Origin of the sequence: Dolichospermum sp. DET69 (assembly GCA_017355425.1) — a bacterium.
In the GTDB taxonomy this organism is placed as follows: Bacteria; Cyanobacteriota; Cyanobacteriia; order Cyanobacteriales; family Nostocaceae; genus Dolichospermum.
On sequence record CP070233.1, the window covers coordinates 160,172 to 216,442 of the forward strand.

Consider the following 56,271-nt stretch of genomic DNA (forward strand, 5'->3'; position numbering starts at 1 on the left):
ACCCAACCATCCTTTTCTAAACCCTTTTTAACTGCATTATGAAAAACATCTTTAGCCATTGAATGAGCAACCTGATCATCTAAAATAAATTATTTCTACCACCTATGAATATAGTAACAAAATTTTTAATTATCAAGAAATATCTAAACTAATTATTCCTAACTTTCTCATTGTAACTTATTGTATATAAATTTACGATAAATTACTGAACACAGTAAATTACAAAACTGTAATTTAAACGGTGCAGCTACTAAATTAAACATCACTGAAGACAATTTAATTGAGGCTTTGGGACTCCCTCCCCGTCCTCCTGGTGACTGTTCACAAAAGAAAGAATAAGATGTCTCACGCAAAGGCGCAAAGACGCAAAGGCGCAAAGACGCAAAGGAAGAAATAAATTCAGTAATTACTCATGAACACAAATACTCATACTACCCATTCTTTAAGTATCTCTGCGGATGGATTTGCTTTTGATTCGGCTACGGTGGAAAGTTATACGCTTAATTCCTGCGGCTGTTTTATTATTCAACAGTTACAAAAACAACAAAGCAAACAAGAAATTATCAATTTAATTACCTCTGAATTACGAAATTGTCACTGATTCCACACCATTACAAACTCTAGTTACTTTAGGAGAACGGTAAAATGCAAAGCTATCAAAAACCCACAATTCAAAAATTACAAACTGGCTTAATGAATAGGTTTGCTGGTGTTAATAGCCTAAAACTGCCAAGAGAGAATTATCTACTGAGGAAATTAACCAGTATCAAAAAATTGTTATTGCTTTAACAGAAACTTTATGAAAAATGCAGGAAATTGATAGAATTATTCCAGGTTTTCCAATAATCTAAGTAGATGAGGTTGACGCAAGGAAACCCAACATTTTCCAAACTTTGTTGGGTTGCGCTATCGCTTAATCCAACCTACAATTTTGTTAACTAAACCGTATTGGAGTAAATAGCGTAAATATTAATTCCCTATCTACATTGCAAACCCAAAATATCCCTCATTTACTTTTATTTACTGACGGTGCAAAAATAATATTAGGAAACAATATTACACCAGAACAATTAGTAATTCCTCTTGCACCCACTCCGACAACAATGTTTGGACCTCGTGCAGCTTGTTTATTATCACCAACTGGACCATTATGGGTAGCAGATACAGGACATCATCGTTTATTAGGGTGGCAAAATTTACCCACAGAGGATAATCAACCTGCTGACTGGATAATAGGACAACCAGACTTTTATACCGAAGGACAAAATGCTAAAGGTACACCAGGAAAATCTACATTTAGTGTACCCACAGGTATTTGTAAATGCGGTAATGGTTTAGCCGTTGCAGATGCTTGGAATCATCGCGTTTTAATCTGGTATAATATCCCAAAAGATAGTCATATTCCCGCAGATTTAGTATTAGGACAAAGTAACTTTATTGATAATATACCTAACAGGGGAAGTCAACAACCTGCGGCTAATACACTACATTGGCCTTATGGTATTTTCTGTTATGAAAATAAATTATTTGTAGCTGATACTGGAAATCGTCGGTTATTAATTTGGAATCAATTACCAACAGAAAATGGCCAACCTGCGGATATTGTTTTGGGACAACCAGATATGATATCACGCAATGAAAATGGGGGAGGTTCTCCTACGGCTTCTAGTATGCGTTGGTGTCATGATATCACCCTTTGGGAAGATAATTTAGTTGTCACTGATGCTGGTAATAACCGGGTGATGATTTGGGAGGGAATACCAACAGAAAATAATGCTCCTTGTGCGGTGGTTTTAGGACAAAAAAACTTTAATTTTGTGGAATTGAATCAAGGGGTTTATTTCCCGACTGCAAGTAGTTTAAGTATGCCTTATGGGGTAGATATTACAGGAGATTGGTTAATAGTTGCTGATACTGCTAATTCCCGTTTGTTAGGATGGAAGAAACAAGAATCTATTTTATTATTGCAGGGTGCGAACGCTGATGGTGTGATTGGACAAGATAACTTTACAAATAAAAGCGAAAATCGTAATTTTGGACTACCAACAAGACAAAGTTTAAATTGGTGTTATGGAATTAAGGTTTGTGGGGAAACTGCGGTGGTTTCTGATTCTGGAAATAATCGCGTTTTGATTTGGAAGTTTTAATTATCTCACGCAGAGGCACGAAGGAGGAAGAATGAGAATAGAAGAGGTGAGGGTTCGTGGGATTGTTCAAGGTGTAGGTTTTCGTCCTACTGTTTATCGTTTGGCGAGAGTTTTGGGGCTAAAGGGTGATGTTTGTAATGATGGTGAAGGGGTATTAATTCGGGTTTCTGGTAGTGAGGAGGAAATAACGGATTTTGTAGGGAAATTGTATCAGGAATGTCCTCCTTTGGCAAGAATTAATGAGGTGATTAGAAGTCTTTATTTAGGGGAGTTTGATTTTGATAACTTTGTGATTTCTCCCAGTATTAATAGTGTGGTAAAAACTGAAATTTCTCCTGACGCTGCAACTTGTCCCCAATGTCAAAAGGAGATTTTTGATCCTTTTAGTCGTTATTTCCGTTATCCTTTTACTAATTGTACTCATTGTGGTCCAAGGTTGAGTATTATTCGGGCTATTCCTTACGATAGAAATAACACCAGTATGGTGAATTTTTCGATGTGTAAAGAATGTGAAAAGGAATATCAAGATGTAGAAAATCGTCGTTTTCATGCCCAACCTATCGCTTGTCATGTATGTGGACCTCGTGCATGGTTGGAAAGGTCTGACGGTAAACCAGTTATCTCTGATATGTTTTCTATGTTGGATGATGTGGATGCTGTTTGTACGTTATTACAAAAGGGTGAAATTTTTGCTATTAAAGGTTTAGGTGGGTTTCATTTAGCTTGTATTGCAACTTTAGAAAATGCAGTTAAAAAACTCAGAAACCGCAAACAACGTGATCATAAACCTTTGGCTTTAATGGCAAAAGATATTAATATTATTTCTGAATATTGCCATATTAATGATTTAGAAAAAGAATTATTAACCAGTCCTGCTGCACCAATAGTTTTATTAAATATTAAAGATAATAGTAAGTTAGCATCTGCCATAGCACCAGGACAAAATACTCTAGGTTTTATGCTACCTTATACGCCTCTACATCATTTAATTCTGAGAAGAATGAAAGTACCAATAGTATTAACTAGCGGCAATATTTCTGATGAACCACAATGTATAGATAATGAAGATGCAAAAGATAAATTATCGAAAATAGCTGATTATTTTCTGTTTCATAATCGAGATATTGTGAATAGAGTAGATGATTCAGTTGTCAGAGTTAATGATAATCAAATTCAAATCCTCAGACGTGCCAGAGGATATGCACCAGTACCAATTAAATTACCACCTGGATTTACCAAAATACCACCAATTTTAGCAATGGGTAGCGAGTTAAAAAATACCTTTTGTTTATTAGGAGAAGGTGAAGCAATTTTATCACAACATTTAGGAGATTTAGAAAACGCAGCCGCATTTAACGCTTATCAAGAAACGCTGAATTTATATTTAAACTTATTTGCCCATAAACCAGAAATAATTGCTATTGATAAACATCCAGAATATCTATCATCTAAACTTGGTAAAGAACTAGCAATAGGTAACAAAATTAAATTAGAGAAAATTCAACATCATCACGCCCATATAGCGGCTTGTATGGCAGAAAATCAAATTCCTTTAAATACAAAACCCATTTTAGGAATAGCATTTGATGGTTTAGGTTATGGTGAAGACGGTAAATTATGGGGTGGAGAATTTCTATTAGCAGATTATCAAAGCTTTCAACGTTTAGCGACATTTAAACCAATGGCAATGATAGGAGGAGAACAGGCAATTTATCAACCGTGGAGAAACACATACTCTCAACTAATTAATGCTTTTACTTGGGAAGAAATAAAAGAAAAGTACGGTGATTTAGAAATAATCAAATTTCTAGAAAATAAAAACCCCAAACTACTCAACCAAATCATAAAAAAAGGGATTAATTCCCCCTTAACATCATCAGTAGGGAGATTATTTGATGCAGTAGCAGCCGCAATAGGTATTTGTCCAGAAAAATGCAGCTACGAAGGACAAGCAGCTATAGAAATGGAAGCTATAGCTGATATAAATATCTTAAATAATGATAAAGAAACTCTAAATTATTCTTTTAACTTAGAAAAATCAGATAATATATATTATATAGATACATCTCCAACATGGCGAGAAATTATCAATGATATCAAACAGCACATTTCATCATCAGAAATAGCTGCAAAATTTCATAAAAGTTTAGCAATTGCCATTGTCACAACAGTTAAACAACTGAGAAAAGAACATGAATTTCATCAAATAGCATTAACAGGAGGAGTGTTTCAGAATCAAATCTTATTACAACAAGTAAAAATGCGACTAGAAAAATTAGAAATTAATGTATTAACTCATAGTATAACACCTGCAAATGATGGAGGATTATCACTAGGACAAGCCATAATTGCAGCCGCTAAATACTTAAAGAAATAACATAAAACCTCTGTGTTCTCTATGGTTCGTAAATCTTAAAAAAGGAAAATCCAAATGTGTTTAGGAATACCCGGACAAATAACAGAAATAACCAATCATGAACACAAACTAGCAATAGTCAATATTGGAGGAGTCACAAGACAAATAAACATAGCTTGTATAGTAGACGAACAACACCCCCCAGAAAAATGTATAGGAGATTGGGTATTAGTTCACGTTGGTTTTGCAATGAATAGAATCAACGAACAAGAAGCAGCAGAAACATTACAATTACTGCAAGAAATAGCAGCAGCCCAAACAGTCATTAGTAGTTAAATTCTCTTCTTCCTTCTTCCTTCTTCCTTCTTCCTTCTTCCTTCGTGTCCTTCGTCCCTTCGTGGTTTATTAAAAATTAATATGAAATATGTAGACGAATTTCGCAACCCAGAAAAAGCCCAAGCTCTCCAAAAAGAAATTCAAAAACTCAGCCAACAAATAGACAAACATATAAAAATAATGGAAGTATGTGGAGGACACACTCATGCTATTTTCAAATACGGAATTGAAGAACTATTACCCGATAATATCGAATTAATTCATGGGCCTGGTTGTCCAGTTTGTGTCATGCCTAAAGGGAGAATAGACGATGCGATCGCCCTTTGTCAAAACCCCAACATCATCTTCACCACATTTGGCGACGCAATGCGCGTACCCGGTGCAAAAACCAGCTTATTGCAAGCCAAAGCCCAAGGTGCAGATATTCGCATGGTTTATTCACCCTTAGACAGCCTCAAAATAGCCAAAGAGAACCCCAATAAAGAAATAGTCTTCTTCGGTTTAGGCTTTGAAACTACTGCCCCCAGTACCGCATTTACCATCCTCCAAGCAGCCGCAGAAAATATAACTAACTTTAGTATGTTTTCTAATCATGTATTAGTAATTCCCGCCCTCCAAGCATTATTAGAAAACCCAGATTTACAACTTGATGGTTTCGTTGGGCCTGGTCATGTAAGTATGGTCATAGGTACAGAACCTTATGAATTTATTTCCCAAGAATATCATAAACCAATAGTTATTTCTGGATTTGAACCATTAGATATATTCCAATCAATTTGGATGTTATTAAAACAAATAGTAGAAAATCGTTGTCAAGTTGAAAATCAATATAATCGCTTAGTCGAACCAGCCGGAAATAAAAACGCATTAACAGCTATAAATCAAGTTTTTACAGTGCGAGAAAAATTTGCCTGGAGAGGTTTAGGAGAAATACCCAATTCCGGTTTTAAAATCCGCGAAGAATATGCCCAATTTGATGCTGAAGTTAAATTTACAATTCCGAATTTACAAGTAGCAGATCATAAAGCTTGTCAATGTGGAGAAATTCTCAAAGGAGTTTTAAAACCTTGGCAATGTAAAGTATTTGGAACAGCTTGTACCCCAGAAACACCCATTGGAACCTGTATGGTTTCCTCTGAAGGTGCTTGTGCAGCATATTACAAATATGGGCGACTTTCAACTATGGCTAAACGAGATAAATCAGGTGTATCAACCGCACCTTTGTCAGTCTAAATTGCACAATTTGAGGAAAATTATAGGGCTTATGTAACTGTCCAAATTGCCTGTCAAAAATACAAAATTTATAGTTATAAAACAATTTAAAAATGACAATTATTCCCAATCAAAATCCACTGTTTCAAAAAATTGAGCAAGTCCGTCGTCGGCAGGGAAAAGTCCGCGATACCCATATTAATCTCGCCCATGGCAGCGGTGGTAAAGCCATGCGTGACTTGATAGATGATGTATTTGTCAAAACCTTTGATAATCCCATTCTTTCCCAATTAGAAGACCAAGCCACATTTGATTTAGCCAATCTTTCCCAATATGGAAACAGATTAGCATTTACCACAGATTCTTATGTAGTAGACCCCTTATTTTTCCCAGGTTCAGACATAGGAGAACTAGCAATTAATGGCACAATTAATGATTTAGCAGTGAGTGGTGCAAAACCTTTATATCTCACCTGTAGCATGATTTTAGAAGAAGGTTTACCAGTAGAAACATTACGTCGTGTAGTTTCTAGTATGCAGAAAGCCGCACAAAAAGCTGGAGTGCAAATAGTTACAGGAGACACAAAAGTTGTTAATCGTGGTTGTGCTGATAAACTGTTTATTAACACTGCGGGAATTGGTATGATTGCTCCAGGAATTGATATTTCTCCCCGCAATATTCAACCAGGAGACGTAGTAATTATTAATGGTGAAATTGGAAATCATGGTACAGCGATATTAATTGCTAGAGGAGAATTAGCACTAGAAACAGATATAGAAAGTGACTGTCAACCATTACATGAATTAGTAGCTGAAATTATCAAAGTTTGTCCAGAAATTCATGCCATGCGAGACGCAACTAGAGGAGGTTTAGCCACAGTATTAAATGAATTTGCCCTGACAGCAAACGTAGGCATACGCATTAATGAAAATGCAATTCCTATTCGAGAAGAAGTAAATGGAGTCTGTGAAATATTAGGTTTAGAACCTTTGTATTTAGCTAACGAAGGAAAATTAGTCATAGTTGCACCACCTGAAAAAGCTGATTTAATTTTATCAACAATGCAAAGTCACCCCACAGGAAAACAAGCATCTATCATAGGTGAAATTATCCCCACACCACCAGGAATAGTTCTCTTAAAAACAGCCTTTGGTGCAGAAAGAATAATTGATATGCTAGTAGGAGATCAACTTCCACGAATTTGTTAATTTTATGAATCAGTGATATAATACTAGACAATAATTATTTGCAATCAGAAAATAACTAAGTAATTATGGAAACAATCAAAAAGAGAAAATATATTTATTGGCAAGATGAGGATATGTTTATCGGTTACTTAGAAGAATATCCTGATTATTGGACACAAGGAAATTCTTTAGAAGAACTCCAAAACAATTTATTAGATTTGTATCACGAATTTAGCAGTGATAATATTCCGGCTATTAGAGGATGAATGAACAAGTTTTTAATGTATAAACAAACCCCTCTCCAAACCTCTCCCCGAAGCGGGGAGAGGCTTTGAAACCCCCCTTCCCTTGTAGGGAAGGGGGGCAGGGGGGTTAGGTTTTTGGAGATTATCGGTTTCATCTAATACTTTATGGCTAACGCCACGCTATGCCTTCGGCACACTTCGTGAACGCTATCAAACCACCTCTTAGAAAAGTAGCGGAGTTAGAATTATTGTGAAAAGGAGAGACTTAAAGACTTCCAATTTAAAAAATATCCCAAAATTTCTTGTAGTGCGGGCATCTTGCCCGCTAATAATACAAGGACGGGCAAAATACCATTGGATAGCGAAGCGCTGCTGCAAGCAGTTCATTTTTTTTGTGGAGTTCTCTTAATTAAACAACTAGAAGAAATAGGTTGTATTTTTATCAGACATAGAGAAATTAATGAAAACTTAGCTAAACATATTCTGAAAATGCTAGAAAACTCTTAATTGCTCTTTTTTTATGCACGAACTAGGAATAACCCAAAATATCATCGCCATAGTTAGCGAAAATGCCCAAAATAAAAAAGTCCAACGAGTATTATTAGAAGTTGGCAAATTATCAGCTATTATGCCAGATGCCATTAAGTTTTGCTTTGATATTTGCGCCCAAGGTACAATAGTTGAGGGGGCAATATTAGAAATTTTAGAAATACCCGGAATGGCTATGTGTCGTGAGTGTGGCAATACATTTCCTATAGATAAACCTTTTGGTATTTGTAAATGTGGTAGTGTGCAATTAGATATCATAGCTGGTGAAGAATTAAAAATCAAAGAAATTGAAGTGGAGGATTTATGTGTGTAACTTGCGGTTGTTCTGACCATAATCAAACGACAATTACAAATATGGAAAATGAATATCATCATACTCATACTTTAGCAAATGGGACTGTAATTACCCATTCTCATCACCATGAAGAAGCACCCCAAATTCATGCTAAAATTCATAATACAACGATATCTTTAGAACAAGAAATTTTAGGTAAAAACAACTTATTAGCTGCCCAAAATCGCGGTTGGTTTAAAGGTCGAAATATTCTGGCTTTGAATTTAATGAGTTCTCCAGGTTCGGGAAAAACCACCTTATTAACTCGGACCATTAATGATTTAAAAGATAAGTTAACTATTAGCGTTATTGAAGGTGATCAAGAAACTACTAATGATGCAGAAAAGATTAAAAAGACAGGTTGTAAAGTTGTGCAAATCAACACGGGTACAGGCTGTCATTTGGACGCATCAATGATAGAAAGGGGTTTGCAGGAACTTAACCCACCATTAAATTCTGTGGTGATGATTGAAAATGTTGGAAATTTAGTTTGTCCGGCTTTATTTGACTTGGGAGAAGCCGCTAAGGTGGTAATTTTATCGGTGACAGAAGGGGAAGATAAACCGATTAAATACCCCTATATGTTTCGTAGTAGTGAAGTAATGATTTTAACGAAAATTGATTTATTACCTTATCTCAATTTTGATGTTCAACGTTGTCTTGAATATGCAAAACAGGTAAATCCAAATATCCGAATTTTCCAAGTTTCTGCTACTACTGGGGAAGGTTTGGAAGGTTTATATAGTTGGTTGAGTCAAGAGAAAGTTATATGAAACATCTCTACAATAGTTATAGATGTCTATAAAAGCGCTGAATGGTTAAAAATTATTTTTTGAACAATCAGCAATCAGCAGTATAATAATAAAAGATATTAAGGAGTTTACATAGTCAATGCCAACTATCAAACAAAGATTTACTGCCATTATTGAAAAAGAAGATAATGGGTATATTTCTCTTTGTCCAGAATTAGATATTGCTAGTCAAGGAGACAGTATTGAGGAAGCGAAAGATAATTTAAAAGAAGCAATTGAATTATTTTTAGAGTTTGCTTCACCTTCAGAAATAGAAAATCGCCTTAAAAGCGAAATTTTTATTACCAATTTGGAGGTTTCTGTTGGGTAAATTACGGATATTATCAGGTAAAGAAATCTGTAAAATTTTAGAAACAGATGGCTTTATAGAAGTTAGACAAAAAGGAAGTCATATTGTTATGCAAAAACAAATAGGAGATTCTACTCTGACTGCTATTGTACCTAATCATACATCTGTTAAAGTTGGTACATTAATGTCAATTATTCGCCAATCTCAATCAGCTCGTTCTTTATTTGAATAAAAAATCAAGGAAGTCTTAAAAATAATAAATATTTGATACACATTTAGCTCAACTCAAAAAACAATCAGAATAAAAGTGAGAATAAACAATGGGGAAAACTTTAAAGGAAAAACTAGAACACTTATCACCAGAAAGACAGCAAAAGATTGCAGAAGAATCTAAATTTTTAATTGGTGAAGAAATGAAACGACAAGAATTGAGATTAGCACTTAAACTCACTTAGAAGCAAATGTCACAACTTCTCCAAACTGAGCAAATAAATCTTTTTCAAATGGAAAATTGTACTGATTTAATGCTTTCACTTTTACGAAAGTATATTGCTGATATAGGTTTATCTTCTTGTTTTTGTAATAGTTGTTCAACAACAGCACTTAATTTTTTAGGCACATAATATTGTCCATCCCTTTGACCAAATTATACCATTTGCCTTGTAACTGATGGCGACAAAAGCCTTTGAACCTGCCTCACTACATATATTAAGATCCGCATTTGCTGGAGTTGTGAATCCGAAAGATGAGATACAACCAAGTATTCCCGCGCTTACAACCGAAACCAAATTTCTGAGTTTCACTTTTATCTCCTATTTCTGATGAAATTTTCCAATTTCAAGCTCACATTTATCTCTACGAAATTACACCACTCACCTAATCTTGAAAAGCGGAAAAAAGCGGATCGTAAAAAAAATTAAAAAACAGACGGAAAAAAGCTGAAAAATACGGATAAAGTCTGCTAAAATTACCTATGTCGCCTTACATTTATCAATATGCAGATTCAAGAACTGCTACAATATAAATATTATTAGGGAAACTGTCAGAATCAGGATATCCAGGATTTAAGGATTAACAAGATTAAAACTGGGATTTTATTACCAATTATCCATTACCAGTCTCAACTAGATAAGTAGCAACCTGGGTTAGTGTAATTCATATTTGTTAGGATATAAAAAACTATTCACAAAAGTAATCATGATAATTTCAGATGAAGTCCTCAAGGTAAGTGGTTTATCAGAAAAGCAACTTTTACTAGAAATTGTAATTTTGCTATTTCAACAAGAAAAAATCAGCTTAGGTAAAGCTAGTGAAATAATAAGCATGAATCAAATTAAGCTGCAAAAATTACTTGCTGAACGTGGGATATGTGTTCACTATGATGTAGCTGAATTACAGGAAGATATTCTGCATCTCCGCGCAAAAGGTTGGTTATGATAGTAGTTAGTGATACATCACCCCTGAGCAATCTAGCTATTGTTGGTTACTTGTCACTTTTACAACAGATTTACAACAGAGTTATTATTCCTCAAGGAGTTGCAGAAGAACTCATAAATGCTAGTGATGAAGAAAATCTCATTGCAGAAGTGCTTTCTTTAGATTGGATTGAAGTTATACCAGCAAAAAATCTGGAACTTATTTCTATATTACGGAATAATCACAATTTGGATCGGGGTGAAGCTGAGGCGATCGCTCTTGTTATAGAATTAGATGCAGATGAATTATTAATTGATGAACGTCTTGGCAGAAGAGAAGCTACTCGCTTAGGATTGCCTATTACGGGCATCCTTGGTATTCTATTAGTTGCCAAGCAAAGAAAGCTTATTCCTACAGTCCAACCAGTAATAGATGCTTTAATTATTCAAGCAGGTTTTCGTGTGAGTAGTCAACTCTATGCACAGGTTTTAAAAGCAGCAAATGAGTAATATTTAGACCAAGTTATGATACCAATTTATGCAAGCGAAAAGCGGAAAAAAGCGGATCGTAAAAAAAATTTAAAAACAGACGGAAAAAAGCTGAAAAATACGGATAAAGTCTGCTAAAATGACTGATGTCGCGTTACATTTATCAATATGCAGGTTCAGCAACTACTACAACTTGTGGATGACGCTCTTTATCTCAACACAGGACAGCATCTCAACGACTTACAACGTGGCGTTATTGAAGGAACACTAAAATATCAAAAATATGCTGATATTGCTGAAACTTGTGGTTGTAGTGCCGGTCACGCGAAGGATGTAGGTTACGAACTCTTGCAAATTTTATCTGATATTTTTGATGAACCAGTTGATAAAGGTAATCTGAAATCTGTTCTTGAACGACAGGGAAATATAAATATTTTTTTAGGTGATAAAAGTATTAATCAAAATATAATTGGTTGTATGAATATTGGTTCTAAACAACCAAAAACTAAATCAGATAAAAATAATCCTCGTAATTCTAAATTACAGCAACATAAAAATACTATAGAGAAAATCGAAAAATTAAGGCAGTTAGGTTTAAGTGATCAAGAAATTGTAGAAATATTAGAATTACCTTTAGAAGTCGTTCAAGAGGTAGAAGTCTAAACTTGGGATATTAAATCTACTAACTATCTAAGATAAGAAAATGGTGCGTTACGCTATCAATAACGCACCCTAGGAATAGATTATTTTTGAAAAATAGTTAATAACACAAATCCTAATAAGTGATAATGACCTAAACAAGTTAAACCTGCTTTATTACCCATTTCTTCTCTTTGTTTTTGGCTATAAAACCTAATTCCTGTAGGAGAATGGGGCGTAATTGGACATGATGATGAGTTATTAAAAGTAATATCTACTAAATAAAACCTACCACTAGGAGAAAGTACCCTTGCTATCTCATTTAAAACCTGTTGTGGTTGAGGATAATGTAAGAAACTGATAGTATTAAAAACCGCATCAAATTGTCCCTCAGCAAAGGGAAGATTTTCCGCATTACCTTCAATATAAATTAACCGGGGACGGTGGCGGTTCTTTTGTCTCGCTACCCGCAACATTTGGGGAGATAAATCCAATCCTGTGGCTGTAATTTCAGGAAACTCAGTTGCTAATCTGTTTAATAATCTGCCTGTTCCACAACCTAAATCCAGTACATTTGCATTTGGTGATAATTCAACTTTTGTAAGTAATCTTTTATGGATAGCTTGGTAAATAAAAGAAGGAAATGCCCAATCATAACTATTTGCCCATCTGTCAAAAAGTTCTTTTTTATTATTGACAAAGTTACTAATCATGGCTGATATATTTTTGTATTTATTTTATTATAACAAGATAGATCCCCGACTTCTTGAAGAAATCGGGGATCTGGTGATTTATGAATTATAACCAATCTCCATAAGCAGAAATTTCGGTCACTCCAATTTCAAAAGGTGAACCTTTGCCAAAAGGAGGATAAACTCGAATTTTGGCATTTTTAGTAAATCTTTCCAGTCTATTTCCCAATTGGGGAATATTGCTGACTATATGCCAATAAGCAACTATATCGGGACAGTCTACAATTAACATCAAAGTCGTGTTATTTGTAGTCATGTACCACTGACAATTAGATAGTAATACTTGAGTTATGCGATCGCACGCAAAGAAAAAACATCTACCAATAGACTGTTCTAACTCCAAATGCAGTATTCCATCCTCTTTTGTTACCTTAGTAGGAGGTAAATCATCGGGAGGAAGCAAGGGAAGTTTAGACATAATTCCGCACCTCTTGATTGTAGCGTTGCAAACTTTCTCGATTTTTTTGCAAAGAAAAAGATGAGGGTTTTAACGCTAGTGTGCTGAGATTTAATTTGTCCTGGAATTTCTTGATTTTGTCACGACAGGTGTTGACATCACCAATAATTGAATTCTCAAACAAATAGTCTTCATCAAAACAAATATTTGTCCGATCAAATACTGGTTGTTGAGGACTTTTCTGCATTACTTGAGTTGAGTTAGCTGTCATTTCTTTGCTGAAGTGACGAATAAAAGGTAATGCCTCATTCATCGCTTCATCATGAGTTTTCCCCACAAAAAAGAAACGCGCTAACAGAAACTTATCTGCACCACTGGAATTAAATTCCCGATATTTATTGACTGTCTTCTGCAATCTTTCCAGAGAAAAAGGCGGACCACCCATTAAACCAAAAGAATTTTTCGCAGCAAATTCAATTGCATCATTGTCACCACTAGCAACATATATGGGAATTGGTTTTTGCAATGGTTGGGGATGAATTGTGAGATTTTCGCATTGATAATATTGGCCATTAAATGATACGTCAGTTTCATATAAAAGCTTTTGAATCAATGCGACTGACTCTAACATTCGGGTGCGAGATTCCTGGGCTGTCACCCCAAAATGTTTATTTTGCTGGGGAAAAGGACCACCTTTAGCTACACCAAAAGCCAGCCTTCCACTACAAAGATTATCCAAAGTAGCAATATCTTCAGCAACGCGAATTGGTTGATGAAACGGCAATAATACAGCCGCAGTTCCTAGCCGAATTTTAGAAGTAACACCCGCTAAATGTGCCAATAACAGCAGAATTGAAGGACTAAGATTGAACTCATTAAAATGATGTTCCGTGACCCAAGCTTCTTCAAAACCTAAACTTTCCGCCTCTTTCACCAATAAAACTTGCTCAAATATAGTGCGTCTAGCATCTAGGTGATGATTTTCGTAATTACAGAAAAGTCCTGTTTTCATTATTAACCAAATATTAGATTAGAGGATGTTTGAAAAGTCTCTCATGGTGCATCAAAAACTCTCAGATCCCCCCTAACCCCCTTAAAAATGGGGGAATACATCCATCAAAGTCCCCCTTAAAAAGGGGGATTTAGGGGGATCTACAGGTACATCACACACAAAAAAGTTTATGGCTACACCACGCAAGCTATCAAACAAACTCTTAGGCTGCCAGTAATTGCAACTCCAACCATAATCGAGGTTCAGACTGCTTTAACTTCGACATAGGGTCATGTAGCAATCGTTTGGCATTGAAACAAACTACTTGAATTAGCCCCATATTTTCTGCTAATTCTCTGAGGATTACTTTTTTGGCTTGAATATAGGTCATCATGTCTTCTTGACAATAAATTCCTATATATTGAAACCGTTGTGCAGGTCGTCCCCAAAAGCGAGTGATAACTTTCACATGGCAGCCTTTTAAGAGTTCTCCCAGGGTTGGGTAATAGTCGTAAACGACTCGGATAAATTCTTGGGCTAGGATCTCTTCAGTAATCATCTGACTGATTTTTCTGTAGTGTCCATAACTCTATTTAGTATAACATATAATTAATTAAAGATCCCCGACTTCTTAAAGAAGTCGGGGATCTAAATAAATATCTAAAAGTTGTTATCGAGAATTACGTTCTGCTACTAAGACATCAGCAATAATATCTGGTAAACTTCTCAAATCGGTATATCCTTCTGCACCAGAAATTGGGGAAATAAAAGTATAGTTAGGGTCACAAACTCCTGTGTCATAAACCTGCATAAACCATCTATCAGGTAATCCCTCTACACCCAATTCTACAATGTACCAACTCTCACCCATTAACCGAGAATTGATAATCGTAAACCAATCTCTATAATCATCGGCAATATTCCAATCTGCCAAGAGAAATTCTAATGATATTTTTCCGGCATCAGTTGAAGTCAATAGCATTATTACTCCTGAGTGACAACTTGATGAGAAACTTCAGGATATAAACCTAATTCCTTTGCTAATTGTTTAGCAACAAAAAATAAAAATTGCGCTCCATCTTGATTACCTTGATGAGCAAACATTGTCGCTACTTGTAACATTGATTGCACTAAACCAGAATCAATTAATTCTGGCTTTGCTTCCAAAACATCTGGTTCTTGACCATTGGGACATTGAAGAAGTTCATCAATTAAATTAAAATACTGTGCTTGGCGTTCGTCTGTCATGATAATTTAGTTTATGGTGAAGATTAAGTTGCAAAATTACTGTTCGATGCTTTGTTGCCACATTTTTTCCAACATGGCAATGTGTTCTTTTAATACAGCAGCCCGGTAGACAAGATATCTGTCATAAGCGATAATTCCTACACCAACACAAATTGGTGTCACTAAAAATAACCATTGCAAAATTGTCACTAAGTTATATTTTTTTGCAGCAATTTTTAATTGATGTAGAAAATTATTGTCAGACAATTTAACCTTGACTAAAGATGGCTGAGTATTGATAATTTTTGTTTGGGGAACTAATTGAGGAGATGCTATATTTATTTTCGGCAATTCACAGGATAAATTCTGTGTTTTAACGAACTCTCTATGTTGTCCCCAAACTATAGTAAATACTCCTACTCCTGGAGAAATCAATGCTAAAGTGACCAAACTTACGGTAAGCACTTTTAAAAGTTTGATTTTCATGTTTATTCTCCCTTACCAGGTCTTAATTACCTAGCAAGAAAATTTCTTTTAGTAGGTTTATTTCTTACACCTTTTTTAATTCAAAATATGCTGATCAAAATCTCCTCGAAAAACAAAATTCTGTCCTTTTCGTATTGGATAATACAGACAGTATTGAGATAATTTTTGAGAGATATAGGAGGTAAGAAGTCCCCCCTAATTCGTCAGACTTTCGTCTTAGGAACTTCGGGGGGTAGAGGGGAATCTCTGCGTAAATCCTATATCGTTTATATCAGTTGCCCTTTTAGTCCCAACTTTAGGTGAGTAGAATTAATATTATTAAGATAATTGCGATCGCACTCATAGCCTGTTATCCTGATTTGGCAAGCATTTAAAAAAATATTTGGTGTAGGGGTGCTAGTATTTTTCGAGTGGGGTACTAGCATTTTTGAGGAAGGGGACGGGGTATTTTGTACTCAAAGCCAAATCCAGATAGGCTATTACTTTGAGTTATTTGGCAGAGAAGATTCACAAGTACAAACTGTACTCAAATCACAGCATCTCATCACAAAGATAGACCTAAGATATCTTGAATAAGTCAAAAACAAAATTAAAATATTCTAAGAGAATGAATGAACAAGTTTTTAATGTATAAACAAACCCCTCTTGTAAACCTCTCCCCGAAGCGGAGAGAGGCTTTGAAACCCCCCTTCCCAGCCTTCGGCACGCTGCGCTAACGTAGGGAAAGGGGGCAGGGGGGTTAGGTTTTTGGAGATTATCGGTTTCATCTAATACTTTTTAAACAACCTCTATAGGTATTAACAATTGGGAATATTTTCTTGTGATAATAGACAGAGATTATGGTAAAATGGTTATGGCTGATATCAAAACTCAATGAGATAAATACTTAACCAAAATAGATTAATATATAAATTTTAGAGGTTAATAAATGCGAATTGCTAAAGATGTAACAGAACTTATTGGGAAAACTCCATTAATTCAGTTGAATAAAATTCCCCAAGCGGAGGGAGTGGTAGCCAGAATAGTTATCAAACTAGAAAGCATGAATCCTGCCTCCTCTGTAAAAGACAGAATTGGCGTGAGTATGATCCTTTCCGCTGAAGCTGAAGGTTTAATTTTCCCAGGAAAAACTATTTTAGTTGAACCAACTTCTGGGAATACAGGCATTGCTTTAGCAATGGTAGCAGCCGCCCGTGGCTACAAGTTAATCTTAACCATGCCCGAAACCATGAGTCAAGAAAGACGCGCCATGTTAAGGGCTTATGGTGCAAGTTTAGAATTAACACCTGGAACTCAAGGAATGAGAGGTGCAATTAACAAAGCAGAGGAAATTGTGGCTAATACTGCCAATGCTTTTATGTTGCAACAATTTGCCAACCCAGCTAACCCCAAAATTCACCGAGAAACCACCGCTGAGGAAATTTGGGTAGATACAGACGGAGAAGTTGATATCTTAATTGCTGGGGTAGGAACAGGTGGCACCATTACCGGAATTGCGGAAGTTATTAAACAACGCAAACCAAGTTTTCAAGTTATTGCTGTAGAACCTAGTAACAGTCCAATTCTCTCAGGTGGTAAACCCGGTTCTCACAAAATTCAAGGTATTGGTGCGGGATTTATTCCTGATGTTTTACGTCAAGATCTAATTGATGAAATAATTCAAGTTGACGACGCAGAAGCAATAGAATATGGACGGAGATTAGCCAGAGAAGAAGGTTTATTATCAGGAATATCTTCTGGTGCGGCTTTGTCTGCTGCTATTATTGTGGGTAAACGTCCAGAAAATGCGGGTAAATTAATAGTCATGATTCAACCTTCTTTTGGTGAACGCTATTTAAGTACAGCATTATTTCAAGACTTAATGAGTTAAACATTTCGTAGGTTGGGTTGACGCAAGGAAACCCAACCAAATCCTTGATAATTTTTGTCTGATAGCGTTCACGAAGTGTGCCGAAGGCATAGCGTGGCGTTAGCCATATCAGGATTAAAGGATTTACAGAATGTTGATTTATTTGATAAAATAATTTATAATTCTCTATTTTTTTGATATTAAATTATATTAATCATTTTGGATTATTTAAATAGTTGCTAATAATTTCTAAAATTACTTGTTCAATATCTGGAATTTTAGATTGGACAATTTTATCTTTGATATGTTTATGATCTGTATAACCCAAGTCAGGCTTATGCTTTGCGTTGTCATAACGAAATATTAAGTTATTTTCATGATCTTGATAATGGAATGAATAGGAAAACTTTTCAATAGATTCTTGAAGGTCAACATATTCTTTAAAAAATAGACGTGAACCTTGCAAAAATTCTAAATTACCTTGGATAAAACCTACATAATTTGATCTGGAATCAACCGAAAAGCTAAATGATAAAATCCATCCGTCATTCACATATTTTTGAATAATAGTAACAATATTAGCTTGGTAATTGTTGAGTAACATATTCAATTGCTTCTAACTTTTGTAGAGAATTGGTTAATTTTTTCTTAATTTTTATCTCTCCAGCCCAAGTTACATATTCTTCGTCACCACCTGCAAGATTTTCTGTTGTCCAATTGGCGAAAAAAAACTCCGACGAAACTTGATATTTTGCTTCAAATTCCATAAGTAATTTATTAGTTTTTTCTAGTGAACGTTTTAAGTTTTTAATTTCGGATTCAATAGCTGACCGCACTAGGTTTTGGACAATTTCAATATCGGAAGAATCGGATTTAATTTGTAGTTGCAACATGAGTTTGACCTCAAATATAAAGACTATACCAAGTTTACTATTTGTAGTTCTTGTAGGTTGGGTTAAGCGACAGCGCAACCCAACAAAATTCCGTAAATGTTGTTTTACATAAGAGGGTGTTTGAAAAGTATTAAATAAAACCAATAATCTCCAAAAACCTAACCCCCCTACCCCCCTTCCCTACGTTAGCGCAGCGTGCCGAAGGCTGGGAAGGGGGTTTTCAAAGCCTCACCCCGCTTCGGGGAGAGGTTTGGAGAGGGGTTAATTTATACCTTGAAAACTTTTAAAACATCCTCTAAAGGTAGAGCCATATTTATTGATTATAGCACGTTTTACTCTAAATAATATCCCCGATTTATAATGTCAATTGATTATTTATTAAAAATAGAAAAAAGAAGACATGGATATTGATTCAAAACTTCATTAATCTATGGGAAAACCTGGAATAATTCTATCAATTTCCTGCATTAATCGTAAAGTTTCCGTCAAAGCAATGACAATTTTTTGATAATGGTTAATTTCCTCAATAGATAATTTTCGGTTGGCGTTTTTTCGGTCTTTTAACCATTTATCTAATACTTGATATCCACCAATTTTAAATTCCCAAATATGTGAGGGAATATCGGTAAAATAGCTTGCTTTATTGATATACACTCTTTGCAATTCTGAATTATAGGTAACTTCGCTAACTTGATTCTCTTCTATTCCTTGGTATGTTGTAGTTAAGCTATTAAGTATATCTGATTTCATTAAATGTAAATTAACTAATTCTTCTCCTTTGATAGCTAATTCGTGAAAGAGTTTTTGATTACTGGTTAAAGGAAGACGAGGAAAATCTATTTTCAGAAATTCAGCGTATCTAGTGCGATAGGTGGGACTGTGGAATATAGCATAAGCATAGTAAAATATTTCCTCTGGGGTGGGTATTTTACCAAGTTTTTCTTTGATAGCTTCTAGGAATTTTGGGGATAGGTTAGGAGTTTTTTCTAAAAATAAGTTAGTTTGATCATTTTCTGTATTAGGGTAAGTGTATAGAGGAACATAGTAACTCCGTTCTCTTGAATTAATTGATATACTATTACCGTCTCCTATATTTTGAGAAACGAAACAATGTTGAAACCCTATCTCTTTTTGCTGACGACATAAAATTAATGATAAATTATCAAATTGTAAATTTCTCATAACTTCATGTTTAGTCAGTTCGACAACATCTTTATGATGATAATAAAATCTTTTATCAAATGGACGATATAAATATGTAGTAAAATAACTCTTCCATTTTAAGTTTTTAGTTAATGATAATCTCTTTAAAGAAAGTTTCCAGTCACGAGTATCTTTTAAATCATAGATTTTAGATATTTGTTCATCTGTGATTTGTAGGTCTATAAAATCTTCTATTCGTTTATGAAGTTTATCTAAATCGAAATCTATCACAAAATGATCTCTATGAGTTGTAACCCCTGTTGAATTTACAGGAAAAATATCTGTAACATTCCACCCTTGATTATATTCCGTTGCTAAATCAAAATTTTTCGGTGCAAAAAAATAATTTGGTTCAGTCGGTTGTACCTCTATCCAATTAACACTATCTAAACTTGCAGAGTCTAAAAACTTATATTTCTCCTCACGACTTCCCCACAGATCATAATATAAGACCTTAGCCATTTCGGCTCTTGCGTCTCTGGATTTATAAGCCGTAGAAAAATAATCAGGTTCGCTTTTTTCGCGCACAGCAATTAAAATTGCTACACCTTGTTGAATATCAAACACATTTTGATCAATATTTCCCTCTGGAGTGGTTTCTTTTAATAAAGAATTACCATGTAAATCCATGATATATAAAGTATCAAAATACTTTAATAATTCTTCTCTCATACCTCGATGAATTAAACCATTAAGATAGGAATGATTAGTAATAAATCCAATAATACCATAGCCTTTAGGATTTTTTTGAATTTGATCTTGAGCAAAACGAATAAATTTAATATAATCATCATCTAAAGGTTGAATATTCTTTTCTTTTTCTAACCTGACTCTACCTTTATATGATTCCAAAAGTTCCCCAATATGGGTTAATTCCGTAATAGTTTTACCTGCTTTTCCAGTTTTATAAATCCGATTCCAAACTAAACCAGTATATTCAACATCTGCTAAATATCTTTCATCTTGATTTAAAACTCTTTTGCGTTTACTAGCATTTTGAGAACTGACAGAATAGGGAGGATTTCCTAATACCACCATTACCGGAATTTCTGTTTTTACTTTTCCTGCTTGACTTGATTCTTCCGCAATTATTTGAGTAATACCAGGAATTAAATCTCCTTCCTTTATTCCTTCTTCTAACGCATTTGTTAAATAAACTTTTAATCTTTCCTCTGGTGCAAATTTATAACCTAAATCTCCTAATAATAAACCTAATTTTAAATGCGCTATAGTATAAGGAGTCATTAATAACTCAAACCCAAATAAACGGTTTACAAGTTTTGTATCTCTTAAAAAACTATTCCAATTATCAATACCATATTTTTTGACATTATCACGAATTTGTTTAATAACTGCATATAAAAAAGTTCCTGTTCCGGTTGCGGGGTCAAGAATAGTTACTTTGCGATTTCCTAAACCATATTGTAAATCAAAGACTTTATCTAAAATATCATCAACAGCACGAACAATAAAATTAACTACAGGTTCAGGAGTATAATAAACTCCTCGACTTTTTCTTAATGAAGCTTGATAAGCGGCTAAAAATGTTTCATAAAAGTGAATGACTGGATCTTGTGTGCGGGTTTCTTGACCAAAGTTTTCTAAAATATTGGTCATATCTATTGTGTTAAATAAGTCTATTAAATTTTCAATTGATTTATGAATTTTACTAACACTATCAGTTCCTAAAACCAAATCAAATAAACCTTTTAAAAAAGGAATTCTATCACTAATATAAATACTTGCTGTTGTGCGACTAAATGCAAATTGTCCAGGGTTTTGTGCGTGACCAATTTTTGCGGTAAATAAACCATAAGCAATAGTTTGGGCATACATATCTGCAAATTTATCATTATCTATATCTAAAAGGAGTAACTTTTTAAATGTTTCTTTTAATAGATTTAATTCTTCTATTGTGGTTTCTATTTCTAAAGATGATTGAATAGCGTTTCTAATTGTTTTAGTATAAGCTGCCATTTCTTTAGCCAAATCATAATAGTTATTAATATCTTTGGCTTTTTGATTCAGAAATGATTGTAGTAATTCTCTAATAGGCTGTAAATCATTAACCAGAATAATTTCACCTTGTTCTAAATCAGCTAATTTAGCAGTTTTTTCACATTCTCCGTCTACATACCAATGAAATTCTAGATAATTAGTTAAAATCAAGTTATAACCAATATTTGATTCTAAATAACGTTTGAGTTGTGCAGTTTTTTCGATTTTACTTAAATCAATATTAATATCCTTAGCTTCTATATATCCCAAAATTCGATCATTTTTTCTGATAGTTAAATCAGGGATTCCTGCTTGGTTGCCTTTTTCTTCAATTCTGGCATTAACACCAATCATTAAACCCTCAATTAGACGTTGTAGGCTGGGGTAATGACTGCGTTCTCCACCGCGTTTAATATTTTCTTGCAAGTCTTGAATGTAGTTGTTAAATTCAGACATAATCCCTGGGAAATTAATAAATAATTTTCCTTTGAGGATAGCATATATTTTTAAATTTTAATAAGTAGTTTTGCACAATTAAATATAAAACCTCTCTCCAAACCTCTCCCCTACTAGGGGAGAGGCTTTGACTCCCCCTTCCCTCCCAGGGAAGGGGGTTGGGGGGTTAGGTTTATATTACATTTAGCAAAGATTTCCGACTTCTTTAAGAAGTCGGGGATCTAAAATTTAAAATTTATCTAAAATCTAGACTTTTATATAAACGTTATCATGTTTAACTTTGACTAATTAAATATAAAACCTCTCTCCAAACCTCTCCCCTACTAGGGGAGAGGCTTTGACTCCCCCTTCCCTCGCAGGGAAGGGGGTTGGGGGGTTAGGTTTATATTACATTTAGCAAAGATTTCCGACTTCTTTAAGAAGTCGGGGATCTAAAATTTAAAATTTATCTAAAATCTAGACTTTTATATAAACGTTATCATGTTTAACTTTGACTTCATAGCTTTGAAGTGAAATATCTGGAACTGTTAAACATTCACCCGTCTTTAAATCATATTGAAATTCATGTGCGGAACAAGTAATAATTCCTTTTTCCACCTTACCTTTATCTAAAGGAAAGCCTAAATGAGAACAAGAATTTTGATAACAGCTAATATTATCACCTTGTTTGCACAAAATGACATCATGATTATTAACTCTAACTGCTAAAATACGATTTTCAATTATTTGATCTAACGTTGCTGCTTTTACCCAATGGAACTCTGTAGAGTTAGGAGTAGAAGTAGTAGAAGAATTATGCTTAACAGCAACTACTTTAGTAATTTCCGGACAATGTTTTTTAATGGCTTGTTCGACTCCTTGAGTTAACGTTAAGGTAGAAGTAGCACAATTACTACAACTACCAATTAATTGAACTTCAACTGTATCAGGTAGTTTAATTGCGACTAATTCTATATCCCCTTGATGATTTTGTAAACTAGGACGAACTTCTGCTAATGCTGTTTGGATACGTTCTGATAATGGAGGTTTAACTAAGTCGTGATATAACAAAACTGCATAAACAATTTCATCATCTACAGCTTGACGTAAAGCTGATATATTTTCTTTTTTAAGACTTTTAATTAAATTAGTTAATGCTGCTTTATGGAGAGATTCAATTGCAGTTTTTAACCCTACAGCTACACAACGTTGACTTTCATCCCAGTTAGCAATAATCGCTTCAAAGCGATTGATATCTGTAATTAATTCTTCAAGATTATTCATTATTTATTTACTTGATCATAGGGTTAAGACATTGCACGTAATATACAGTATTTTCTACTATTATGACGCACATCATAGCCCCCTCTTCGCTTGCGGGGAGGGGGTTGGGGGTGGGGTTCATGTGATTATTAATAACTCATTTCATTCTAAAGTCTTGCAACAAAAAAGGCATAATTGCACCTGTAGTTAAACTAGCTACAGTAATGGGAATACAAAGGGGAAGTGATGTTTGTGCTAGTAATACTAATATAACCGTGCCAATACTACTAGCAATAATAGTTTGACGCAGAAAATATATAGGGTCACGGAATAGTTTACCTTTGAAAAATAACTGAATAGAAAACCAACTTAGTTCTAACATATATACTCCTAATGATTGGCTAATACATTGAGGATAAATAACCCTAAAATTACCGCAGGAATTACTCCTGCTGGTGCAAATAAGCTACCAATTATGGCGGAAAATTGATATCCTATATCTTTACCTGCAAGAATTATTCCCCCAATTGCACCACCAATCATTGATAAAATTGCAGCAATAATTAACCAAATAAATCCTGTGGTGAGATTTAATTCTGTATTCAAACTATGCAGAAATTTAATTAATACTGGATCATGAAAAAAAACAAACATAGCTATTCTCCTATTTTGGGGTTAATTTAATGCAAATGCTTGGATTTCCGCAGTTAAATCTTGTAGTGCTTTGGCTACCATTTCAGCTTGTTCTAATTGCTTATGTTCTGTAAATATTCGCCAAGCTTCTTGATAGTATTCTTCTGCTTGTAACAGATTTTTGGGATTCCCTAATTCTGGTTTTTCAGGGTCGTCAGGTAAGTTGAAGAGAAGGTTAGCTTTGTTAGAAATTGTATTAGCATATTCTAATGGTGTATCTTGAAGATTACGCACTTTTAAAGCTTCATTGTAGGCGAAAACAGCCCGTAAATTATTGTCCACAGGATGGGAACTTACTAAATATTGTAAAGCATTTCCTAAGTTATTTTGCAACATTGCATATTCTCGAGGATGCTCAATTAAATTAATATGTTTAAGAGCAGTTTCAAAAGACTGGACTGCTAAACCTTGACGGAATGATTCCCCTTGTGATGACATGGGCATAGAAAGATAGGCGATCGCTATGTTATTATATAAAATCGCATATTCCTGTGGATAATTCTCACAAGTAAACACCCGCAAAGCCTCATGGTAAGCGTGAATACTCTCAGTTATCCGCGCCAAATTGTCGGGAACTAAAGACTGTAAAACTAACCCCAAATTCATCTGGGTTTCTGCTATTTCCTCCGCTGTCGCAAATTGTTGTAAAAGGGGCAAAGCTTCCTCATAATCTGCCCGCGCTTGTTGCAACAATTGGGAACCACCATCAGGAATCATCTGTAATGTCCCTGCTATCCCTACCTTAGCCCGTGCTTTCAGTAAAATATACTCCTCACCACACATCTGATATGCACGGTTAAATAGGTCAATTGCATTGTGTAAATCTTGGGCTGTTTTCGGCTTTTTTTGAAATCCTTGTGCCATTTCTATCAGCATTTCAATTTTTTCTGCTGTTGTTGCTGACTCGGAATCCATGGCTGTTAAAGCCGCTTTTACTGCTGAATCTGTAATGCTAGATGTCATAATTGGTATACTCTAATCGGTTAGAAAATTGAGTCATCAGCCATCAATATCACACTATAAATTAAGCCTATTTACACAGATTTAATTATTCTCAATAGATTCCCCTGATTAAAATTTTTATATCTCTATTAACAACGAGATAATTTTAAATTTAATTAATACAACTTTTTGATTATAAAACAATTGCTTGCAAAAATATAGAGAGAAATTACTCATCTTGATGTGACGATATCCAGAGGAGATCTAAATATTATTGTTTGTCAGGACTGTTAAAATTAAATAACATTTCTGGATATTCTAAAGGTAATACTTCTATAGTATAAGCCTTTAACCATTGTTGAAAAGAACGTCCACCTGCTTTAATATACTGATTTAGTTCTGGTAAACAACGACTGCGATAAAAACCGCATAAAGGTTGCCAAATTTGATTATCTTGTACCAAAGCGGCTTGAGTATTTTCTGGAATTATATCTAATTTAGATATCCATTTCTGTAATATTTCTAGCCGTAAATTTGGTAAATCACAAGCTAATAACAAAACCCAATCAGTTTCTACTGCTGCTAACCCTTGCATAAAACCTACAAGTGGTCCATGGGTACGAGATTCATTTCCCGTTTCTCCAGGTAAAGGAACTTCTCGAATAAACTCACTTTTAGGTATTAGCAATTCTTGATATCGTTCTGGCCAAGGAGTTACTATATAAACTTTATCAGTACAAGCTTCAGCTATATTACAAATTAATTGCAACATGGGTACAGATTGAATGGGAATTAAGGCTTTATCTCTACCCATGCGAGTGCTTTTTCCACCTGCTAAAATAATCGTACTCAGATGATGTTGGGAATTAATATTCATAATATTTGTATTTTATAGTGATAATGGTGCGTTACGGCTTGCGCCTAACGCACCCTACTATATTTTTTCATAAATCATTTAGAATAGTTAAATACAGCGATTTACAATCATATAAGGTACATCTTAGCCCCCTCATCGCTTGCGGGGAGGGGGTTGGGGGTGGGGTTCTTGTTCCGGGTTTGATGACAATTTGCTGTAAATCAATAATCTATAAATATCAGCAATTTTATGACAGATTTTTTTGAATTTGAAGCAGATTTTGTTGATTCTTGGCGTTGTATTCCCATGCAAGTGCGCTATAAACTCGATACTTGCGGTATTAAGCTAAAATTAGCAGAATGGAATCAGATGAATCAAGAATCACGTCAAAATTTAATGACATTACCTTGCGATACAGATAGTCAAATTCATGACTACAGACACTATATTCAAGAATTGATCTTGCAACTGACTGGTAAACCTGTGGCCGAATTGCCAATTGAAACTCATCCAGCATGGATAGATACTACCACTATTCCCAGCAGTATTCACGATAAAGCCCAGGAAATAGGTGTGATCATCACGATGGAAGCATGGGCAAGCTTGACTACTTTACAGCGTTTTGCTTTGATTAAACTAAGTCGTCCTAGTCATGAAAATAAAAACTTTTTACCGGCGTTACAAGAATTTAATTTGTTGCCAAAATCCTAAATCCTGGTATATTGCTATAGATGATACTTTTTAAATAGTTGGTAAAAGCAGATGATTAAACTCGACCAGTTTTTAAAGTTTTTAGGTATGGCCTCTACCGGAGGTCAAGCTAAATGGATGATTGTTGATGGTGAGGTTGAAGTTAATGGTATCCTGGAAACGCGCAGAGGGCGGAAATTAGTAGATGATGATTTGGTGACAATCGGTGGACAAACTTTTCAGGTTGGGGAAATAATATCAAAATCAACTGATTCATGATCATGCTGATGTTTATGTAAAAATTATGCAATCTCGTTACCATAAATTCTAATTATGCTAATTCTTAAGTTTTAATTAAAAAAAGTTAATTGCTTTCAATAACACCTTAATTTAAAATAATGGATATTGATCAATAGGTTATTCTCTACAAGTAAATCCCCTACAGAACTCTTCAACTGTGCATTATTAACATATATAGAAAGACATAGCTAATGACTAATGTACTCTGGCTACAAGGTGGTGCTTGTTCGGGTAACACCATGTCATTTCTTAATGCTGAAGAACCGACAGCTTGTGATTTAATAGCTGATTTCGGGATTAAGATTCTTTGGCATCCTTCCTTGGGTGTAGAATTAGGTGACAACGTAAAAACGCTGTTATGGGACTGTATTTCTGGGAAAACTCCTCTGGATATTTTGGTATTTGAAGGTAGCGTAGTTAACGCCCCTAATGGTACAGGAGAATGGAACCGGTTTGCAGACCGTCCTATGAAAGATTGGTTAGACGATTTAGCCAAAGTTGCGAAATTTATTGTCGCGGTGGGAGACTGTGCAACTTGGGGAGGAATTCCCGCAATGTCACCCAACCCCAGCGACTCCAAAGGACTGCAATTTCTCAAACGGGAAGAAGGCGGTTTTTTAGGTAAAGATTTTGTCAGTCAAGCCGGCTTACCTGTGATTAATATTCCCGGTTGTCCCGCACACCCCGACTGGATAACGCAGATATTAGTAGCGATCGCCACAGGCAGAATTAATGATATAGTTCTTGATGAACTACACCGTCCCCAAACCTTCTTCAACACCTACACTCAAACCGGTTGTACCCGCAACATTCACTTTGCATACAAAGCCACAACCGCCGAATTTGGACAACGCAAAGGTTGTCTATTTTACGACTTAGGTTGTCGTGGTCCCATGACCCATTCTTCCTGTAACCGCATTCTCTGGAACCGCGTCTCCTCCAAAACCCGCGCTGGAATGCCCTGTTTAGGTTGTACAGAACCCGAATTTCCCTTTTTCGACCTTAAACCCGGAACAGTCTTTAAAACCCAAACGGTCATGGGAGTTCCCAAAGAAATACCCCCCGGAGTCAACCATAAAGATTACGCAATCCTCACCGTTGTTGCCAAAAACACAGCCCCAAAATGGGCAGACGAAGACTTTTTTACCGTTTAGTGATGAAAAAAAGACCTAACCCCCCAACCCCCTTCCCTGCGAGGGAAGGGGGAGTTAATTATTCCCCTCTCCTTGTAGGAGAGGGGTTAGGGGAGAGGTCGTGCAACTAACAACTAACAAAGGAAAAATATGTCAATTCAAACATTAGATATTTCACCCGTTGGTAGAGTCGAGGGTGATTTAGATGTGCGCGTCGAAATTGAAAATGGATATGTCACAAACGCCTGGACTCATGCTGAACTTTTTCGCGGCTTTGAAATAATTTTACGCGGAAAAGATCCCCAAGCTGGCTTAATTGTCACCCCCCGAATTTGCGGTATTTGTGGCGGTTCTCACCTCAGTTCCGCATCTTGGGCGTTGGATACAGCTTGGGGAACAGAAGTTCCTAGAAATGCAATTTTGGCGAGAAACTTAGGTCAAATTGTCGAAACAATTCAAAGTATTCCTCGCTACTTTTATGGATTGTTTGCCATTGACTTAACTAATAAAAATTATCGTCGTAGTCACTTTTATGATGAAGCTTGTCGGCGCTTTGCTGCTTTCACAGGTAAATCCTATGAAATCGGTATTACGATTTCTAGCAAACCTGTAGAAATCTATGCTTTATTAGGGGGACAATGGCCGCACAGCAGTTATATGGTGCCTGGTGGTGTGATGTGCGCCCCCACTTTAACTGATATTACCCGCGCCTGGGCAATTTTGGAATATTTCCGCACCAATTGGTTAGAACCAGTTTGGTTAGGTTGTTCTTTAGAAAGATATGAAGAAATTCAATCCTATGAAGACTTTCAAAAGTGGTTAAATGAAGATGTTAAACATCGAGAATCTGACTTAGGTTTATATTGGCGCATGGGTTTAGATATCGGTTTAGATCGATATGGTGCTGGTGTGGGTAAATATGTGACTTGGGGTTATATTCCCCATGAGGATAAATATAATCATCCCACCATTGAAGGACGTAACGCTGCTGTGATTATGAAAAGCGGTGTTTATGATAGCTTCACTGATACTCATGCCTTGATGAATCAAGGTTTTGCCCGTGAGAATTTAACCCATTCTTGGTATGATGAAGGTACAGAAGATTGGCATCCGAGCGATCGCACAACCACACCAATTAATAATAACCAAAAAGACTTTTCTGGCGCATATTCTTGGTCAAGTGCAGTCCTCCACCAAGACTTAGGACGTTTAGAAGCTGGACCTCTTGCGCGTCAATTAGTTGCAGGGGGAAATCATGGGGAGTCTTGGCAACATTATGACCCATTTATTCTCGACACATTCAAGCAAATGGGTGGTGCAAGTGTTCATCTTCGGCAATTAGGAAGAGTCCACGAAATAGTTAAACTATATCGTCAAGCTGAACGCTGTTTAAGAGAGTTCAAATTAAACGATCCTTGGTATATTAAACCAGAAGAAAAAGATGGTAAAGGTTGGGGGGCAACAGAAGCAGCGAGAGGGGCATTATGTCATTGGGTAGAAATCGAACAAGGCAAAATTAAGAACTATCAAGTTATTGCCCCCGGTACTTGGAATATTGGACCCCGTGACGGAGAAGGACAACTAGGACCCATTGAAAAAGCATTAATAGGAACACCAATTCAAGACCCCAAAGATCCGGTAGAAGTGGGTCATGTAGCCCGTTCTTTTGATTCTTGTTTAGTCTGTACTGTTCACGCCCATGATGCGAAAACTGGAGAAGAATTGGCTCGTTTTAGAACAGCCTAATTATACTCCAAACCCTGACTTATGGAATAAGTCGGGGATTTATTGTTGTTTGTATGACAAAAGTTCCCAAATCAGTCGGTTAGGCTGGATTTTAATGAAGAATTGGTAATTCATAATCATCAAATTACGAACTATCAATTACAAATTGTCACCTACTAATATTGGTAAATAATTGTGTCTAATTTAGAACTACATCAATATCTTTCTAAGCTTCCTGAAGCAGCACTGCAAGAATTTATAGAATGGTGTATGTTGGAGCAGTCAACAGCCGCAGGATTAGAATTTAAACCCGATCAAAGTAAGTTAAAGAATTTAGCACCAGCAGATTATTCTAAGCAATTAGTTGACCAATTCATGAAGGTTAGACCTGACCCCATTAGAGCCGGATTAGTAGCTGTAATTGCTGGAAAACAAGCTGATAAACACGAATTAACAGGATTAGCTGCTGTAGTTGATTTTGTTTCTCTTTATGTTAAGTATTTAATTCCTAAAGATGGTAGTAATGCCGAAGAAGCAGATACTATTTTAGCTAAAGCAACACAACATCAATATGAACAAGTTGTGGAAATTGCTAAAAAACATAATGTGAGTTTATAGATTTATTTGGTGGGCATTGCCCACCAAATAATTGACAATTGATAGTTGCATATTGAGTTAAAAAAACTCAATGCAAAACGGATAAATATTGGTTTCGCTTGGGTAAACTCACCCTCAAAATTTAATTTATAAGTTTTAATAAGGTATTGATGATTAAGAAGAATTTTGGAGATTTTGATGATAGTATTTATTTAAGGCTTTCTGGAATCTCCGCTTCATCAACTTTATGCGTTTGTAAAAATAATTACTGATTCTTCAAGTCATCCCCAGGAAACGTATTGCATCTTTTCTTATCGCTACTGTGATAGCGTCTATGTCCGTATTGGGTATTGCAGAAAATGCTGATTCTGCAACTCATAATCGTCATGAGACAACTACCCATGTTAGACGTAATCGGACTTGTAATGGCAGAAATCGTTATAGATATTATGGCGGTAGGCATTACAGATGTCGTTATAATAGACGACATTATTAATTCAATTACCATCATTTAAAGGACTGGGTGGGTATTCCTCACCCAGAAAAATAATAATTATAGGTTAGATAAGCAGAGCGTAACCTAAGAGGATGTTTGATAGCGTTCACGAAGTGTGCCGAAGGCATAGCGTGGCGTTAGCCATAAAGTATCAGAATTAATCGAGATCCCCCCAACCCCCCCTTTTTAAGCTACGGTGTACACACAAGTCTTCTAGAGTTGCCCCACAACGTTTAGATCCCCCCAACCCCCCTTAAAAAGGGGGGCTAAATTCTTCAAAGTCCCCCTTTTTAAGGGGGATTTAGGGGGATCGGATCACGTTTAGCATCCTGTCTAGAGATGTGTGTACACCGTAGCCTTTTTAAGGGGGGCTAAATTCCTCAAAGTCCCCCTTTTTAAGGGGGATTTAGGGGGATCTGCGGGTGTTAGATACCACACGAAAAAGTTTTCAAACAACCTCTAACGCAAAACAGGTCAATGTTGGTTTTTCTAAGAAGATGTTTGAAAAGTATGAGCCAGGTAAGCATCCTGATTCTGACAATAAAAGTATCAGATATGGTATAGAATATATCTATTATATATATATATATAACAAAGGTATGAGCATTTGGACAGCAGGGACATCCATTAACAACGGTAGATATACTATTCAACAATATCTCGGTCGTGGTGGTTTTGGTATTGCCCATAGTGCTAAAGATGAGAAAAAAGGAAACATAGTTGTTATCAAAACTTTAAACCCTACACAAATTAGTCCAGAAAAATTACGAACAGAAGAGAGAAAGTTTTATAATGAGGGAATGAGATTAGCCAAATGCAATCCTCATCCTCACATTGTCGAAGTTTATGAATTTATCGAGATAAATGGAATGTCGGGAATGGTGATGGAATTTATTGATGGCGATAATTTGGCATCGTATACTCGTGATCATGAGGGATTATTGGAAACTGAAGCTTTGCGCTATATTGACCAAATTGGACAAGCTTTGGAACGTATTCACGCACTGGGATTTTTACATCGGGATGTCAAACCCCATAATATAATTTTACGGAAAAGTTCCCAAAAAGCAGTTTTAATTGATTTTGGTTTAGCTAGAGAATATACTTTGGGAGCAGAGGTAAATATGACCAATGCCAGAAGTCAAGGTTATGCACCCATAGAACAATATGAGAGATATGGTAAATTTGGTGACTATACAGATGTTTATGCTTTAGCTGCAACTTTGTATAAGTTGCTGACTAATAATGAACCTTTACCGGCAGAGTTTAGAAAAACGGGAATACCTTTACCACCACCCCAACAATTTAACCCAAAAATTAGTGATCGCACTAATGCTGCTATTCTCAAAGGTATGGAATTAGAAGCAGTAAACCGTCCGCAAACAGTTAGAGAATTCCGAGAAATATTGGGTTTATTAGTTCAACCTGTTGTAAATATTCCCATAAAAACACCTGTTAATGATAATCCTGTTACTGGACAAAAAAGACCGCAGGAAAATATCACCACACCTCAGTCTGGCAACCAAAATACACAATTAACATCATCCTCTGGGATGGATTATAAAAAATTGCGTGATTTACTCGCACAGGGGAAATGGAAGGAAGCAGATGAAGAAACTGTGCGGATCATGTTAACGGTGGCAAAACGAGAAAAAGAAAGTTGGTTAGATACTAAAAGTCTGGATAATTTTCCCTGCGAAGACCTACATATTCTTGATAAGTTGTGGGTAAAACATAGCAATGGTAAATTTGGCTTTTCTGTACAGCAAAAGATTTATCAATCTTGTGGAGGAACGCTAGAATACGATCCAGAAATTTGGGATAAATATGGGGAAAAAGTGGGATGGAAAAAAAAGAAGCTATTAGGAATGGGAGGAGAATGGATAACCGACTACAATATTACATTTGATATTACTGCACCAGCCGGACATCTACCTTCAGGATTAAGAGGAATATTAGGAAGAGGTGGGGCCGCTTCTCTCGGTTCAAGACTGGTAGACTGTAATTTATAAAGGTTACAGAAAATTATGAAAATCTCCTTTGCCATTGCAGAAATAGAGTTTGAGTTATCAATAATTCTGTTGGTTGGGGTTCGGCTGGGATTGAACGGAATGGAAAGGTAGAACTCACAGAAAAAGAACTACAGCGCGTTCATGAATATGCTGATTTATTTGGTCAATATAATATCCACTCCAATAACTGTGAAATGTTTGCATGGTATGTCAAAACTAGTCAAAGATATTCAGGACAGACAGAAGAAATGATAATAACCAAATTTGGTGCAGCTTTAGTACAAATTGTTCAACCTGTTTACACTGTTCGTAGTATCAAATATCTGGAAATTGAAAAATCAATCGTAGATTACCTTGATAAGAATCAGCAGAAAATCAAACAAAATAAACTTACTGAGCAACAAACAGCACGAGATGATTTTTGGGCTAAACGAGATGCTGAAAGAAAACAAAAAAATAATAAATAATTGTGGATTGGCTTAAATGAAACCAAACCCAAGGTAAAAGGGGGAAGTGAATTATAAACCTTTGTCTGAATCAGGATTAACAGGATTTAAGGATTTATGGCTAACGCCACGCTACGCGAACAGGATGTTAATTGTTAATATTAAAAATAGGAATTTATTTACTCACAATGAATAAATTATTAAGCCATAATCCTGTTAATCCTTTAATCTTGAGCATCCTGATTCTGACAATAATAAATACTGACACACTTGGTTAATATAACTGTTGGGTTTCCTTGCGTCAACCCAACCTACTTTACTCAAATTTACTCCTCCACATCAAACCACACAGGAGAAACATCATCAACCTGCCCATTATAATTAATCGTAATTTCTTGACCTGTTCTAATATCTTTATAAGCAATAATATCAATGAAACTTTTAGCAAAATTCTTAATGTAAACCGCATTGGGATGATAAGAATGATTAAAAAGAGAAGCAAAACCCAAACCTATCGCTCCGCTTTCTCCATGCCAACCAAAATAATAATTCAATAAAACAGTTTTAGTAATTAATTTAACTTGTTGTTTAGGAATCACAATCACAGCAGATGTTTCAATTAAATCACCTTTAGCAAAATCTTGCTGGGCAAATATACCTCTACCTTTAGTCTCTGTATCACGAAGTACCAACATATTGTAATTCTATCTGATGGGTAAGAATGATTTTTGACCAACCACTACAGATAGACGCAGAGAGAATAAAGACAAATTTTTGTCACTGACTTACGGCTGCTATAGCCACTATAAAGTCAATGATTAAAGATGTAGTCAAAATTTCGGTAAATTTTAATTTTTTGTGCAAAGTTGAGAAGATTCATGTTATTATAGATATCCCATGCTAACTATCATTGGCTGTGGCAATCTCAATCGGAATGATGATGCTGTTGGCGTAATCATAGCCCAACGTTTACAGCAATATCTCGCTCAAAATCCTCACCCCAACATCCGCGTTTTTGATTGTGGAACTGCGGGAATGGAAGTGATGTTTCAAGCCAGAGGTAGCGAAAAATTAATTATTCTGGATGCCAGTTGCACAGGTTCAGAACCAGGTGCTATATTTAAAGTCCCAGGGAAAGAACTAGAAGCACTGCCCGAACCTAGTTACAACTTACATGATTTTCGTTGGGATCATGCCTTGGCTGCTGGAAGAAAAATCTTTTTAGATGATTTTCCCCAAGATGTGACAGTCTATTTAATCGAAGCTGCAAATCTGGATTTGGGACTGGAATTAAGTCCTATTGTGCAACATTCTGCTGATTTAGTTTTTGCCGAACTAATCATAATTATCCAACACAATGTTATGGCTTAATCAACAATCACAAATTCCCAATTGCATCAAATCCAATCACGATAAACTGGCAACTCATCTACTCTCATCTCAAAGGGTACAGTTTGCTTATCGGGAGGACAAACCCGGATTTTGGCACTGCTAACAATCCCATACAAAACATTAGCCATAGGGACGATTTGTTGCAAAATTTGCCAGTTAGTAACTTGGTCAGGGCATTCAATTACTAAAGTCAAAATACTAGCGTGAGTTGTCGCATACCAACGACAATGAGATAGCAAACTATGAATAATGCGATCGCATCCTTCATAAAAGTATTTGCTAATTGAATGTTCTAACTGTTGTCTAAGAATAATATCCGCTGATGTTGGCTGTATAGGGTGCTTATCATCAGCATTGAATTGAGATTCTATTCTTGCCATTTCTCGTGATTTTCCTAGTTATTTACCAATTATCATTGCCTACAATCCGTCTTTATTGGTCTATAGAAACTCTTGGGCTTCATCATCATAGAAAGCACCATACACTACAATCTATTTACCAATAATTGCTCAATAAATACACTCTTTATCCGACAAATCCGGCTAATTGCATAGGGATTTGATAACTCAGATCATCGGAGATAAAAACAAAGTTACCCGCTTTAATGAGATGTGTATTTTTATATAACCCTGGTGAAATTCCCTCGATATGATGCACCACTGAGTAAATTTCTATTTCCTCAAAATTCTCACTTGGTATTGGTTTTTGAGAAATAGATTGCTGTTGAAAACGCCTAATAGAACGCCTATTCCCAACGTTCTTTTAAAAACCGTTCTCGGTGAAAATTAAATTGAGGATGTTCTAGTTTTTGCTGGTAACTAGGCCGCAAAGACATTGTTTAATAGATATCTTCAACACATTGATTAACTTGAAAATAGTCAGTACCACAGAGAAAAGGAATAGGTAGCGCGTCTGACTGATTTTTTTTGTACTTCTTGTCGGTATCACATAACTAGTAATCAACTCCTTATTCTCAAATCTGCATTGAGAGTAAGTTTATCAAAATCAAAGCCTAGTTGTATGTTATTTTCATGAAGATATGTTGAAGCAGCGACAGTACCTAAATGGTGTCAGCTATCCAACAAACAATATCTCAAACTCCTGTCTTGATATTTCCAGCTAGACCTATGATATACATAAATGACTAAAAAGATGAATCCGTTGATACGTTTATTTAATTCATCAATTAATGTCAGACAATTATTCTCAACTTCTAGATAGTAAATGCTATGTATCTGAACATAATCTACAGTAATTACATAATAGTTAAAAATCTAGAAAGATTGAATATCAATACTAATTTATTAAGAGAAAGATCCCCAACCTCTATTTTATCCGATCAATCATAAATTTGAAGAAGGAGTCACCGAGTCAGTAGCCACCGAGTCAGAATCAATCAGTCGAGGATTCAGACCTGCGACTGATTAAAGACCACCAAATCTGCGATTTGGTGGGGGTGCAAAAACGCCGGTTATTCATCCGCCACTCGCACAGAATACCCAACTGAATTCTGACTCTGTGACTCCTGAATTCTGTTTGATAAAGCTAAGATAAAGTACAGATGAAAGTTTAGTTAACTTTTGCTATGTGTGAATATTTTTGGTAATTAAAAAGGTGATGAATTAGGATATTAAAGGGTTTAGTTTTCTACAGTAATAGCACTGTTTAGCCACAGAAAAGTATGAATAGGGCTATTGCGATTTAATTGCAGTCACTGATAAAAACGGAGATAAATTTTAATAGAAATTGGTTGTGTAGTGACATCTACATAATTGGGATTAACTTGTACATTATATATTTTGTAAAATAGAGTTATAATTTGTGGTCAAGTTATACTTGTTTTAGTTATTATATTTGTAGAGTATATATTCCTAAAAAGTCATGAAATCACCCTTGTATATCACAGCAACAGTTTTACCAGGGAATAAAATTGAAATTCAAACTCCAAACCTTTCAGTAGGACAGAATGTAGAAATTGTTGTTTTAGTTCCAGAGGTTTCTGTTGCTGACTCTCCTGATAAAAAGCAAAACATTTCATTAAAACAGCGTCAAGATTTTCTAAAATTATCCATTACTGAACGGAGAAGTATTCTAGAAAATCAAGCTGAGACAATGCTCACTCATTATCAACAAAATTCTGAATGGCAAGAATTAATGACAGGTGATATCATTGATTATTAACTCTAATATACCTAAGCGTGGAGAAATTTGATTAGTTAATTTTGATCCTACTGTTGGTGCTGAAATTCGGAAAATACGTCCTGCTGTTGTCATTAGTTTTGATGCCGCAGGTAAATTACCTATCAAACTTGTTGCTCCAATTACGGATTGGAAGCCATATTTTGCTCAAAACTTTTGGCACGTTAAAATTGAATCTGATACCATGACTGGTTTAAACAAGGCTTCCGCAATTGACGCTTTACAACTAAGAGGTGTGGATTTGCTAAGATTTATTCATAGATTGGGCAGTGTATCTGAGGTTACAATGTCAGAAATTACTATTGCTATTGTTACTGTAATCGAATACGATGTCTAATAAATCATTGCGATCGCCATTTTATAATAGTAGTTTAACATTATCCTGATTAGATCATGTCCGATTCTACTTGTTTAATTATCTCTCAAGGTAACTTTAACAATCGCACATCATAGGAGATTAAGAAATTGCTCAATATCAATTCTGGCTTGTTTCAAAATGTGGGCAAGAGTAGAGCGTTTAACAGGCTTATGAGCCGGAACTGTCAATTTAAGGACTTCATCAGTCAGTTGTTTTTCTAGTCTAATGTGGCTACCACGTTGACGAACCACAATCCATCCATCCCGTTCTAGAGCAGCTATGATTTTATTGTATGGAAGGCTGGGAACTTTACTCATACAACCAACTCTCGAACAATGATACCTTCCTGAGCGGAAAATTCATTTTCTACAGGTTCAAGATATAACTCTATAGCTTCTTGAATATTTGCTAATGCCTCATCAACATTTTCCCCTTCACTGATACAACCAGGTAAGGAGGGAACATAAACAGTGTAGCCACCCTCATCACTAGGTTCTAGAATTACTCTTAGCTTCATATTTTTACATCCATATATCTTTATTACAATTTTAATTTTAGCTTGTTAAATCTGCATCAATGCTTTCATTATCAATATTTGTACTATTATGAGTATTGAGAGTGCCAAAATGACGCTCGAATTTTGCCTGTGCTAATTCTTTTTGGACATCTGTAAATACTGGCAAAACTTGACTAAAATGCTGTTCTAGCAATGCCGTTGCTAAAGTTTCTGGAGAAATACCCACATTATTAGCTTGTTGCTGAATAGCGTTAGCGAAGCTGACCGAAGGTATCGCTATTTTATCACTTAGTTCCAGAGTTAGAATTTGGCTCATAATAGGATACTCAAGAATTAATGTTATTATAACATTGATTGCGTACAGCGGAAAAAGCCAAAGAAAAAATCACGGTGGAAATTATTAACGATTTAATATGCGAATTTCCATTAAATTAAGAGATAAAGAGGTATAACTGACAATCATCATGGTATAATCGTGAATGATAATTCACACCATAAGACTTATGCTAAAAACGGTCGAAGGTATTTATCGAAACGGGCAAATTGAATTTACCGAACTCCCTGAAGATGTTAACAATAGCACCCAAGTTCTCATTACTTTTCTCGATCCTAATCAAATCGATCCTCTCAAACTACGCCAATTAATTGAGCATTTGGAAACAATTGCTGGGATTCAGCAGGGTTTTGAAGAACTTAACGCTGGTAAAACTCGCCCTATTGGAGATTTTATCCAAAAAATGCAAGAGAAATATGACATTTCAAGTTGAGATTACTCCAATTGCTGAAAATCAGATTGAGCAAGCCTATCGCTGGTATCAAGAACGTAATCCTGAATTTGCCGATATTTGGTTTCGGGGATTGATGAATACTATTGCTACTTTGCAAGAAAAGCCCCAGCGTTGTGTTTTGGCAGTTGAACATGAGATTTTTCCAGAAGAGGTTCGTCAATTGCTTTATGGCAAATCTAAGAATATTTACAGAGTTCTATTTACAATTCGAGACACGATAGTATCTGTTTTATATGTTCGTCATGCTGCTCAATCACCTATGACTGTGGATGATTTAGAAGATTGAGTTTAGCATTGTTCTAATTAAATAATGTCCGATTCTACCTGTTTAATTACTTCTAAAGGTAACTCTAGCACCTCTGCAATTTGCTCATCATTTAAGCCAAAATACCGTAATTTATCAATTTTTTCTATCTGAGTTTTATTATTTTTACGTTGCTTCAATTTAGAATTACTAGAATTATTTTTATCTAATTTAGTTTTAGGTTGTTTACAACTAACTTTTATATTGCCTTTTCCAAATATATTATTACTATGATTATCACCCAAAGAAATATTCACATTTCCCTGTCGTTCTAGAACAGATTTCAGATTACTTTTATCAACTGGTTCATCAAAAATATCAGATAACATTTTTAAAAGTTCGTAACCTACATCCTTTGCATGACCCGCGCTACAGCCACAATTTTCGGCAATATCAGCATACTTTTGATACTTTAGTGTCCCCTCAATAACTCCACGTTGCAAGTCATTGAGATGATTGCCTGTGTTGAGATAAACAGCCTCATCCACAAGTTGTAGTAGTTCCTGAACCTGCATAGTTAGAAATGTAACGCGACACAAGTAATGATAGCAGACTTTATCCGTATTTTTCAGACTTTTTCCGTCTGTTTGTAATTTTTTTTTGCAATCCGCTTTTTTCCGCTTTTCAGAGTTGAGTAAGTGGTGTAGAGATATTAGAGTTCAGTATTCACAAAATATAACTCAGAAATAGCTATGAAAGTAGATGTAAAATGGTGGGTTGGTACTATTATAGCGTTGTTTGGTACAGTTGCAGCGATAGCTGCTTTCCCAGAGGGAAGATGTTTATTACGTTTAGAGCGTAAATGTCGATTAGATTATTCTCACTTAGAAAAATATTTGAAGAAAGGACAGCAAGAATGGAAACAAGCTGAACAAGAAACCACAAAGATTTTACTTCAAGCAGCTGAAGCTGAAAAAGAGCAAAAATTTGATAAACAAAGCTGGGTAAATATTGATTGTTCAGTTTTAAAAAAAATCAATAACTACTGGGAAACTAGTAATGACCAGTTTGGTTTCAAAAAACAGAGGGAGATTTGGGAAAAGAACAAAGATAATTTTCCAAATAACGTTGGTTGGAGACAGGGAGAAAATTGGTTAAATTATCCTCAAGATATTATAGAAAATAATACTACCCCTGGTCACTTTCCAGCATGGACTGGGTTGAATGGTAGTGAGGATGTAAATGCTGGACCTAAACGTTTCAAGGAATGCTCACTTTAGCATTTGAGATGATTCAATGTAGTAATAGAAAGGATTTTTAGGTACAACAGCTAATGAAAAAGTAGAATAATGTGAATTTATTGTAACCTACCATTAACTAATGATGCTGGGTTACAACATTACTAACCCATCCTACAGTTATAATTGCTATCTCTGGATGTAAAATAGCTGAAAATATGACATAATTGAAAATATAATTAAGCTAACAAGGATTATTAATAATGACCATAGTTAACTTACAAATTCCCTTTGAATCATTAATTGCGGCAATTTAATCTCTCAACTTACAAGAAAAGCATAAACTTTTGGAATTTCTAGAAGAACAACTTTTAGAAGATGAAGAAGATTTAATGGAACAAAATCCTCAAATTATCTCCGAAATTGCAGAAGCTCGTCAAGCTTATCAAAATGGCGACTATCAAACAATTCAAGAATATATTGCTAATCAGACTCCTCAAATCTCATGAGCTATGAAGTTATTATCCCCAAACCAGTGCAGAAACAACTGAAAAATTTACCACCAACCATAAATGAGCGAGTTTTCGCAAGAGTCAGATCCCCGACTTCTTAGAGAAGTCGGGGATCTTGTTATTCAGTTAACACCCTAAAGATGTTTATAAAAAATGAACTTATGTTATCAGATTTTCTCGAAGATTTAAAAAGTGCTGACTTAGTTGGTATTTCTTTAAATCCTCAAAACCTGGGATTACGTCTTGACTTTACTTTCGGTCCTGAAGCCGATGATGTAGCTATTGAACTTTACCAAATTATTCACCTGGTTTTTTCTAAACCTCTAAATTCAAATGATGAAGATATCTGTTTTTGGGTAGGAGAAGTTAAACTCAAAAAAATTGAAAATGATATCCAGGAATTTTTATCATCCTATCCATTTATCAATCAAACTGGAATAATTAACACCAATTTACAATCGCTAATTTATTTTCATTTGGAAGGAGATATTTGTTTAGAGGTTGTTTGTAGAAATTATAAAACTTTCCAACAAGTCAAAAATTAAATAATTTTCTAAATCACATCCACGCGATTAATTTGCTCTTTTACTGCTCATACGCCCCCAACCCCGAAATGTCCCGCCCCTGCGCCATCAAATCACCCATAAAATGCTAACTCCCTAGCTCCAACGGATTGTGGATCACCAAACCCTCTATCCACTCAAAATCTTTTGTATTTGCCGTTGCTAACGGTAGATCAGAATCTAAACAGGTTGCAGCAATTAGGGCATCACCTACGGACATTTTTCGCTGTTGGCGCAAAGCAACCGCAATTTCAAGCGTAACTTTATTGATCATCAAAATATCCAAGTTATCTAAAATCGCCATGATGGCCTGTTTTTCAGCCTCACCTAAACGATGGTAGCCCAATGTTTCCAAACGACTAATCGCAGAATAATGCGTGGCATAATTCACCAACCAGCTACGCAACTGTGTATATGGCGGCTGAGTGGCATAAATAATCAAATTGCTATCAATCAGCATCGTCTCTCCCGAATAAATTGCGATCTTGGCGTTGTTCACGCTGCCAAACAACTGGATCAGCAATTTCCGCAAAAGGATTTAACGCCACCGCCTGCGCCAATGCTTGCGCCAAACCTTCGCGCCTTGCTTGGTTTGAAGTGATCGGCGTTTTTTCTCGTGCTTTTTGTTCTAAGTAAACAGCATAATTCAGTAACTCCGCTTGCGATGATATCGGTAGAGCGGCAGCATGGTGTTGAATTTGTTGCAAAATAGGGTTCATAGCTGTCGTTTATCTAGTACCGACGATATCTATATTACTGCTCATCTACTAAAAACCGCATCTACTCAAACACATAATTTTGGATTTAAATTAATTAGTAATACCTATTTAGACAATACAGTATTTTCGTATTTTAAATCACAATTTAAACAAAAGTTAATAATCAATCTTTTCACCCCTCAATCACCCGCACATAAATAGCCCGTGCTATTTCCCTATCTATAGTCATAGATAAGCCACCACATTTAATCATAAAGGTAGGAAATTGCTGTTCTACAGTAATCGTAGTTCCTGTTTTAATTCCCATTGATATCAGTTTTTTTCTAATTGTTTCATCTTGACTTTTACAAGCAGTAATGATGCCACAGTCTCCTAATTTAAGCAATTCCAAAGAGCAACCCATAATACTAAAAGGAGTAAACATCGCAGTATAAAAATAAAAGGTGAAAATTGAAATGATGAAAGATGATAAACATCCTCCATCATTGTTAAAATTAGAGGGTTTAGCAATGCTAAACCCCTACAGATATTGTATTAAGCAAGATAAGGTTCTTGGTGGGTTTTGATTGTGCAGTTAGAACGAGGGTAGGTAACACACAATAAAGCGAATCCTTTGGCTATTTGCTCATCATCTAGGAAGGATTGATCGTCTTGATTGATTTCACCTTCAACAACCTTACCAACACAGCTAGAGCAAGCACCAGAGTGACAGGAGAAAGGTAATTCAATTCCCGCTTCTTCTGCACCTTCGAGAATTGTGGTGTCTTCATCAATTTCAACAGTGGTGTCAAAATCTTCTTTTTTGCTAATCAATCTTACTTGGTAAGTTGCCATTTTTCGGTTTTCCTCAAAAGTGAATGAAGTGAGTTTTTGAGACTTTGTAAAGTTTCCTTGGCAAAATTCAAAATGAAGGATCTAAACTTTTGAATTTTGCCCAAGAAATATTCAACTTATTGGCTGCAAGGTACACCAGTTGGAGTACCATCATCTGTTTTAAAAGACTTGCCACAACCGCAGGTATCAGTTGCATTGGGATTGGAAAACTTGAAACCGCTATCCATTACTCCCTCAACAAAATCAACTACCACACCTGCTAATAACGGCGCACTTTTAGCATCAACGTAAATCAACACATTTCCTTGTTGAGATACTACATCATCAGGTTGGGGCTTACTGGTAATTTCGATGCCATACTCGTAGCCACTGCAACCACCATCTTTCACGGAGATGCGGACACCTTTTTTAGCGTCTTCGGTTGCAGAACCTTTTAAAAATGCCCGCAGACGAAATTCAGCCTTTTCTGTTAAAGTAACAGTCATTTTGTTTCCTATTCTGTAGCGAATATTCTGATTTGGGATGTGGATTTTGAAAGAAATGGTACTTTAGGGATCACCAAAAAATAAATTACCCAATTTTGTGGGATGGGCATCCTGCCCGTCCTTAATGATTAGGGGACCAGATGCCCGCACCACAAGATTTTGGGTATTGTTTTTATTGGAAATCCCTTAGACCGTTGCAGTTTGAGATTGGGAATATCTCCAAGGGGCTGTATTACCGCAGACTGGACAATTGCGATCGCGGTGAGAACGACGTTTAGCAAATTCCATTCTGTTCAAGTCAATCGTCAGTAACTCTGACAACAGCGGTTGACTAAAACCAGTAATGAGTTTTACCGCTTCCAACGCCGTCAAACAGGCTAAAGTCCCAGAAACTGCCCCCAGCACAGAAAACCCGCGCCGATCCCAATCAGGCTTTTCTGGAAACAGACAGGATAAACAAGGTGTAACACCAGGAATAATCGTGGTGAGATAAGCCTCCATTCCATCCATAGCTGCCTCTACCATGGGCTTACGCCAGCGCACACAGGCTGCGTTTAACAAATTGCGTTCAGTGAAATTGTGAGCGCAATCTAAAGCCATATCCGCAGACTGCACCAACTCATCCACATTTTCTGCGGTAATGTAATCGTGAACCACGTCCACTTGGACATCAGGATTGATAGCTTTGAGTGTTTCCTGGGCCTTAAATACTCTAGGTTTACCCACCCAGTCGTCAGTCATCAAAACCTGACGATTCATATCATCTAGCCGCAAATCTCCACCCCTGACGAGGATTAGCCGCCCAACGCCCGCTACTGCTAGGTAAAGCGCCGCCGTACCGCCTAATCCACCCACACCCGACACCAAAACAGTCGCTGATTTGAGGCGCTTTTGAGCTAATTCGCCAAAATTAGGCAGCATCATTTGGCGACTATAGCGTTCCAATTCGGTAGGCGTTAGGTTGATCACTTTTTAACTCCTAATCTGAGGTGATTTCTGTCAGGGTAACTACATTTTTTCGCTTATCATTAAATACCTTGAACAGCTTTTGTTCATGGGGTGTTGATTCTATAAACACCTGATAAGCTTGTTCCAAAGCCGTGCAATATTTCTCTAATCTTTCTTCGTCACTTATTTGAGGATAAGTATCATCAATTTGACTCATGAATTGAGAAAACTTCTTCAAAATATGTAAACGATTTACATTTACAAATTTTTGGTCGTAGGACAGATTAAAAAAGATAAAGAACTCTTCTGCATCTACGAGCTTCTTGAATTCATCAATATTGGTACTCATTTAGAATTCTCCATTTTTTTGAGTTGTTGCTTGAGTCCATCTAACTGACAGTAAATTTCGTAAGTTTCCGCAGCAACATCCATCAGTTTGTGGTAATCTGTTGGCAATCCTTCAGCTAAATCATGCAGATCCATTTTCATTTGACCTGCTTTACTATTTAGTTTTTTGATCTTGGTTGTGATTTCTTCTATGGTCATATTTTTGTCCTTTGTCAGTAGTCAGTTGTCATTTGCTGAAATAGCAGAGAACAGAGTTAAAAGTATTTCTTAACCACTGACTACTGACCACTGACTACTGACTAATTAAAGATTGCCAACTTCGGGGAAACGCTTGGCTAAATCAATACCTTTTTCTACAAACTTTGCTCCTTCTTCGTCCAATTTCTCAAAGGAATCAAAACCAAAACGATGAGCATCACGTAAGGTTTTGACAGCTAATAATAAGCGTCCAGAAAAGACTAAAGCCCAACCAAATCCCTCATGTCCTAATTCAACAACCACATTAGAAATAAGTCCAGTTTCTTTTTCAATACTGGCAGCTACAGCCCGAAAAAAGGCATTAATTCGGGAGATTGTGGCGGGATCAATTTCACCTTCTACGGAAATTTCCCGTTTCTTTTGTTTAGTAACAATATAGGGTTTAAGAATTAATTCATTAGCCCAATTTCGGTAAACACCATAGGTATCTTGCGCCCGGATTTGTTGAACCAGTGATTTGTGAAAAGCAGTTAAAACTACCTCGGAATTATTACCCGTTCCATTCATATCATTTGTACTCATAATTTTGCTTCATTTTCGAGTTCTTCAGCAAAACTAGGTTTTTTCTGTACTAAAGCTTTCCGTAACCAAGGTGGAGGATTACCCTTGAGAGTTTTGACTAATTTGTTGAGAATATCTTCAATCTTTTCTTCTTCAGATTTAGCCTTAACTGGAGTTACACTCTTCTTAATTAACCGAGCGGCTGCACTACCACCAATAGCAAGAACATAAACAATTGTGCAATCATTTAGGGCTTGAAGTTTGGGGTTAATTTTATCTTCATTACCATCTTCTTTAAGATCACCCTCAAATGTGAGAGTTTCCAAGAATTCATATCCGTTATCGGAAATTTCATAAACATCAATTTCCTTAGCCCAACCAAAGTGAGCATTAACATGAATTCGGTCAGTTGTCGTAAAAGCAATTTTCACTGTCATTTGTCCTTTGTTCTTTGTCAGTGGTCAGTGGTCAGTGGTCAGTTGTTATTTATTAATTACTGATGACCATTGATTCATCATTGATGATTCTTCTTGTTCTATAAATAGGTTTCCCATACCGAAAAGAAGCTCAATAGTACCGCGATAGCCTACTTTGGTAAATAAACCATTTCCTAAACGGTCATAGATAGGAATACCTAAACGATAGAGCGGAATAGAAAGACGTTTAGAGATAGTATTTACATTTGAATTACCAATTAGCAAATCAGAATCTATTGCTAACTTTTCAAAATCTTCTAAATCCCCAATGGTGACATTCTTGATAGGAAGTAGTTCAAGTAAAGGAGAACGAGTTGTGGTGACAGCGTTATGAATTTCCGCCCCCATTGATTGCAAAAACCCAACCATTGTCCACAACAAATCTGGTTCTAAAGCTAAAGATACCCGTTTAGCACTAAAATAAAAGTGAGTATCTAACATTGCGTCTTGTAATTGACGACGTTGACGGCGATATTTTTCAGGAACAGGATTTCCACTGAGTAAGGATAGCTTTTGCAGAAATTCATCTACAGGTTCTAAACCTGTTAAATCTCTGAATACTTGATAGCTAGTTCCAAATTTTTCCTCTAAAATTTTCGCCGCACCTAACATACTTTCACCTAATGCTAAGGTAAAAGCCGAACTACCTAGAGAACGTAATTCTTTGAGAGTTGTACCACTAGCAGTTATAGGAGTATAACCATCTTCTAAATGTCCATCTAAAGAAGCACCCAAATCTGGAACAAAGATTGGTTCTAATCCAAAAGCTGTGACAATTTCCCGAACTTCCTGAACATCTCCGGGAGTGAGAGCAGAACCAGCTAAAATGGTGATTTGTTCTGGTTTAATTCCCCCCGCTTTCGGAATTTCTTTAACAATACTTTCTACTGCAACTGCAAAACCGTCTTGCAATGCACCTTTAAAATCGGGAGTAGGAGCAAAAATAATGGCTAAATGATTAAGTTCAGGATGACGTTCTCTAATATCTTTCAAGAACATTTCAATATCATCACCTCTAGTTTCTGTTAACCCAGTGGTACACAAACCAATAATTTCCGGTTGAACCTTTTCTACTAAAGTGAGAATAGCTTGCTCGACATTTTCCTCACCACCTAAAATAGTAGTAACTTCCGTCATTGCAGTAGTAGCGAGGGGAATTGCTTCCCGAAAATGTCGAACCAAAACCACTTTTGCAAACGCTGTACAACCCTGAGAACCATGAAATAAAGGCATAGTTCCCTTCAACCCCAAAAAAGCCAAAGAAGCGCCTAAAGCCTGACTTTGTTTGAGGGGATTTACAGTTACAGACTTTTCTGGAATAATTGCGATCGCCATAAATTAATCTTTGATAAATTATAAACTTCTGAACATCTAAGAATCTTGTGGGATGGGCTTCTAGCCCGTCCGGCTTATGGGCAGGCAGGATGCCTACCCCACAATAATTAACAAGATATTTCTCCGTTTTCACTCTCTAGGTAAGAAAATTATTCCCAAGGAGCCGGCTTACGAATTTGCTCCCAAACGGGGCTATATAAAGCCTCAGTCAACTCCCGCGCCATTTCCACCATACCTACATAACCGGCATAGGGATGATGACGTTCTTGGTTAATATCTAAAAAAGGAATTCTCGCTTTCAAAGCAGTATATTGATTTCTGCCCCCAGCAATAAGCATATCTGCATTAGTTTCTTCAATCAATTTTAGGAGTTCTGTAGCGTTCCCCTTCTCCAACATAATGCCATCATTACCCAACAAATTTTTGATTTTCGCTTTATCTTCTTCTGTACTTTTGCGCGTACTAGTGGCTACAACTTCAATTCCCAAATCTTTTGCAGCGGAAATAATTGACCAACTTTTCACACCACCAGTATAGAGAACAACGCGCTTTCCTTTCAACTTGGCTCGATAGGGTGCAAGAGCAATATCTAAAGCCGCAGTTTCTTCTGCAATGAGTTTTTCTGTCCGTTCCTGCAAATCAGCATCACCTAATTTAGCAGCCACGGTTCGCAGACAATGGTTAATATCTTTAATTCCATAAAATGACTCTTCAATGTAAGGAATTTCGTAACGTTCCTGCATTTTTCGCGCCATATTTAATAACGCCCGTGAGCAGATCATCACATTTAATTTAGCCCGGTGAGCATAACGCACTTCTGCAAATCTAGCATCACCAGTAATTTTCGATAAAACCCGAATTCCCAACTTTTCAAATAAAGGTAAAACCCCCCACATTTCCCCAGCAATATTGTATTCACCTATTAAGTTAATATCATAAGGTGTGGTATATTCAGGTTCGGCAGTTCCCACTACATATTCTAGTAAAGCTTCACCACCAAAGCGATTACCTAAGTTTTTACTACCAATAAATCCAGGAGCAATCACAGGAATAACGGGAGTTCCAGTTTTTTCGGCTGCTACCTTACAAACGGCATCAATATCATCACCAATTAAGGCTGTAACGCAAGTAGCATAAACAAAAACAGCCGCAGGCTTATAATTTTTATTAACTTCTAAAATTGCCTGATAAAGCTTTTTTTCTCCCCCGAAAATTACATCATTTTCACCCACGTCAGTAGTAAAACCTGTCTTATAAAGCATGGGTCCAGAAGACAGACTTCCCCGACTTCCCCAGGAATTTCCAGCGCAAGCAATAGGGCCATGTACTAAATGAGCAGCATCAGTAATTGGAACTAAAGAAATCATCGCGCCATCAAAAGCACAACCCCCTTGAGCCGCACCTGGTTGGGCTTGTTGGGTACAAGATTTATTTTTCTTTTCTCCCTGTTTTTTTTGATTATGTTCGCATCCTGATTCACTCAGAAGTTCGTTAATTTTGCTTTGGGTGACTTTCATTTTTATGCTCGCGCTAGATGGAATTTGTTAACGTTACGAATCTTGCTGGAAGTCCATCATCAAGATGATGATTTTCACGACATCAATTCAATTTAAGAAATTACTTGCGAAAAGATTCACAACAACTTTCATATCTTTCTGATTTCGTGGCGACAGTGCGAAACATAATAGAAGTTGCTGTAATAGTGAATAAGTGAGAAATTCCTCACAAATAATTTAGGATAACCACAGGATATAACAAATATAATAATTCTAATTCCCCGAAAATAGCCAAGTTTTTATACTTAACTTGAATTGATTTCTAGATTTCCTGGAAAATCTGATTAACTTAATATTTACACAGATAAACTTTCAAAAAAGATATGTATTTATCTGTATTTTCTAGGGTGGGATTTTCATAACATTTACTTTTGCAAGAGAAAATAGAAAATTTATTGTATTGAAGGTAAGATAAAGCACGCGCTAAGGAATAAATTTTGCTGAAGCTTATTTCAAAATTCATCCGCCCGGTAGATAAATGGAACAAATAGCCTAGGCTAGAATTGGAATTAGAACTTACAGCGATTTCCAATCATATAAGTTACATCTTAGCCCCCTCATTGCTTGCGGGGAGGGGGTTGGGGGTGGGGTTCTTGTTCCGGGTTTGATGACAATTTGCTGTAAGATAGGGGATGGAATTTTAGCTAAATTGCCTAAGTCCCAATCCCCTTTGTTTATTTTCCTTACAAACTTTCCTAGGGAATGTTACACTTTAGCAACATGAGAAAGAAAAACTATTTCCCTCTTTCTGTCACCTGTTCCCTGTAACCTGTGTTTCGAGGATGGGGGAAACCCCACCCTGACAGATATACTTAACGAATTAAGTCGTAGGAAATATCGGTCTTACCAGCAACATTAGTGTTGCGGTCAATTTCTTCAAAGACTGTGTTAACAATCCAGCTTAACAGGTTGATTATACCTTTGTAACCAACAGTTGCATAACGGTGGTAGTGGTGACGATCCATGATAGGATAACCAATTCTTACCAAAGGTACACCACAATCACGCCACAGGTACTTACCATAGGAGTTACCAATCAATAGGTCTACGGGTTCGGTGAACAACAAGGAGCGTAAGTGCCACAAGTCTTTACCACCCCAGATTTTAGCAGACTTACCGAAGACGCTAGAATCTAACAATGCTTGCAATTCTTTCTCGAATACGTCGTTGGTGTTGTGAACCAAGATGTGTACTGGTTCAGCGCCCATTTCTAACATGAAACCAACTACGCTGTATACTAAGTCAGGATCACCGTAGATAGCGAAACGCTTACCATGTAACCAAGCGTGGGAGTCGGTCATTGCGTCAACTGCACGACCACGTTCGATTTCTAACTCTTCAGGAATTGCTTTACCAGTCAATTCACTGAGTTTCATCAAGAACTCGTCAGTTCCTTTGATCCCCCAAGGACGAGCAACAGAAACGTCTTGCTTCCATTCCTTAGCGATGTATTCACGGGTTTTGGTTGTAGAGTAAGCTTGAAGAGCAATAGTAGCCTTAGCGTTGATGGAATCTGCTGCGTCTTCTAACTTAGTACCACCTGGGTACATATTGTATTCACCATCACAAGGTGAATCAACATAATCGCTGTTGTCAGATAAAACAGTGTAGTCAATACCCATCAAAGAAGCCATCCGCTTAATTTCGCGGTTGTTTTCTACGTAGGTATCAAAACCAGGAATAAAGTTAATTTTACCGTTGCTCTGGGCTGTCTTCTTACCTGCGGTCAAGGTAGAAAGAATTCCCTTCATCATGTTGTCGTAACCAGTGATGTGAGAACCAACGAAGCTAGGTGTGTGAGCAAAAGGAACTGGGAAATCTTGAGGAACTGAACCAGCTTCTTTCGCATTACCAATGAATGACTGTAAGTCATCACCGATAACTTCTGCCATACAGGTGGTGCAAACAGCAATCATCTTAGGCTTGTAAAGGCTGTAAGAGTTCGCTAAACCATCAATCATGTTTTGCAAACCACCGAACACAGCAGCGTCTTCTGTCATGGAAGAAGAAACACCAGCAAATGGTTCTTTGTAGTGACGAGTTAAGTGGGTACGGAAGTAAGCAACGCAACCTTGAGAACCTTGAACGAAGGGAAGAGTACCTTCAAAACCTACAGCCGCAAACATAGCGCCTAAAGGTTGACAACCCTTAGCTGGGTTAACGGTTAAAGCTGTCCGTTCAAAGTTCTTTTCCCGGTATTCCCAGGTTTTTGTCCATTCGGAAACTCGTTGTACTTCTGCGTCAGTGTGAGCATTTTCAAACTGTTTCTTGTTTTCAAACAGTTGTTGGTATTCTGGTTGATGGAATAGCTCAACGTGGTCCTGAATATTCTTTGGATCTTGAGGCATTTCTAGTTCTCCAAGCTTGCTGTGTAATATGTTTGCGTTTGGTGGAGAGTGGGGAATGTGCCTCAAAATTCAGAATGCAAAATCCAAAAATCAGAATTTTTAATTTTGAATCTTGAATTCCCAACTCTCCTGGGGTAAAACCCCAGACTATACCTGTACGCGCAGGATTAGCTCCCTACTGTGTTTTTCTAGACTGCTGCTGTAGCTCTTATTGCTTTCTTTGCAGACTTGTTCCAAGGAGCGCCGATTAATCCCCAGGTTGGGCTGTTGAGCGCCAAATCCATGTCACGAGCGAAGATTGCGAATCCGTCGTAACCGTGGTAAGGACCGGAGTATTTATGGTGATGGTTTAATAGGTTTTAATTTTGTCTGAGTCAGGATGTCCAGGATTTTAAGATTAACAGGATATTTCTTATTTTTCGTCGCAACTTTAAAGATTTTTAAAGTTTAAAAATTTTGATACAAATAAATGTTATGAGAAGATGTGTAGTTTATACTTAAGAGCCTAGTAAAAAAGTAGATGTTACTACTAAATATTTTGAATAATGAAAGAATTTTAGCATACGTTAAGTGCAGTGATTTTTTATAACTCTGATCATGTTATTAATTCTTGACATTAGTGATAGTAAAATCGGAGTAAATCCTCAAATACTGGATATTCTTTTTCTGACAAGTGCTAAAATAAGCAAATAACTACTTGGTATCATATCATGATGATTACTCAAGCCCTAGAATCACAACATAAAATCTCAGAAGATATTATTTTCCCACCCAGTGACCTATATAGTGATGAACCTCCCGTGGAAACAGAACTGCATCTTGAACAAATAATGCTCTTAATAAAATCTCTCAAATGGTTATGGAAAGAGAGAACTGATTTTTATGCTGTAGGAAATCTGAGTATTTATTATAGTCCTCATCAAAAAAAATCAGAAGATGTGAGAGGTCCAGATTTTTTCGTAGTTTTAGGGACGGAACGCAAAATTAGAAAAAGTTGGGTAGTGTGGGACGAAAATGGCAAATATCCTAACCTAATTATAGAAATACTTTCACCGACTACAGCGAAAACTGACAGAGAAACTAAAAAAGAACTTTATCAAGATACTTTTCGCAGTCCTGAATATTTTTGGTTTGATCCTTATACTTTAGAATTTGTAGGTTTTTATTTAATACATGGTAAATATCAACCCGTAGAACCTAATGAAAAAGGACATTTATGGAGTGAAGAATTGGGTTTATATTTGGGGATTCATCAAGGTTTGTTAAGATATTTTACATCCGATGGAATTTTAGTTCCTACACCTGAAGAAAGTGCAGAAATGGAAGCAAAAAGAGCAGTTATGGAATCTGAAAAATCCAAACGTTTAGCAGCGAAATTGAGGGAGTTAAATATTGATCCAGATACCATTTAATCAAAAATAACTGGTAGGTTGGGTTGAACGACACTAAAACCCAACATTAACATCCTATAAATCCTTAAATCCTGTCCATCCTGATTCAGACAAATTCCATCAACTCAACATCAACATAATTAATAAAATCCTGTAAATCCTTAAATCCTGGATATCCTGATTCTGACAAGTGCTATAATAATATTTTAGCAAAGCTTAGTGAGGACATTATGACCATCACGACCTTGACAAAAATGGACTTTGGACAATTCCTTCAACAACGTCCTGACGATGGTATTTATGAATTAGTAAATGGAGAAATTATTCAAGTGGAAGCAATTAGAGCGCATAAAAATGTAGCCAGATATTTAGTGTTTGGCTTTAATGATGAAATTCGGCGTTTACAACTTGATTATATTGTAGATAAAGATATAGTGATTAGAACAGTTACCAATAGAGGAGACCAAAGAGGAAGAAATCCTGATGTTAGCGTAGTTATTGCATCTTTATGGAATTCTAATGTAACAACTTATGGTGCTTTAATTGAACCAATTCAATTAGCAGTGGAAGTAACATCAACGAATTGGGAAGATGACTATATTGATAAATTAGAAGAATATAAAAATTTGGGAATTAAAGAATATTGGATAGTAGATTATTTAGCTATAGCTTCTCGGAGTTATTTAGGAAATCCCAAATTACCAACGGTGTTTGTTTATGAATTGGTTGATGGGAAATATCAAATAAAAGCATTTACAGGTACAGATAAAATTATTTCTCCTACTTTTCCTGAATTAAATATTACAGTCGAAGATGTAATTAATGCTAGTCAAATTTATAATTTGTGATATTCTTTAGATCCCCGACTTCTTGCAGAAGTCGGGGATCTTGTTGTTCGCAATTAACATATTTATTTTGGGTTTAAGTATATTCTAATAAACAATTCAAGATTCAAAATCAAGAAAAGTGGTTTTGAATTTTACTTTTTCTTGTTTATTTTTAGCGAATAGCGATCGCCACAGAAACCCACGATGCAAACAAACTTAGTACAGGAAATACAGCAAGTAAATCTGCGTTTGAAATCTGCAAAGACGCGGGTAACAATTAGAGAATCAAATGGATGTCTGCAATTGCGAGCAACCTTACCGATTAAACCCGGAGATGCAGATATAGGACAGATAGGTAAAAAACAATACAATCTCAGTTTAAGTATTCCTGCAAATTTACAGGGATTAAAAACGGCTGAGGAGGAAGCTTATGAATTAGGAAAGTTAATTGCTAGAAAAAGTTTTGTTTGGAATGAGAAATATTTAGGAAATGAGGTAATTAAAAAAGATTTAATAACTATTGGTGAGTTATTAGAAAAATTTGAGGACGAATATTTTAAAACTCATAAACGCACCACTAAAAGTAAACATACTTTTTTTTACTATTTTACCCGAATCAAACGTTATACAAATGCTGATGATTTGGCAATTGGGGAAGTTTTGATTAATGCGATTGATAAAATAGATAAGGAATGGGCTAAATATAATGCTGTTAGGGCTATTTCCGTATTTTGCCAACTTTTTAAAATTGAGATTAATTTAACTAATTATTCTAAAGTACCTGAAAGTAATTCTCGAAATGTGCCTACAGATAAGGAAATAGTTACAGGCTTTTATAAGTTTGATAAATATCTAAATAATCGAGGTAAGCAAGTTAATCAAGATGTCAAAGATAGTTGGCAACTTTGGCGTTGGACTTATGGAATGTTGGCAGTTTTCGGTTTACGTCCCCGTGAACTTTTTGTTAATCCTCATATTGATTGGTGGTTAAGTGATGAAAATCTAGATTTAACTTGGAAGGTTGATAAAGACTGTAAAACTGGTGAAAGGGAAGCTTTACCTTTATATAAGGAATGGATTGATGAATTTGATTTAAGAAATCCTAAATATTTAGAAATGTTGGCGATCGCAATTAGTAAAAAAGACCAGAATAATCATGCGGAAATCACGGCTTTAATTCAAAGGGTAAGTTGGTGGTTTAGAAAAATTGGTTTGGATTTTAAACCCTATGATTTACGGCATGGTTGGGCAATTCGAGCGCATATTTTGGGAGTTCCTCTTAAAGCTGCGGCGGATAATTTGGGTCATAGTGTCCAAATTCATACGAAAACTTATCAACGTTGGTTTTCTTTGGATATGCGGAAGTTGGCAATTAATCAGGCTTTGAGTAAACGGAATGAGGTGGAGTTGATTAAGGATGAAAATACTGGGTTGAAAATGGAGAATGAAAGATTGAAGATTGAGGTGGAGAAGTTGAGGATGGAAATGGTTTATAAACGGAGTTAGGTTTAGTTAATCAAGAATATCATTTTTGTGAGGTACAGTAATGATTCCTGACTTACCAGGTTGTATGAGTCAGGGAGACAATTTAGAAGAAGCAATAGAAAATATTAATGAAGCGCGAGAGTTATGGATAGAAACTGTTTATTGTAGTGGTAAAAAACAAATTTCTTTACCTTCTAAACTAATTTCTATTTAATTTCTAAAGATTCACTGATTATGGATATAAAATTGATATTGAGACTTAGTGAATCAGCAATCTATAACAGTTTTAGGAACGAGGGAAGTATAACAATATGGCATTAGTCACCCTAAACCAAATACTTAAGCAGTTTTTACTAATTATGGTATCTATGCGATCGCACCCTCAAATCCCAAGTTAGCTTTGCGATCGCACTCTTGTAAATACCAAAAGATAAAATAAACTGACTGTTGCTGTCTCAATCGCTTTCAGTAATTCATTTTTTTGTATTTTTTAACACATTAATAAAACATTAATAAAACATTAATAACAAATCGTTGAAATCTATCACACTCCGTTTCTGTACTTGGGACTAATCCCTAATTTACCTGACTTGGAGGATTAACTAAACCTTATTGATCTTTAAGTAATTGGACAAGTGCGATTCTGTCATGGCACTTACCCTGATTTAAAACCGCTTAAAAATTTAAATTTAACAATTTATTGTACTTTACTTATTTTATTGTTAACCTTCCAGTGCCAAAATCTTCAATGTTCAGGTTATTTCTTTGTTACTTAATCTGGCACGTAAAAACGAAATCAACAGAAAAATCCTCAATATAATATGCCTACAACAACACTAACCGGTTTCGCTGGCTTTCCTGGTGCAACCTTCTCCAGTAGCGTCTTTTGGGACACATTTAAATCCGGTGGTCAGATTACTGGTAACACCAATGGTGTCACCGTACCTTTCACTACTCTTGGTCAGCCTCTTGGTGGTTTCAGTGCCATGCAAGTTGGTAACAATAACACTTACTGGTTTCAACCAGATAACGGTTATGGTAAAAAAAATAACAGCGCGGACTTTTTGTTACGTCTTTACCAAGTTGACCCAAGCTTAAAAGGAGCGGAACCTGGTGCAGATGGTAGTGTCGCGTTCTTAAACTATATTCAATTCCGCGACCCAGACCAGAAGATTACTAACTTCACTCTGGTTAACAATACAGGAGAGAGAAACCTAACAGGGGCTGACTTTGATATCGAGTCATTCGTCTTTGATAAAAACGGCGAAATCTGGGTGGGAGACGAGTTCGGTCCTTTCCTATTGCACTTTGATGCTACTGGTAAGTTGCTAGAAGCTCCCATTGCTGTACCTAACGTCTTCTCTCCCGATAACCCCGGCGGAAACCCACCTAACTTGGGTACTAAAGGGTTGGAAAGTACAGCAATCAATACCAGCAAGACCAAGCTCATCACCGCTTTGGAAGGTCCCGTTACTGGTGACAGCGCTACCAACGATATTCTCCGTGTCTACGAATTTAACTTAGCCAGCAAAACCTTCGGCACACAATACAACTA

Annotated in this window: 73 protein-coding genes and 2 pseudogenes (2 of these 75 only partly in view); 38 read left to right on the plus strand and 37 right to left on the minus strand. The window is 36.1% G+C overall.

The features are described 5' to 3' along the window. Positions 1-59 carry the 5' portion of a XisH family protein gene (locus EZY12_00830; GenBank protein QSX68292.1) on the minus strand. The gene continues 355 nt to the left of window position 1, outside the view, so only the first 59 of its 414 coding nucleotides appear in the window; it begins with the start codon at positions 57-59; the stop codon falls past the left edge of the window. A gap of 353 nt (positions 60-412) precedes the next feature. Here EZY12_00830 and EZY12_00835 point away from each other — a divergent pair, with 353 nt between their 5' ends. From EZY12_00835 to EZY12_00895, 13 genes are all read left to right on the plus strand, one after another. Further along, positions 413-601: a hypothetical protein gene (locus EZY12_00835; protein ID QSX68293.1), complete on the plus strand. Its 189-nt coding sequence runs from the start codon at positions 413-415 to the stop codon at positions 599-601. A 44-nt stretch (positions 602-645) separates the two neighbouring features. Further along, positions 646-789, plus strand: a complete 144-nt coding sequence (locus EZY12_00840; protein ID QSX68294.1) for a hypothetical protein — start codon at positions 646-648, stop codon at positions 787-789. Between the two features lie 197 nt (positions 790-986). Then, positions 987-2,147, plus strand: a complete 1,161-nt coding sequence (locus tag EZY12_00845; GenBank protein ID QSX68295.1) for a hypothetical protein — start codon at positions 987-989, stop codon at positions 2,145-2,147. A gap of 31 nt (positions 2,148-2,178) precedes the next feature. After that, positions 2,179-4,524 (plus strand): carbamoyltransferase HypF, encoded by a 2,346-nt coding sequence (hypF, locus tag EZY12_00850; GenBank protein ID QSX68296.1) that lies wholly within the window; start codon positions 2,179-2,181, stop codon positions 4,522-4,524. A gap of 54 nt (positions 4,525-4,578) precedes the next feature. Then, complete coding sequence (locus EZY12_00855) at positions 4,579-4,839, plus strand: HypC/HybG/HupF family hydrogenase formation chaperone (protein ID QSX68297.1); 261 nt, start codon at positions 4,579-4,581, stop codon at positions 4,837-4,839. A gap of 81 nt (positions 4,840-4,920) precedes the next feature. Then, positions 4,921-6,072, plus strand: a complete 1,152-nt coding sequence (gene hypD / locus EZY12_00860) for a hydrogenase formation protein HypD (protein ID QSX68298.1) — start codon at positions 4,921-4,923, stop codon at positions 6,070-6,072. A 92-nt stretch (positions 6,073-6,164) separates the two neighbouring features. Continuing rightward, positions 6,165-7,259, plus strand: a complete 1,095-nt coding sequence (gene hypE / locus EZY12_00865) for a hydrogenase expression/formation protein HypE (GenBank protein ID QSX68299.1) — start codon at positions 6,165-6,167, stop codon at positions 7,257-7,259. Positions 7,260-7,321: 62 nt separating this feature from the next. After that, on the plus strand, positions 7,322-7,504 hold the full coding sequence (locus EZY12_00870) for a hypothetical protein (GenBank protein ID QSX70465.1): 183 nt from the start codon (positions 7,322-7,324) through the stop codon (positions 7,502-7,504). A 333-nt stretch (positions 7,505-7,837) separates the two neighbouring features. After that, complete coding sequence (locus EZY12_00875) at positions 7,838-7,990, plus strand: hypothetical protein (protein ID QSX68300.1); 153 nt, start codon at positions 7,838-7,840, stop codon at positions 7,988-7,990. 13 nt (positions 7,991-8,003) lie between these two features. Beyond that, on the plus strand, positions 8,004-8,345 hold the full coding sequence (gene hypA / locus EZY12_00880) for a hydrogenase maturation nickel metallochaperone HypA (protein ID QSX68301.1): 342 nt from the start codon (positions 8,004-8,006) through the stop codon (positions 8,343-8,345). After that, complete coding sequence (hypB, locus tag EZY12_00885; protein QSX68302.1) at positions 8,336-9,139, plus strand: hydrogenase nickel incorporation protein HypB; 804 nt, start codon at positions 8,336-8,338, stop codon at positions 9,137-9,139. The genes hypA and hypB overlap by 10 nt, the downstream gene beginning before the upstream one ends. Positions 9,140-9,257: 118 nt before the next feature. Beyond that, entirely contained in the window at positions 9,258-9,488 is a 231-nt protein-coding gene (locus EZY12_00890; GenBank protein QSX68303.1) for a type II toxin-antitoxin system HicB family antitoxin, read from the plus strand. Continuing rightward, the gene (locus EZY12_00895) at positions 9,481-9,699 is read left to right on the plus strand and encodes a type II toxin-antitoxin system HicA family toxin (protein QSX68304.1); all 219 of its coding nucleotides are present in this window, start codon (positions 9,481-9,483) and stop codon (positions 9,697-9,699) included. Before EZY12_00890 ends, EZY12_00895 begins: the two co-directional genes overlap by 8 nt. A gap of 379 nt (positions 9,700-10,078) precedes the next feature. Here the strand turns inward: EZY12_00895 and EZY12_00900 are convergent, their stop codons facing one another. Next, positions 10,079-10,270, minus strand: a complete 192-nt coding sequence (locus tag EZY12_00900; GenBank protein QSX68305.1) for a DUF1036 domain-containing protein — start codon at positions 10,268-10,270, stop codon at positions 10,079-10,081. A 394-nt stretch (positions 10,271-10,664) separates the two neighbouring features. Here EZY12_00900 and EZY12_00905 point away from each other — a divergent pair, with 394 nt between their 5' ends. The 3 genes from EZY12_00905 (at position 10,665) to EZY12_00915 (ending at position 12,034) form a co-directional block, all read left to right on the plus strand. Next, a complete protein-coding gene (locus tag EZY12_00905; protein ID QSX68306.1) occupies positions 10,665-10,904 on the plus strand; it encodes a UPF0175 family protein in 240 nt (79 codons plus the stop codon). Beyond that, positions 10,901-11,392 (plus strand): DUF3368 domain-containing protein, encoded by a 492-nt coding sequence (locus tag EZY12_00910; GenBank protein QSX68307.1) that lies wholly within the window; start codon positions 10,901-10,903, stop codon positions 11,390-11,392. The genes EZY12_00905 and EZY12_00910 overlap by 4 nt, the downstream gene beginning before the upstream one ends. A gap of 147 nt (positions 11,393-11,539) precedes the next feature. Continuing rightward, a complete protein-coding gene (locus EZY12_00915) occupies positions 11,540-12,034 on the plus strand; it encodes a hypothetical protein (GenBank protein ID QSX68308.1) in 495 nt (164 codons plus the stop codon). Between the two features lie 80 nt (positions 12,035-12,114). On the opposite strand, the gene EZY12_00920 is transcribed toward EZY12_00915, so the two are convergent. The 7 genes from EZY12_00920 to EZY12_00950 form a co-directional block, all read right to left on the minus strand. After that, positions 12,115-12,723, minus strand: a complete 609-nt coding sequence (locus EZY12_00920; protein ID QSX68309.1) for a class I SAM-dependent methyltransferase — start codon at positions 12,721-12,723, stop codon at positions 12,115-12,117. A gap of 85 nt (positions 12,724-12,808) precedes the next feature. After that, entirely contained in the window at positions 12,809-13,180 is a 372-nt protein-coding gene (locus tag EZY12_00925; GenBank protein QSX68310.1) for a hypothetical protein, read from the minus strand. After that, complete coding sequence (locus EZY12_00930) at positions 13,173-14,171, minus strand: LLM class flavin-dependent oxidoreductase (protein QSX68311.1); 999 nt, start codon at positions 14,169-14,171, stop codon at positions 13,173-13,175. Before EZY12_00930 ends, EZY12_00925 begins: the two co-directional genes overlap by 8 nt. Positions 14,172-14,373: 202 nt before the next feature. Beyond that, positions 14,374-14,709 (minus strand): hypothetical protein, encoded by a 336-nt coding sequence (locus EZY12_00935; protein QSX68312.1) that lies wholly within the window; start codon positions 14,707-14,709, stop codon positions 14,374-14,376. Positions 14,710-14,820: 111 nt separating this feature from the next. Next, entirely contained in the window at positions 14,821-15,132 is a 312-nt protein-coding gene (locus tag EZY12_00940; GenBank protein ID QSX68313.1) for a hypothetical protein, read from the minus strand. 2 nt (positions 15,133-15,134) lie between these two features. Continuing rightward, positions 15,135-15,398, minus strand: a complete 264-nt coding sequence (locus tag EZY12_00945) for a hypothetical protein (protein ID QSX68314.1) — start codon at positions 15,396-15,398, stop codon at positions 15,135-15,137. A gap of 36 nt (positions 15,399-15,434) precedes the next feature. Then, positions 15,435-15,863 (minus strand): hypothetical protein, encoded by a 429-nt coding sequence (locus EZY12_00950; protein QSX68315.1) that lies wholly within the window; start codon positions 15,861-15,863, stop codon positions 15,435-15,437. A 928-nt stretch (positions 15,864-16,791) separates the two neighbouring features. Between EZY12_00950 and cysK the strand changes: the two genes are divergently transcribed. Next, entirely contained in the window at positions 16,792-17,733 is a 942-nt protein-coding gene (gene cysK, locus EZY12_00955) for a cysteine synthase A (GenBank protein ID QSX68316.1), read from the plus strand. Positions 17,734-17,926: 193 nt separating this feature from the next. Here cysK and EZY12_00960 read toward each other — a convergent pair whose 3' ends face one another. The 8 genes from EZY12_00960 to EZY12_00995 form a co-directional block, all read right to left on the minus strand. After that, positions 17,927-18,316, minus strand: a complete 390-nt coding sequence (locus tag EZY12_00960) for a hypothetical protein (protein ID QSX68317.1) — start codon at positions 18,314-18,316, stop codon at positions 17,927-17,929. After that, complete coding sequence (locus EZY12_00965) at positions 18,291-18,605, minus strand: hypothetical protein (GenBank protein ID QSX68318.1); 315 nt, start codon at positions 18,603-18,605, stop codon at positions 18,291-18,293. The genes EZY12_00960 and EZY12_00965 overlap by 26 nt, the downstream gene beginning before the upstream one ends. A 423-nt stretch (positions 18,606-19,028) precedes the next feature. Then, positions 19,029-22,262: an N-6 DNA methylase gene (locus tag EZY12_00970; GenBank protein QSX68319.1), complete on the minus strand. Its 3,234-nt coding sequence runs from the start codon at positions 22,260-22,262 to the stop codon at positions 19,029-19,031. Positions 22,263-22,718: 456 nt separating this feature from the next. Beyond that, the gene (locus tag EZY12_00975; protein ID QSX68320.1) at positions 22,719-23,525 is read right to left on the minus strand and encodes a NifU family protein; all 807 of its coding nucleotides are present in this window, start codon (positions 23,523-23,525) and stop codon (positions 22,719-22,721) included. A 136-nt stretch (positions 23,526-23,661) separates the two neighbouring features. Beyond that, complete coding sequence (locus tag EZY12_00980; GenBank protein ID QSX68321.1) at positions 23,662-23,886, minus strand: hypothetical protein; 225 nt, start codon at positions 23,884-23,886, stop codon at positions 23,662-23,664. An 8-nt stretch (positions 23,887-23,894) separates the two neighbouring features. Further along, entirely contained in the window at positions 23,895-24,158 is a 264-nt protein-coding gene (locus tag EZY12_00985; protein ID QSX68322.1) for a hypothetical protein, read from the minus strand. Positions 24,159-24,179: 21 nt separating this feature from the next. Further along, positions 24,180-25,160, minus strand: coding sequence for a hypothetical protein (locus tag EZY12_00990; GenBank protein ID QSX68323.1), 981 nt, complete (start codon positions 25,158-25,160; stop codon positions 24,180-24,182). A 250-nt stretch (positions 25,161-25,410) separates the two neighbouring features. Further along, complete coding sequence (locus EZY12_00995) at positions 25,411-26,016, minus strand: molybdenum cofactor guanylyltransferase (protein ID QSX68324.1); 606 nt, start codon at positions 26,014-26,016, stop codon at positions 25,411-25,413. Positions 26,017-26,244: 228 nt separating this feature from the next. Between EZY12_00995 and EZY12_01000 the strand changes: the two genes are divergently transcribed. From EZY12_01000 to EZY12_01035, 8 genes are all read left to right on the plus strand, one after another. Continuing rightward, positions 26,245-26,706 carry a nitrate reductase associated protein gene (locus EZY12_01000; protein ID QSX68325.1) on the plus strand — a complete coding sequence of 154 codons (462 nt, stop codon included), beginning with the start codon at positions 26,245-26,247 and terminating at the stop codon, positions 26,704-26,706. A 51-nt stretch (positions 26,707-26,757) separates the two neighbouring features. After that, the gene (locus EZY12_01005) at positions 26,758-26,964 is read left to right on the plus strand and encodes an RNA-binding S4 domain-containing protein (GenBank protein QSX68326.1); all 207 of its coding nucleotides are present in this window, start codon (positions 26,758-26,760) and stop codon (positions 26,962-26,964) included. Between the two features lie 212 nt (positions 26,965-27,176). After that, entirely contained in the window at positions 27,177-28,139 is a 963-nt protein-coding gene (locus EZY12_01010) for a hydrogenase small subunit (GenBank protein QSX68327.1), read from the plus strand. 129 nt (positions 28,140-28,268) lie between these two features. Beyond that, on the plus strand, positions 28,269-29,864 hold the full coding sequence (locus tag EZY12_01015) for a nickel-dependent hydrogenase large subunit (protein QSX68328.1): 1,596 nt from the start codon (positions 28,269-28,271) through the stop codon (positions 29,862-29,864). 174 nt (positions 29,865-30,038) lie between these two features. Next, a complete protein-coding gene (locus tag EZY12_01020; GenBank protein QSX68329.1) occupies positions 30,039-30,461 on the plus strand; it encodes a hypothetical protein in 423 nt (140 codons plus the stop codon). A gap of 313 nt (positions 30,462-30,774) precedes the next feature. Continuing rightward, positions 30,775-30,936 (plus strand): hypothetical protein, encoded by a 162-nt coding sequence (locus EZY12_01025; protein QSX68330.1) that lies wholly within the window; start codon positions 30,775-30,777, stop codon positions 30,934-30,936. 599 nt (positions 30,937-31,535) lie between these two features. Beyond that, positions 31,536-32,948, plus strand: coding sequence for a GUN4 domain-containing protein (locus tag EZY12_01030; GenBank protein ID QSX70466.1), 1,413 nt, complete (start codon positions 31,536-31,538; stop codon positions 32,946-32,948). Positions 32,949-33,142: 194 nt separating this feature from the next. Further along, complete coding sequence (locus EZY12_01035) at positions 33,143-33,415, plus strand: hypothetical protein (GenBank protein QSX68331.1); 273 nt, start codon at positions 33,143-33,145, stop codon at positions 33,413-33,415. 305 nt (positions 33,416-33,720) lie between these two features. Here EZY12_01035 and EZY12_01040 read toward each other — a convergent pair whose 3' ends face one another. After that, on the minus strand, positions 33,721-34,089 hold the full coding sequence (locus EZY12_01040) for an SET domain-containing protein-lysine N-methyltransferase (GenBank protein ID QSX68332.1): 369 nt from the start codon (positions 34,087-34,089) through the stop codon (positions 33,721-33,723). Positions 34,090-34,291: 202 nt separating this feature from the next. Here EZY12_01040 and EZY12_01045 point away from each other — a divergent pair, with 202 nt between their 5' ends. Beyond that, the gene (locus EZY12_01045) at positions 34,292-34,765 is read left to right on the plus strand and encodes a hydrogenase maturation protease (GenBank protein ID QSX68333.1); all 474 of its coding nucleotides are present in this window, start codon (positions 34,292-34,294) and stop codon (positions 34,763-34,765) included. Positions 34,766-34,791: 26 nt separating this feature from the next. Here the strand turns inward: EZY12_01045 and EZY12_01050 are convergent, their stop codons facing one another. Further along, on the minus strand, positions 34,792-35,166 hold the full coding sequence (locus EZY12_01050) for a hypothetical protein (GenBank protein QSX68334.1): 375 nt from the start codon (positions 35,164-35,166) through the stop codon (positions 34,792-34,794). 60 nt (positions 35,167-35,226) lie between these two features. Further along, positions 35,227-36,012: pseudogene (locus EZY12_01055) on the minus strand (SagB/ThcOx family dehydrogenase). Between the two features lie 655 nt (positions 36,013-36,667). On the opposite strand from EZY12_01055, the gene EZY12_01060 reads away from it, so the two are divergent. Next, entirely contained in the window at positions 36,668-36,967 is a 300-nt protein-coding gene (locus EZY12_01060) for a hypothetical protein (GenBank protein QSX68335.1), read from the plus strand. Next, positions 36,957-37,322, plus strand: a pseudogene (locus EZY12_01065) (type II toxin-antitoxin system PemK/MazF family toxin). The gene EZY12_01060 and the pseudogene EZY12_01065 overlap by 11 nt, the downstream one beginning before the upstream one ends. 110 nt (positions 37,323-37,432) lie before the next feature. Here EZY12_01065 and EZY12_01070 read toward each other — a convergent pair. The 3 genes from EZY12_01070 to EZY12_01080 are packed head-to-tail and all read right to left on the minus strand — an operon-like array spanning position 37,433 to position 38,176. Continuing rightward, on the minus strand, positions 37,433-37,660 hold the full coding sequence (locus tag EZY12_01070; GenBank protein ID QSX68336.1) for a type II toxin-antitoxin system HicA family toxin: 228 nt from the start codon (positions 37,658-37,660) through the stop codon (positions 37,433-37,435). After that, positions 37,657-37,860: a type II toxin-antitoxin system HicB family antitoxin gene (locus EZY12_01075; GenBank protein QSX68337.1), complete on the minus strand. Its 204-nt coding sequence runs from the start codon at positions 37,858-37,860 to the stop codon at positions 37,657-37,659. The genes EZY12_01070 and EZY12_01075 overlap by 4 nt, the downstream gene beginning before the upstream one ends. Positions 37,861-37,897: 37 nt before the next feature. Continuing rightward, complete coding sequence (locus tag EZY12_01080; GenBank protein QSX68338.1) at positions 37,898-38,176, minus strand: hypothetical protein; 279 nt, start codon at positions 38,174-38,176, stop codon at positions 37,898-37,900. Between the two features lie 187 nt (positions 38,177-38,363). Here EZY12_01080 and EZY12_01085 point away from each other — a divergent pair, with 187 nt between their 5' ends. Further along, entirely contained in the window at positions 38,364-38,627 is a 264-nt protein-coding gene (locus tag EZY12_01085) for a hypothetical protein (protein ID QSX68339.1), read from the plus strand. Continuing rightward, on the plus strand, positions 38,611-38,934 hold the full coding sequence (locus tag EZY12_01090) for a type II toxin-antitoxin system RelE/ParE family toxin (GenBank protein ID QSX68340.1): 324 nt from the start codon (positions 38,611-38,613) through the stop codon (positions 38,932-38,934). Before EZY12_01085 ends, EZY12_01090 begins: the two co-directional genes overlap by 17 nt. Before the next feature lie 17 nt (positions 38,935-38,951). Here the strand turns inward: EZY12_01090 and EZY12_01095 are convergent, their stop codons facing one another. Then, on the minus strand, positions 38,952-39,467 hold the full coding sequence (locus EZY12_01095) for a hypothetical protein (protein ID QSX68341.1): 516 nt from the start codon (positions 39,465-39,467) through the stop codon (positions 38,952-38,954). A gap of 177 nt (positions 39,468-39,644) precedes the next feature. Here EZY12_01095 and EZY12_01100 point away from each other — a divergent pair, with 177 nt between their 5' ends. From EZY12_01100 to EZY12_01110, 3 genes are all read left to right on the plus strand, one after another. Continuing rightward, positions 39,645-40,172, plus strand: coding sequence for a GUN4 domain-containing protein (locus EZY12_01100; protein ID QSX68342.1), 528 nt, complete (start codon positions 39,645-39,647; stop codon positions 40,170-40,172). A gap of 305 nt (positions 40,173-40,477) precedes the next feature. After that, a complete protein-coding gene (locus EZY12_01105) occupies positions 40,478-40,639 on the plus strand; it encodes a hypothetical protein (GenBank protein ID QSX68343.1) in 162 nt (53 codons plus the stop codon). A 164-nt stretch (positions 40,640-40,803) separates the two neighbouring features. After that, entirely contained in the window at positions 40,804-41,187 is a 384-nt protein-coding gene (locus EZY12_01110) for a hypothetical protein (GenBank protein QSX68344.1), read from the plus strand. Between the two features lie 106 nt (positions 41,188-41,293). On the opposite strand, the gene EZY12_01115 is transcribed toward EZY12_01110, so the two are convergent. The 13 genes from EZY12_01115 to nifK form a co-directional block, all read right to left on the minus strand. Beyond that, the gene (locus tag EZY12_01115; protein ID QSX68345.1) at positions 41,294-41,665 is read right to left on the minus strand and encodes a type II toxin-antitoxin system VapC family toxin; all 372 of its coding nucleotides are present in this window, start codon (positions 41,663-41,665) and stop codon (positions 41,294-41,296) included. Continuing rightward, positions 41,655-41,924, minus strand: coding sequence for a hypothetical protein (locus tag EZY12_01120; GenBank protein QSX68346.1), 270 nt, complete (start codon positions 41,922-41,924; stop codon positions 41,655-41,657). The genes EZY12_01115 and EZY12_01120 overlap by 11 nt, the downstream gene beginning before the upstream one ends. Before the next feature lie 172 nt (positions 41,925-42,096). Beyond that, a complete protein-coding gene (locus EZY12_01125; protein QSX68347.1) occupies positions 42,097-42,348 on the minus strand; it encodes a ferrous iron transport protein A in 252 nt (83 codons plus the stop codon). Positions 42,349-42,458: 110 nt separating this feature from the next. Then, the gene (locus EZY12_01130; GenBank protein QSX68348.1) at positions 42,459-42,758 is read right to left on the minus strand and encodes a 2Fe-2S iron-sulfur cluster binding domain-containing protein; all 300 of its coding nucleotides are present in this window, start codon (positions 42,756-42,758) and stop codon (positions 42,459-42,461) included. Positions 42,759-42,874: 116 nt separating this feature from the next. Beyond that, entirely contained in the window at positions 42,875-43,243 is a 369-nt protein-coding gene (locus EZY12_01135; GenBank protein QSX68349.1) for an iron-sulfur cluster assembly accessory protein, read from the minus strand. A gap of 186 nt (positions 43,244-43,429) precedes the next feature. Further along, a complete protein-coding gene (locus tag EZY12_01140; protein QSX68350.1) occupies positions 43,430-44,212 on the minus strand; it encodes a HesA/MoeB/ThiF family protein in 783 nt (260 codons plus the stop codon). A 10-nt stretch (positions 44,213-44,222) separates the two neighbouring features. Continuing rightward, entirely contained in the window at positions 44,223-44,540 is a 318-nt protein-coding gene (gene nifW, locus EZY12_01145) for a nitrogenase-stabilizing/protective protein NifW (GenBank protein ID QSX68351.1), read from the minus strand. Beyond that, positions 44,537-44,737 (minus strand): hypothetical protein, encoded by a 201-nt coding sequence (locus EZY12_01150; GenBank protein ID QSX68352.1) that lies wholly within the window; start codon positions 44,735-44,737, stop codon positions 44,537-44,539. Before EZY12_01150 ends, nifW begins: the two co-directional genes overlap by 4 nt. 105 nt (positions 44,738-44,842) lie before the next feature. After that, on the minus strand, positions 44,843-45,322 hold the full coding sequence (locus EZY12_01155; GenBank protein QSX70467.1) for a NifX-associated nitrogen fixation protein: 480 nt from the start codon (positions 45,320-45,322) through the stop codon (positions 44,843-44,845). Next, positions 45,316-45,735, minus strand: a complete 420-nt coding sequence (gene nifX / locus EZY12_01160; protein ID QSX68353.1) for a nitrogen fixation protein NifX — start codon at positions 45,733-45,735, stop codon at positions 45,316-45,318. Before nifX ends, EZY12_01155 begins: the two co-directional genes overlap by 7 nt. A 45-nt stretch (positions 45,736-45,780) precedes the next feature. Then, entirely contained in the window at positions 45,781-47,109 is a 1,329-nt protein-coding gene (gene nifN / locus EZY12_01165; GenBank protein QSX68354.1) for a nitrogenase iron-molybdenum cofactor biosynthesis protein NifN, read from the minus strand. A gap of 149 nt (positions 47,110-47,258) precedes the next feature. Next, positions 47,259-48,626, minus strand: coding sequence for a nitrogenase iron-molybdenum cofactor biosynthesis protein NifE (nifE, locus tag EZY12_01170; protein QSX68355.1), 1,368 nt, complete (start codon positions 48,624-48,626; stop codon positions 47,259-47,261). Between the two features lie 851 nt (positions 48,627-49,477). Further along, the gene (gene nifK, locus EZY12_01175) at positions 49,478-51,013 is read right to left on the minus strand and encodes a nitrogenase molybdenum-iron protein subunit beta (protein QSX68356.1); all 1,536 of its coding nucleotides are present in this window, start codon (positions 51,011-51,013) and stop codon (positions 49,478-49,480) included. A gap of 710 nt (positions 51,014-51,723) precedes the next feature. On the opposite strand from nifK, the gene EZY12_01180 reads away from it, so the two are divergent. The 5 genes from EZY12_01180 to EZY12_01200 form a co-directional block, all read left to right on the plus strand. Next, on the plus strand, positions 51,724-52,425 hold the full coding sequence (locus tag EZY12_01180) for a Uma2 family endonuclease (protein ID QSX68357.1): 702 nt from the start codon (positions 51,724-51,726) through the stop codon (positions 52,423-52,425). A 209-nt stretch (positions 52,426-52,634) separates the two neighbouring features. Further along, positions 52,635-53,252, plus strand: a complete 618-nt coding sequence (locus tag EZY12_01185; protein ID QSX68358.1) for a Uma2 family endonuclease — start codon at positions 52,635-52,637, stop codon at positions 53,250-53,252. A 183-nt stretch (positions 53,253-53,435) separates the two neighbouring features. Then, the gene (locus EZY12_01190) at positions 53,436-54,737 is read left to right on the plus strand and encodes a site-specific integrase (GenBank protein ID QSX68359.1); all 1,302 of its coding nucleotides are present in this window, start codon (positions 53,436-53,438) and stop codon (positions 54,735-54,737) included. A 40-nt stretch (positions 54,738-54,777) separates the two neighbouring features. Continuing rightward, on the plus strand, positions 54,778-54,930 hold the full coding sequence (locus EZY12_01195; protein QSX68360.1) for a type II toxin-antitoxin system HicB family antitoxin: 153 nt from the start codon (positions 54,778-54,780) through the stop codon (positions 54,928-54,930). A gap of 607 nt (positions 54,931-55,537) precedes the next feature. Next, positions 55,538-56,271, plus strand: the start of a protein-coding gene (locus EZY12_01200) for an esterase-like activity of phytase family protein (GenBank protein QSX68361.1). The gene runs 1,660 nt beyond the window's last position; 734 of the gene's 2,394 nt are visible here — the first part of the coding sequence; its start codon is at positions 55,538-55,540; the stop codon falls past the right edge of the window.

Excerpts from the sequence above, each read along its gene's own strand:
- EZY12_01195 (QSX68360.1), top strand. The coding sequence starts at position 54,778 with ATGATTCCTGACTTACCAGGTTGTATGAGTCAGGGAGACAATTTAGAA.
- EZY12_00945 (QSX68314.1), bottom strand. The coding sequence starts at position 15,398 with ATGACAGACGAACGCCAAGCACAGTATTTTAATTTAATTGATGAACTT.
- EZY12_01030 (QSX70466.1), top strand. The coding sequence starts at position 31,536 with ATGAGCATTTGGACAGCAGGGACATCCATTAACAACGGTAGATATACT.
- hypD (QSX68298.1), top strand. The coding sequence starts at position 4,921 with ATGAAATATGTAGACGAATTTCGCAACCCAGAAAAAGCCCAAGCTCTC.
- nifE (QSX68355.1), bottom strand. The coding sequence starts at position 48,626 with ATGAAAGTCACCCAAAGCAAAATTAACGAACTTCTGAGTGAATCAGGA.
- cysK (QSX68316.1), top strand. The coding sequence starts at position 16,792 with ATGCGAATTGCTAAAGATGTAACAGAACTTATTGGGAAAACTCCATTA.
- EZY12_00930 (QSX68311.1), bottom strand. The coding sequence starts at position 14,171 with ATGAAAACAGGACTTTTCTGTAATTACGAAAATCATCACCTAGATGCT.
- EZY12_00980 (QSX68321.1), bottom strand. The coding sequence starts at position 23,886 with ATGTTAGAACTAAGTTGGTTTTCTATTCAGTTATTTTTCAAAGGTAAA.
- EZY12_00855 (QSX68297.1), top strand. The coding sequence starts at position 4,579 with ATGTGTTTAGGAATACCCGGACAAATAACAGAAATAACCAATCATGAA.
- nifN (QSX68354.1), bottom strand. The coding sequence starts at position 47,109 with ATGGCGATCGCAATTATTCCAGAAAAGTCTGTAACTGTAAATCCCCTC.
- EZY12_01035 (QSX68331.1), top strand. The coding sequence starts at position 33,143 with ATGTTTGCATGGTATGTCAAAACTAGTCAAAGATATTCAGGACAGACA.
- EZY12_01110 (QSX68344.1), top strand. The coding sequence starts at position 40,804 with ATGTTATCAGATTTTCTCGAAGATTTAAAAAGTGCTGACTTAGTTGGT.
- EZY12_01060 (QSX68335.1), top strand. The coding sequence starts at position 36,668 with ATGAAATCACCCTTGTATATCACAGCAACAGTTTTACCAGGGAATAAA.
- EZY12_00950 (QSX68315.1), bottom strand. The coding sequence starts at position 15,863 with ATGAAAATCAAACTTTTAAAAGTGCTTACCGTAAGTTTGGTCACTTTA.
- EZY12_00985 (QSX68322.1), bottom strand. The coding sequence starts at position 24,158 with ATGTTTGTTTTTTTTCATGATCCAGTATTAATTAAATTTCTGCATAGT.
- EZY12_01085 (QSX68339.1), top strand. The coding sequence starts at position 38,364 with ATGCTAAAAACGGTCGAAGGTATTTATCGAAACGGGCAAATTGAATTT.
- EZY12_01125 (QSX68347.1), bottom strand. The coding sequence starts at position 42,348 with ATGTTTACTCCTTTTAGTATTATGGGTTGCTCTTTGGAATTGCTTAAA.
- EZY12_01090 (QSX68340.1), top strand. The coding sequence starts at position 38,611 with ATGACATTTCAAGTTGAGATTACTCCAATTGCTGAAAATCAGATTGAG.
- hypF (QSX68296.1), top strand. The coding sequence starts at position 2,179 with ATGAGAATAGAAGAGGTGAGGGTTCGTGGGATTGTTCAAGGTGTAGGT.
- EZY12_01025 (QSX68330.1), top strand. The coding sequence starts at position 30,775 with ATGTCCGTATTGGGTATTGCAGAAAATGCTGATTCTGCAACTCATAAT.
- EZY12_00835 (QSX68293.1), top strand. The coding sequence starts at position 413 with ATGAACACAAATACTCATACTACCCATTCTTTAAGTATCTCTGCGGAT.
- EZY12_01010 (QSX68327.1), top strand. The coding sequence starts at position 27,177 with ATGACTAATGTACTCTGGCTACAAGGTGGTGCTTGTTCGGGTAACACC.
- EZY12_01190 (QSX68359.1), top strand. The coding sequence starts at position 53,436 with ATGCAAACAAACTTAGTACAGGAAATACAGCAAGTAAATCTGCGTTTG.
- EZY12_01120 (QSX68346.1), bottom strand. The coding sequence starts at position 41,924 with ATGAACCCTATTTTGCAACAAATTCAACACCATGCTGCCGCTCTACCG.
- nifX (QSX68353.1), bottom strand. The coding sequence starts at position 45,735 with ATGACAGTGAAAATTGCTTTTACGACAACTGACCGAATTCATGTTAAT.
- EZY12_00965 (QSX68318.1), bottom strand. The coding sequence starts at position 18,605 with ATGTTGCAACTACAAATTAAATCCGATTCTTCCGATATTGAAATTGTC.
- hypA (QSX68301.1), top strand. The coding sequence starts at position 8,004 with ATGCACGAACTAGGAATAACCCAAAATATCATCGCCATAGTTAGCGAA.
- nifW (QSX68351.1), bottom strand. The coding sequence starts at position 44,540 with ATGAGTACCAATATTGATGAATTCAAGAAGCTCGTAGATGCAGAAGAG.
- EZY12_01075 (QSX68337.1), bottom strand. The coding sequence starts at position 37,860 with ATGAAGCTAAGAGTAATTCTAGAACCTAGTGATGAGGGTGGCTACACT.
- EZY12_01100 (QSX68342.1), top strand. The coding sequence starts at position 39,645 with ATGAAAGTAGATGTAAAATGGTGGGTTGGTACTATTATAGCGTTGTTT.
- EZY12_00925 (QSX68310.1), bottom strand. The coding sequence starts at position 13,180 with ATGTCTAAACTTCCCTTGCTTCCTCCCGATGATTTACCTCCTACTAAG.
- EZY12_01045 (QSX68333.1), top strand. The coding sequence starts at position 34,292 with ATGCTAACTATCATTGGCTGTGGCAATCTCAATCGGAATGATGATGCT.
- EZY12_01015 (QSX68328.1), top strand. The coding sequence starts at position 28,269 with ATGTCAATTCAAACATTAGATATTTCACCCGTTGGTAGAGTCGAGGGT.
- EZY12_01135 (QSX68349.1), bottom strand. The coding sequence starts at position 43,243 with ATGACTGTTACTTTAACAGAAAAGGCTGAATTTCGTCTGCGGGCATTT.
- EZY12_00990 (QSX68323.1), bottom strand. The coding sequence starts at position 25,160 with ATGACATCTAGCATTACAGATTCAGCAGTAAAAGCGGCTTTAACAGCC.
- EZY12_00960 (QSX68317.1), bottom strand. The coding sequence starts at position 18,316 with ATGTTACTCAACAATTACCAAGCTAATATTGTTACTATTATTCAAAAA.
- EZY12_01095 (QSX68341.1), bottom strand. The coding sequence starts at position 39,467 with ATGCAGGTTCAGGAACTACTACAACTTGTGGATGAGGCTGTTTATCTC.
- EZY12_01000 (QSX68325.1), top strand. The coding sequence starts at position 26,245 with ATGACAGATTTTTTTGAATTTGAAGCAGATTTTGTTGATTCTTGGCGT.
- EZY12_00890 (QSX68303.1), top strand. The coding sequence starts at position 9,258 with ATGCCAACTATCAAACAAAGATTTACTGCCATTATTGAAAAAGAAGAT.
- hypE (QSX68299.1), top strand. The coding sequence starts at position 6,165 with ATGACAATTATTCCCAATCAAAATCCACTGTTTCAAAAAATTGAGCAA.
- EZY12_01185 (QSX68358.1), top strand. The coding sequence starts at position 52,635 with ATGACCATCACGACCTTGACAAAAATGGACTTTGGACAATTCCTTCAA.
- EZY12_00995 (QSX68324.1), bottom strand. The coding sequence starts at position 26,016 with ATGAATATTAATTCCCAACATCATCTGAGTACGATTATTTTAGCAGGT.
- EZY12_01040 (QSX68332.1), bottom strand. The coding sequence starts at position 34,089 with ATGTTGGTACTTCGTGATACAGAGACTAAAGGTAGAGGTATATTTGCC.
- EZY12_00905 (QSX68306.1), top strand. The coding sequence starts at position 10,665 with ATGATAATTTCAGATGAAGTCCTCAAGGTAAGTGGTTTATCAGAAAAG.
- EZY12_01050 (QSX68334.1), bottom strand. The coding sequence starts at position 35,166 with ATGGCAAGAATAGAATCTCAATTCAATGCTGATGATAAGCACCCTATA.
- EZY12_00935 (QSX68312.1), bottom strand. The coding sequence starts at position 14,709 with ATGATTACTGAAGAGATCCTAGCCCAAGAATTTATCCGAGTCGTTTAC.
- EZY12_01180 (QSX68357.1), top strand. The coding sequence starts at position 51,724 with ATGATGATTACTCAAGCCCTAGAATCACAACATAAAATCTCAGAAGAT.
- EZY12_00910 (QSX68307.1), top strand. The coding sequence starts at position 10,901 with ATGATAGTAGTTAGTGATACATCACCCCTGAGCAATCTAGCTATTGTT.
- EZY12_00920 (QSX68309.1), bottom strand. The coding sequence starts at position 12,723 with ATGATTAGTAACTTTGTCAATAATAAAAAAGAACTTTTTGACAGATGG.
- hypB (QSX68302.1), top strand. The coding sequence starts at position 8,336 with ATGTGTGTAACTTGCGGTTGTTCTGACCATAATCAAACGACAATTACA.
- EZY12_01115 (QSX68345.1), bottom strand. The coding sequence starts at position 41,665 with ATGCTGATTGATAGCAATTTGATTATTTATGCCACTCAGCCGCCATAT.
- EZY12_00975 (QSX68320.1), bottom strand. The coding sequence starts at position 23,525 with ATGAATAATCTTGAAGAATTAATTACAGATATCAATCGCTTTGAAGCG.
- EZY12_01005 (QSX68326.1), top strand. The coding sequence starts at position 26,758 with ATGATTAAACTCGACCAGTTTTTAAAGTTTTTAGGTATGGCCTCTACC.
- EZY12_00940 (QSX68313.1), bottom strand. The coding sequence starts at position 15,132 with ATGCTATTGACTTCAACTGATGCCGGAAAAATATCATTAGAATTTCTC.
- EZY12_01070 (QSX68336.1), bottom strand. The coding sequence starts at position 37,660 with ATGAGTAAAGTTCCCAGCCTTCCATACAATAAAATCATAGCTGCTCTA.
- EZY12_01130 (QSX68348.1), bottom strand. The coding sequence starts at position 42,758 with ATGGCAACTTACCAAGTAAGATTGATTAGCAAAAAAGAAGATTTTGAC.
- EZY12_00970 (QSX68319.1), bottom strand. The coding sequence starts at position 22,262 with ATGTCTGAATTTAACAACTACATTCAAGACTTGCAAGAAAATATTAAA.
- nifK (QSX68356.1), bottom strand. The coding sequence starts at position 51,013 with ATGCCTCAAGATCCAAAGAATATTCAGGACCACGTTGAGCTATTCCAT.
- EZY12_01150 (QSX68352.1), bottom strand. The coding sequence starts at position 44,737 with ATGACCATAGAAGAAATCACAACCAAGATCAAAAAACTAAATAGTAAA.
- EZY12_00840 (QSX68294.1), top strand. The coding sequence starts at position 646 with ATGCAAAGCTATCAAAAACCCACAATTCAAAAATTACAAACTGGCTTA.
- EZY12_01080 (QSX68338.1), bottom strand. The coding sequence starts at position 38,176 with ATGAGCCAAATTCTAACTCTGGAACTAAGTGATAAAATAGCGATACCT.
- EZY12_00915 (QSX68308.1), top strand. The coding sequence starts at position 11,540 with ATGCAGGTTCAGCAACTACTACAACTTGTGGATGACGCTCTTTATCTC.